The organism is Serratia sp. J2 (assembly GCF_046269175.1).
GTDB lineage: Bacteria > Pseudomonadota > Gammaproteobacteria > Enterobacterales > Enterobacteriaceae > Chania > Chania fonticola_C.
Map to the genome: position 1 here is coordinate 57672 of NZ_JBKABN010000014.1, position 55999 is coordinate 113670.

At 48.0% G+C, this 55999-nt stretch carries 60 protein-coding genes and 1 pseudogene (2 of these 61 only partly in view); 32 read left to right on the forward strand and 29 right to left on the reverse strand.

Translation table 11 applies throughout. From position 1 onward, the window contains the following. Window positions 1-587, forward strand: the 3' portion of a protein-coding gene (gene fucO, locus ACKWMY_RS15530) for a lactaldehyde reductase (protein WP_409486573.1). 562 nt of this gene lie to the left of the window's left edge; 587 of the gene's 1149 nt are visible here — the last part of the coding sequence; the start codon falls outside the window, past its left edge; its stop codon occupies window positions 585-587. Between the two features lie 16 nt (window positions 588-603). Beyond that, on the forward strand, window positions 604-918 hold the full coding sequence (gene rhaM / locus ACKWMY_RS15535; protein ID WP_024527890.1) for an L-rhamnose mutarotase: 315 nt from the start codon (window positions 604-606) through the stop codon (window positions 916-918). 46 nt (window positions 919-964) lie between these two features. Here the strand turns inward: rhaM and ACKWMY_RS15540 are convergent, their stop codons facing one another. The 7 genes from ACKWMY_RS15540 to ACKWMY_RS15570 form a co-directional block, all read right to left on the reverse strand. Beyond that, window positions 965-1420, reverse strand: coding sequence for a GNAT family N-acetyltransferase (locus tag ACKWMY_RS15540; RefSeq protein WP_024527889.1), 456 nt, complete (start codon window positions 1418-1420; stop codon window positions 965-967). A gap of 99 nt (window positions 1421-1519) precedes the next feature. After that, window positions 1520-3025: a PLP-dependent aminotransferase family protein gene (locus ACKWMY_RS15545; protein ID WP_409486574.1), complete on the reverse strand. Its 1506-nt coding sequence runs from the start codon at window positions 3023-3025 to the stop codon at window positions 1520-1522. A gap of 113 nt (window positions 3026-3138) precedes the next feature. Beyond that, a complete protein-coding gene (gene cysE / locus ACKWMY_RS15550) occupies window positions 3139-3960 on the reverse strand; it encodes a serine O-acetyltransferase (protein ID WP_021181867.1) in 822 nt (273 codons plus the stop codon). A 98-nt stretch (window positions 3961-4058) separates the two neighbouring features. After that, the gene (gpsA, locus tag ACKWMY_RS15555; protein ID WP_024482901.1) at window positions 4059-5078 is read right to left on the reverse strand and encodes an NAD(P)H-dependent glycerol-3-phosphate dehydrogenase; all 1020 of its coding nucleotides are present in this window, start codon (window positions 5076-5078) and stop codon (window positions 4059-4061) included. Next, complete coding sequence (gene secB, locus ACKWMY_RS15560; RefSeq protein ID WP_021181865.1) at window positions 5078-5548, reverse strand: protein-export chaperone SecB; 471 nt, start codon at window positions 5546-5548, stop codon at window positions 5078-5080. Before secB ends, gpsA begins: the two co-directional genes overlap by 1 nt. Before the next feature lie 83 nt (window positions 5549-5631). After that, the gene (grxC, locus tag ACKWMY_RS15565) at window positions 5632-5880 is read right to left on the reverse strand and encodes a glutaredoxin 3 (RefSeq protein WP_024482902.1); all 249 of its coding nucleotides are present in this window, start codon (window positions 5878-5880) and stop codon (window positions 5632-5634) included. Window positions 5881-5906: 26 nt separating this feature from the next. After that, the gene (locus ACKWMY_RS15570) at window positions 5907-6341 is read right to left on the reverse strand and encodes a rhodanese-like domain-containing protein (protein ID WP_021807259.1); all 435 of its coding nucleotides are present in this window, start codon (window positions 6339-6341) and stop codon (window positions 5907-5909) included. Window positions 6342-6644: 303 nt separating this feature from the next. Between ACKWMY_RS15570 and gpmM the strand changes: the two genes are divergently transcribed. From gpmM to ACKWMY_RS15585, 3 genes are read left to right on the forward strand one after another with little or no spacing between them, the layout of a single operon-like run. Continuing rightward, on the forward strand, window positions 6645-8189 hold the full coding sequence (gene gpmM, locus ACKWMY_RS15575) for a 2,3-bisphosphoglycerate-independent phosphoglycerate mutase (protein WP_074029864.1): 1545 nt from the start codon (window positions 6645-6647) through the stop codon (window positions 8187-8189). Between the two features lie 9 nt (window positions 8190-8198). Next, window positions 8199-9533 (forward strand): murein hydrolase activator EnvC, encoded by a 1335-nt coding sequence (envC, locus tag ACKWMY_RS15580; protein WP_024527886.1) that lies wholly within the window; start codon window positions 8199-8201, stop codon window positions 9531-9533. 2 nt (window positions 9534-9535) lie between these two features. After that, window positions 9536-10486: a divergent polysaccharide deacetylase family protein gene (locus ACKWMY_RS15585; protein ID WP_409486575.1), complete on the forward strand. Its 951-nt coding sequence runs from the start codon at window positions 9536-9538 to the stop codon at window positions 10484-10486. 189 nt (window positions 10487-10675) lie between these two features. On the opposite strand, the gene tdh is transcribed toward ACKWMY_RS15585, so the two are convergent. Beyond that, window positions 10676-11701 carry an L-threonine 3-dehydrogenase gene (gene tdh / locus ACKWMY_RS15590; protein ID WP_021181859.1) on the reverse strand — a complete coding sequence of 342 codons (1026 nt, stop codon included), beginning with the start codon at window positions 11699-11701 and terminating at the stop codon, window positions 10676-10678. A gap of 9 nt (window positions 11702-11710) precedes the next feature. After that, entirely contained in the window at window positions 11711-12907 is a 1197-nt protein-coding gene (gene kbl, locus ACKWMY_RS15595) for a glycine C-acetyltransferase (RefSeq protein WP_024527884.1), read from the reverse strand. Between the two features lie 240 nt (window positions 12908-13147). Here kbl and rfaD point away from each other — a divergent pair, with 240 nt between their 5' ends. The 6 genes from rfaD to ACKWMY_RS15625 are packed head-to-tail and all read left to right on the forward strand — an operon-like array spanning window position 13148 to window position 19526. Next, the gene (gene rfaD, locus ACKWMY_RS15600; RefSeq protein WP_021807264.1) at window positions 13148-14080 is read left to right on the forward strand and encodes an ADP-glyceromanno-heptose 6-epimerase; all 933 of its coding nucleotides are present in this window, start codon (window positions 13148-13150) and stop codon (window positions 14078-14080) included. A gap of 24 nt (window positions 14081-14104) precedes the next feature. After that, window positions 14105-15151, forward strand: coding sequence for an ADP-heptose--LPS heptosyltransferase RfaF (gene rfaF / locus ACKWMY_RS15605; RefSeq protein ID WP_409486576.1), 1047 nt, complete (start codon window positions 14105-14107; stop codon window positions 15149-15151). A gap of 2 nt (window positions 15152-15153) precedes the next feature. Further along, window positions 15154-16119, forward strand: a complete 966-nt coding sequence (gene rfaC / locus ACKWMY_RS15610; RefSeq protein WP_409486577.1) for a lipopolysaccharide heptosyltransferase RfaC — start codon at window positions 15154-15156, stop codon at window positions 16117-16119. Next, entirely contained in the window at window positions 16116-17279 is a 1164-nt protein-coding gene (locus ACKWMY_RS15615; protein WP_074029853.1) for a glycosyltransferase, read from the forward strand. The genes rfaC and ACKWMY_RS15615 overlap by 4 nt, the downstream gene beginning before the upstream one ends. 28 nt (window positions 17280-17307) lie before the next feature. After that, window positions 17308-18540, forward strand: coding sequence for an O-antigen ligase family protein (locus tag ACKWMY_RS15620; RefSeq protein ID WP_409486578.1), 1233 nt, complete (start codon window positions 17308-17310; stop codon window positions 18538-18540). Then, window positions 18537-19526, forward strand: a complete 990-nt coding sequence (locus ACKWMY_RS15625; RefSeq protein ID WP_098929422.1) for a glycosyltransferase — start codon at window positions 18537-18539, stop codon at window positions 19524-19526. Before ACKWMY_RS15620 ends, ACKWMY_RS15625 begins: the two co-directional genes overlap by 4 nt. 16 nt (window positions 19527-19542) lie before the next feature. Here ACKWMY_RS15625 and ACKWMY_RS15630 read toward each other — a convergent pair whose 3' ends face one another. Together ACKWMY_RS15630 and ACKWMY_RS15635 are read right to left on the reverse strand one after the other, a co-directional pair. Beyond that, the gene (locus tag ACKWMY_RS15630; protein WP_253083054.1) at window positions 19543-20637 is read right to left on the reverse strand and encodes a glycosyltransferase family 9 protein; all 1095 of its coding nucleotides are present in this window, start codon (window positions 20635-20637) and stop codon (window positions 19543-19545) included. Between the two features lies 1 nt (window position 20638). Further along, complete coding sequence (locus ACKWMY_RS15635) at window positions 20639-21595, reverse strand: polysaccharide deacetylase family protein (RefSeq protein WP_065683743.1); 957 nt, start codon at window positions 21593-21595, stop codon at window positions 20639-20641. A gap of 215 nt (window positions 21596-21810) precedes the next feature. On the opposite strand from ACKWMY_RS15635, the gene rfaQ reads away from it, so the two are divergent. From rfaQ to ACKWMY_RS15650, 3 genes are read left to right on the forward strand one after another with little or no spacing between them, the layout of a single operon-like run. Beyond that, a complete protein-coding gene (rfaQ, locus tag ACKWMY_RS15640; protein WP_409486579.1) occupies window positions 21811-22890 on the forward strand; it encodes a putative lipopolysaccharide heptosyltransferase III in 1080 nt (359 codons plus the stop codon). Then, window positions 22887-24014, forward strand: coding sequence for a glycosyltransferase family 4 protein (locus ACKWMY_RS15645; RefSeq protein ID WP_409486580.1), 1128 nt, complete (start codon window positions 22887-22889; stop codon window positions 24012-24014). The genes rfaQ and ACKWMY_RS15645 overlap by 4 nt, the downstream gene beginning before the upstream one ends. Window positions 24015-24017: 3 nt before the next feature. Further along, on the forward strand, window positions 24018-25115 hold the full coding sequence (locus ACKWMY_RS15650) for a glycosyltransferase (protein ID WP_186529171.1): 1098 nt from the start codon (window positions 24018-24020) through the stop codon (window positions 25113-25115). 32 nt (window positions 25116-25147) lie between these two features. Here ACKWMY_RS15650 and ACKWMY_RS15655 read toward each other — a convergent pair whose 3' ends face one another. Next, window positions 25148-26161: a glycosyltransferase family 9 protein gene (locus tag ACKWMY_RS15655; RefSeq protein WP_173408503.1), complete on the reverse strand. Its 1014-nt coding sequence runs from the start codon at window positions 26159-26161 to the stop codon at window positions 25148-25150. Window positions 26162-26284: 123 nt separating this feature from the next. Between ACKWMY_RS15655 and waaA the strand changes: the two genes are divergently transcribed. From waaA to coaD, 3 genes are read left to right on the forward strand one after another with little or no spacing between them, the layout of a single operon-like run. After that, the gene (gene waaA, locus ACKWMY_RS15660) at window positions 26285-27562 is read left to right on the forward strand and encodes a lipid IV(A) 3-deoxy-D-manno-octulosonic acid transferase (protein WP_253083052.1); all 1278 of its coding nucleotides are present in this window, start codon (window positions 26285-26287) and stop codon (window positions 27560-27562) included. Next, the gene (locus tag ACKWMY_RS15665) at window positions 27563-28336 is read left to right on the forward strand and encodes a glycosyltransferase family 2 protein (RefSeq protein ID WP_409486581.1); all 774 of its coding nucleotides are present in this window, start codon (window positions 27563-27565) and stop codon (window positions 28334-28336) included. It abuts the gene before it with no gap. Between the two features lie 3 nt (window positions 28337-28339). Beyond that, the gene (gene coaD / locus ACKWMY_RS15670; RefSeq protein ID WP_098929413.1) at window positions 28340-28825 is read left to right on the forward strand and encodes a pantetheine-phosphate adenylyltransferase; all 486 of its coding nucleotides are present in this window, start codon (window positions 28340-28342) and stop codon (window positions 28823-28825) included. On the opposite strand, the gene mutM is transcribed toward coaD, so the two are convergent. The 4 genes from mutM to radC all read right to left on the reverse strand — a co-directional run bounded on the left by mutM (window position 28826) and on the right by radC (window position 31079). Then, window positions 28826-29635: a bifunctional DNA-formamidopyrimidine glycosylase/DNA-(apurinic or apyrimidinic site) lyase gene (gene mutM / locus ACKWMY_RS15675; protein WP_074029828.1), complete on the reverse strand. Its 810-nt coding sequence runs from the start codon at window positions 29633-29635 to the stop codon at window positions 28826-28828. 79 nt (window positions 29636-29714) lie between these two features. Then, entirely contained in the window at window positions 29715-29882 is a 168-nt protein-coding gene (gene rpmG / locus ACKWMY_RS15680) for a 50S ribosomal protein L33 (RefSeq protein ID WP_004392084.1), read from the reverse strand. A gap of 11 nt (window positions 29883-29893) precedes the next feature. Next, window positions 29894-30130: a 50S ribosomal protein L28 gene (gene rpmB, locus ACKWMY_RS15685; RefSeq protein WP_004931195.1), complete on the reverse strand. Its 237-nt coding sequence runs from the start codon at window positions 30128-30130 to the stop codon at window positions 29894-29896. 265 nt (window positions 30131-30395) lie between these two features. Beyond that, window positions 30396-31079 carry a RadC family protein gene (gene radC / locus ACKWMY_RS15690; protein WP_024527869.1) on the reverse strand — a complete coding sequence of 228 codons (684 nt, stop codon included), beginning with the start codon at window positions 31077-31079 and terminating at the stop codon, window positions 30396-30398. A gap of 183 nt (window positions 31080-31262) precedes the next feature. Between radC and coaBC the strand changes: the two genes are divergently transcribed. The 3 genes from coaBC (at window position 31263) to slmA (ending at window position 33769) form a co-directional block, all read left to right on the forward strand. After that, window positions 31263-32480 carry a bifunctional phosphopantothenoylcysteine decarboxylase/phosphopantothenate--cysteine ligase CoaBC gene (gene coaBC, locus ACKWMY_RS15695; protein WP_409486582.1) on the forward strand — a complete coding sequence of 406 codons (1218 nt, stop codon included), beginning with the start codon at window positions 31263-31265 and terminating at the stop codon, window positions 32478-32480. Further along, the gene (gene dut / locus ACKWMY_RS15700) at window positions 32458-32916 is read left to right on the forward strand and encodes a dUTP diphosphatase (protein ID WP_039996197.1); all 459 of its coding nucleotides are present in this window, start codon (window positions 32458-32460) and stop codon (window positions 32914-32916) included. Before coaBC ends, dut begins: the two co-directional genes overlap by 23 nt. 256 nt (window positions 32917-33172) lie before the next feature. Beyond that, entirely contained in the window at window positions 33173-33769 is a 597-nt protein-coding gene (gene slmA, locus ACKWMY_RS15705) for a nucleoid occlusion factor SlmA (RefSeq protein ID WP_021181838.1), read from the forward strand. A 48-nt stretch (window positions 33770-33817) separates the two neighbouring features. Here the strand turns inward: slmA and pyrE are convergent, their stop codons facing one another. Together pyrE and rph are read right to left on the reverse strand one after the other, a co-directional pair. Continuing rightward, entirely contained in the window at window positions 33818-34459 is a 642-nt protein-coding gene (gene pyrE, locus ACKWMY_RS15710; protein WP_024482926.1) for an orotate phosphoribosyltransferase, read from the reverse strand. A 92-nt stretch (window positions 34460-34551) separates the two neighbouring features. Further along, window positions 34552-35268, reverse strand: coding sequence for a ribonuclease PH (rph, locus tag ACKWMY_RS15715; RefSeq protein WP_024482927.1), 717 nt, complete (start codon window positions 35266-35268; stop codon window positions 34552-34554). A gap of 126 nt (window positions 35269-35394) precedes the next feature. Between rph and ACKWMY_RS15720 the strand changes: the two genes are divergently transcribed. From ACKWMY_RS15720 to ACKWMY_RS15740, 5 genes are all read left to right on the forward strand, one after another. After that, a complete protein-coding gene (locus tag ACKWMY_RS15720; protein WP_021181835.1) occupies window positions 35395-36258 on the forward strand; it encodes a YicC/YloC family endoribonuclease in 864 nt (287 codons plus the stop codon). A 202-nt stretch (window positions 36259-36460) separates the two neighbouring features. Next, complete coding sequence (locus tag ACKWMY_RS15725) at window positions 36461-37672, forward strand: tyrosine-type recombinase/integrase (protein ID WP_409486583.1); 1212 nt, start codon at window positions 36461-36463, stop codon at window positions 37670-37672. A 354-nt stretch (window positions 37673-38026) separates the two neighbouring features. After that, entirely contained in the window at window positions 38027-39136 is a 1110-nt protein-coding gene (locus ACKWMY_RS15730) for a hypothetical protein (RefSeq protein ID WP_409486584.1), read from the forward strand. Window positions 39137-39140: 4 nt separating this feature from the next. Further along, window positions 39141-40727, forward strand: a complete 1587-nt coding sequence (locus tag ACKWMY_RS15735; protein WP_409486585.1) for a hypothetical protein — start codon at window positions 39141-39143, stop codon at window positions 40725-40727. 118 nt (window positions 40728-40845) lie between these two features. Beyond that, the gene (locus ACKWMY_RS15740; RefSeq protein ID WP_050870697.1) at window positions 40846-41265 is read left to right on the forward strand and encodes a hypothetical protein; all 420 of its coding nucleotides are present in this window, start codon (window positions 40846-40848) and stop codon (window positions 41263-41265) included. Here the strand turns inward: ACKWMY_RS15740 and ACKWMY_RS15745 are convergent, their stop codons facing one another. Next, the gene (locus ACKWMY_RS15745) at window positions 41266-41517 is read right to left on the reverse strand and encodes a hypothetical protein (protein WP_050870699.1); all 252 of its coding nucleotides are present in this window, start codon (window positions 41515-41517) and stop codon (window positions 41266-41268) included. 356 nt (window positions 41518-41873) lie between these two features. Between ACKWMY_RS15745 and ACKWMY_RS15750 the strand changes: the two genes are divergently transcribed. The 5 genes from ACKWMY_RS15750 (at window position 41874) to ACKWMY_RS15770 (ending at window position 45339) form a co-directional block, all read left to right on the forward strand. Next, entirely contained in the window at window positions 41874-42230 is a 357-nt protein-coding gene (locus ACKWMY_RS15750; protein WP_050870701.1) for a hypothetical protein, read from the forward strand. A gap of 163 nt (window positions 42231-42393) precedes the next feature. Next, window positions 42394-42816, forward strand: coding sequence for a hypothetical protein (locus ACKWMY_RS15755; protein ID WP_050870704.1), 423 nt, complete (start codon window positions 42394-42396; stop codon window positions 42814-42816). Then, a complete protein-coding gene (locus ACKWMY_RS15760) occupies window positions 42794-44062 on the forward strand; it encodes a relaxase/mobilization nuclease domain-containing protein (RefSeq protein ID WP_409486586.1) in 1269 nt (422 codons plus the stop codon). The genes ACKWMY_RS15755 and ACKWMY_RS15760 overlap by 23 nt, the downstream gene beginning before the upstream one ends. Window positions 44063-44294: 232 nt before the next feature. Next, window positions 44295-44921, forward strand: a complete 627-nt coding sequence (locus tag ACKWMY_RS15765) for a DUF4755 domain-containing protein (protein ID WP_409486587.1) — start codon at window positions 44295-44297, stop codon at window positions 44919-44921. Between the two features lie 28 nt (window positions 44922-44949). Continuing rightward, window positions 44950-45339, forward strand: a complete 390-nt coding sequence (locus ACKWMY_RS15770; protein WP_050870708.1) for a hypothetical protein — start codon at window positions 44950-44952, stop codon at window positions 45337-45339. A gap of 48 nt (window positions 45340-45387) precedes the next feature. Here ACKWMY_RS15770 and ACKWMY_RS15775 read toward each other — a convergent pair whose 3' ends face one another. From ACKWMY_RS15775 to ACKWMY_RS15800, 6 genes and pseudogenes are all read right to left on the reverse strand, one after another. Continuing rightward, a complete protein-coding gene (locus ACKWMY_RS15775; RefSeq protein ID WP_072095944.1) occupies window positions 45388-45810 on the reverse strand; it encodes a hypothetical protein in 423 nt (140 codons plus the stop codon). Between the two features lie 93 nt (window positions 45811-45903). Next, window positions 45904-46305 carry a hypothetical protein gene (locus tag ACKWMY_RS15780; protein WP_050870710.1) on the reverse strand — a complete coding sequence of 134 codons (402 nt, stop codon included), beginning with the start codon at window positions 46303-46305 and terminating at the stop codon, window positions 45904-45906. Next, window positions 46306-47946 (reverse strand): DNA-binding protein, encoded by a 1641-nt coding sequence (locus ACKWMY_RS15785; protein WP_050870713.1) that lies wholly within the window; start codon window positions 47944-47946, stop codon window positions 46306-46308. Beyond that, entirely contained in the window at window positions 47943-49256 is a 1314-nt protein-coding gene (locus ACKWMY_RS15790) for a tyrosine-type recombinase/integrase (protein ID WP_409486588.1), read from the reverse strand. The genes ACKWMY_RS15785 and ACKWMY_RS15790 overlap by 4 nt, the downstream gene beginning before the upstream one ends. Further along, window positions 49246-50463 (reverse strand): site-specific integrase, encoded by a 1218-nt coding sequence (locus ACKWMY_RS15795; protein ID WP_409486589.1) that lies wholly within the window; start codon window positions 50461-50463, stop codon window positions 49246-49248. Before ACKWMY_RS15795 ends, ACKWMY_RS15790 begins: the two co-directional genes overlap by 11 nt. Before the next feature lie 324 nt (window positions 50464-50787). Continuing rightward, a pseudogene (locus ACKWMY_RS15800) lies at window positions 50788-50862 on the reverse strand (hypothetical protein); the annotation flags it as partial. A gap of 368 nt (window positions 50863-51230) precedes the next feature. Here ACKWMY_RS15800 and ACKWMY_RS15805 point away from each other — a divergent pair. Continuing rightward, window positions 51231-51494 carry a hypothetical protein gene (locus ACKWMY_RS15805; RefSeq protein ID WP_050870719.1) on the forward strand — a complete coding sequence of 88 codons (264 nt, stop codon included), beginning with the start codon at window positions 51231-51233 and terminating at the stop codon, window positions 51492-51494. Window positions 51495-51527: 33 nt separating this feature from the next. On the opposite strand, the gene ACKWMY_RS15810 is transcribed toward ACKWMY_RS15805, so the two are convergent. Next, window positions 51528-52376 (reverse strand): DUF6387 family protein, encoded by an 849-nt coding sequence (locus ACKWMY_RS15810; protein WP_050870721.1) that lies wholly within the window; start codon window positions 52374-52376, stop codon window positions 51528-51530. Window positions 52377-52685: 309 nt separating this feature from the next. Here ACKWMY_RS15810 and ACKWMY_RS15815 point away from each other — a divergent pair, with 309 nt between their 5' ends. After that, a complete protein-coding gene (locus ACKWMY_RS15815; RefSeq protein WP_072095945.1) occupies window positions 52686-53738 on the forward strand; it encodes a hypothetical protein in 1053 nt (350 codons plus the stop codon). Between the two features lie 82 nt (window positions 53739-53820). Here ACKWMY_RS15815 and ACKWMY_RS15820 read toward each other — a convergent pair whose 3' ends face one another. The 3 genes from ACKWMY_RS15820 to ACKWMY_RS15830 all read right to left on the reverse strand — a co-directional run. After that, window positions 53821-54276, reverse strand: coding sequence for a hypothetical protein (locus ACKWMY_RS15820; protein ID WP_409486590.1), 456 nt, complete (start codon window positions 54274-54276; stop codon window positions 53821-53823). 13 nt (window positions 54277-54289) lie between these two features. Beyond that, window positions 54290-55402, reverse strand: coding sequence for a hypothetical protein (locus ACKWMY_RS15825; RefSeq protein WP_409486591.1), 1113 nt, complete (start codon window positions 55400-55402; stop codon window positions 54290-54292). A gap of 475 nt (window positions 55403-55877) precedes the next feature. After that, window positions 55878-55999, reverse strand: partial view of an energy-coupling factor ABC transporter ATP-binding protein gene (locus tag ACKWMY_RS15830; RefSeq protein WP_409486592.1) — the end only. 556 nt of this gene lie beyond the right edge of the window; 122 of the gene's 678 nt are visible here — the last part of the coding sequence; its start codon lies beyond the right edge, outside the window; its stop codon occupies window positions 55878-55880.

The window sequence follows — 55999 nt, forward strand, 5'->3', positions numbered from 1 at the left end:
CCGCCACCGGTATGGACGCGCTGACCCACGCGGTGGAAGCCTATGTTTCCGTGGGCGCTCATCCTCTGACCGATCACTCAGCGCTGGAAGCCATCCGCCTGATTAGCACCTGGCTACCTGCCGCGGTAGATGACGGCAAAAACCTGCAAGCGCGGGAAATGATGGCCTATGGGCAATACCTGGCGGGGATGGCGTTCAACAGCGCCGGGCTTGGCCTGGTGCACGCATTGGCTCACCAGCCAGGCGCGACCCACAATCTGCCACACGGCGTTTGCAATGCCATCCTGCTGCCGGTAATCGAAGAGTTTAACCGCCCGAATGCCGTGGCTCGCTTTGCCCGTATTGCGCAGGCAATGGGGGCAGACACGCAAGGCATGAACGAAGAACAGGCCAGCCATCAGGCGATAGCCGCCATTCACGCGATTTCGCTGCGCGTGGGTATCCCGGCAGGTTTCTCGGCCCTGGGTATCAAGGAAGCGGATATCGAAGGCTGGTTGGATAAAGCGCTGGCTGACCCATGCGCCCCTTGCAACCCACGCACGGCAGATCGCGAACAGGTTCGTGCGCTGTATTTAGCCGCGCTGTGATCTTTAAGGAAAACCTATGATCCGTAAAGCTTTTGTGATGCAGGTAAACCCAGATGCACACGCCGAATACCAGCGCCGCCACAGCCCGATCTGGCCAGAGCTGGAACAGGTGCTGAAGGAGCACGGTGCACACCACTATTCCATCTTCCTGGACGAAGCACGCCACCTGCTGTTTGGCTATGTGGAGATTGAGTCAGAAGAACGTTGGGATGCAGTGGCCAACACCGCCGTCTGCCAGCGCTGGTGGCAGCATATGGGCGACGTGATGCCGAGCAATCCTGATCATAGCCCGGTCAGCTCACCGCTGCGTGAAGTGTTTTATCTAGAATAATCAACAGGCGACGGTTAAACCCCGTCGCCTTATTATTAACGCCGTACTATTTTTTACTATAAATAATAAACGAGGTTCTTTGGCCGATTTTATCGTACAGCGAACGGGCAGAGGAGTTGAACTCCTGGGTCATCCAGTAAACGCGGCTTGACTCTCTCACTTCCGCCTGTTGATAAGCTTCAGTAAATAAGCTCTCTGCCACGTTTTGTCCCCGCGCGCTTTTATCAACGAACAGATCCTCAATATAACAATAGTTTTTATCGCTCCACGTCGAGGCATGATATACCAAATGCATAAAGCCGAGGATCTGCCCCTGATCGTTAACGGCAACCAGCCCGACCAAATCCTGTTTTTGGCACAGGCGGATAAAGGTTTTTTCGGTGATTTCGGCGCTGACATCGGCACGATAAAAGTGCAGATATTGCTGCCACAGATGCTCCCAACCCGCTCTATCTGAAGCGATTATGTCCCTAATGGTAACGCCATTTTTAGTCATCAACATAGTCCTACCCCTGCATGTTCAAAGTGGCGCAAGTATAGGCGATGCCATAGGGTGGGGTTAATGGACCAATCCGCTATAGACACCGGACCATTTCAGCGGCTAAGTATCCATCTCGTTTAAACAGCGCGTTAGCAACTGGGAAAACTGCTCGACGTTATAGGCTATCTCAATAGGATCCAGAGCCGCGAAGCCCAGCAGCCAGCCAGATAAGGGAATATCTTCCGTACAAAACTCGGAAAGGCTTTTCAGGGTTAACTTATTCTGAGCAGCGCGATGGGCAACCTCTTGCTCAAGCTGTTTACTTTCCACCAGGCAGAGTATTTGCAAGCCGCAGTTAGGTACAATAACCTTCACCTTTAAGCCGCAGTGCTTGTTGATCTCGTTAATAAACAACGCCGCACGCGATGAATAGATTTTCTTCATCGTCAGGACATGTTCTCGGTAATGTCCCTGCATAATAAATTTTGCCAACGTGCGCTGAGCGATCCCCGAAACCTGGCTGTCCATATTCGCCCGCGCGGTGGTCATGGGTTTTACCAGCGCTTCTGGCAGTACCATATAAGCCACATGCAGATCCGGAAACAGGGTTTTACTGAACGTGCCCATATAAATGGTGCGCTGATGGGGGTCTAACCCCTGCAAACAGGCCGTCGCAATGCCTTGGTAATGAAACTCGCTGTCGTAGTCATCTTCAATGATCCACATATCCCGAACTTTTGCCGCCTCAATCAATGCCAACCGCCTGGCCAGCGAAAGTGCTCGACCGGTCGGATATTGGTTGGAAGGGGTGACATAGACAAATCTGGCATTAGCCTGCGAGTGAATGATTTCATCGGTGCAAATCCCCTGTTCATCCACGGTAATCGGGATCGGCTTGAGCTGTGCCGCCTGGAAGGCTTTAATCGCACCGGTATACCCCGGATTTTCGATAAAGACGCTATCGTCAGCGTCTGCCAGGACCTGCGCACATAAAGACAGCGACTGTTGCGTACTGCTCACAATCAGAATTCGATCGGCCTGTGCCTTCACGCCCCGCTCGGCCAGCAGGAAGTCACAAATGGCTTCCCGCAGGTGAATATTGCCCTGCAAGTTGCTGCCTGCCGAGATAGACAACCCCTCTTCTTTGACGGTTTGCTGATATAACCTGAGCCAGGTATGGATCGGAAAATTGCGGGTTTCAGGCATGCCGGGGCCAAATGCCCGCTGCTGGGGCAGGTTGCCTGATTCAGGCCTGGTATGCTGTGACGATCTCCGGCTCAATGTGACCTGGCTGCCGGAAGGTGCAGCTGAGTGCTCACTAGTCAGACCCAGCAAAGGTTGCTGCCTTTGCGCAACAAAGCTTCCCCGACCCACCTCTCTGCAGACGTATCCCTCGGTTTCCAGCGCCGTATAACAGTTCTCAATGGTCCCTCGGGATAACTGCAGTGAGGCTGCCAACGCACGGCTGGCCGGTAAACGTTGCCCCGTGATGAACTCCCCCTGCTGGATCATCGTTTTGAAAGCAGCGGCCAGCGCCGTAGTTAATGAAACTTCAGGGACTGTTTGCTTGGCGAGGTTTTTTTGCAGCAAGAGAGTCTGGAGCTGCTTTTCGGTCAGGCGGTTCAAGGCGCAGCTCCACTGAGAGAAAAACATAAGGTGTAAGCGACAAACCGCCGTGTGATATTGCCATCACACGGCGTTTTACATGGGATTTGGGGATATTACCACTGAGGGGTTACTCAGATACCGTCGCCATACTCAAACCCGTGATTGGCACCGTTGAAGTACTGGTCCATATCCATCGATGGCGTATCGCTTTCCGGGCGGCCAACAATACGTGCGGGCACGCCTGCGGCGGTGGTATGTGGTGGCACGGGCTGTAGCACCACGGAACCGGCACCAATCTTGGCCCCTTTCCCCACTTCGATATTACCGAGGATTTTAGCCCCCGCGCCAATCATCACACCTTCGCGGATTTTAGGGTGGCGATCGCCGCTGGTTTTGCCCGTCCCGCCCAGGGTTACCGACTGCAGGATAGAGACGTTATTCTCCACCACGGCGGTTTCACCGATCACAATGCCGGTGGCGTGGTCGAGCATGATGCCGCAGCCGATGGTGGCCGCCGGGTGGATATCCACCCCAAAGGCGACCGAGATTTGATTTTGCAGGTAGATCGCCAATGCCTGGCGGCCCTGCATCCACAACCAATGGCCGATGCGGTACGCCTGCAAGGCATGGAAACCTTTCAGGTATAGCAACGGCGTTGAATATTTATCTACTGCGGGGTCACGCAACCGCACCGCCAGAATATCGCGGGCCGCTGAGACGATCATTTGTGCGTCGGAACGATAGGCATCTTCCACCACCTCACGCACGGCAATCGCCGGCATGATCGGATTGGCCAGTTTGTTCGCCAGAATGTAGCTGAGCGCGCTGCCCAGATTTTCATGCTTGAGCAAGGTCGCGTGGAAAAAGCTAGCCAGCATCGGTTCACAATCTGCCAGTGCTCTCGCCTCTGATTTAATGCTGCTCCAGACCTGTTCTAACTCTTCTGACGACATCGCTTCCTCTCTGCCAAAACAGACTACCCCGCCTGATCCCGGCAGGGTAACCTAATCAAATTGTCGCGGCGCGATACATTGCTGTACCGCTGCCAAGGTCAAGCACTGTGCTTTTCGTCTTTCTTGGTGCGCCCAAGCAGAGTCAACGCTGCCTCACGGGCATTTTTATCACAGTACAGCACCTGATAGATCTGTTCGGTGATCGGCATTTCTACGCCAAAGCGCTGCGCCAGTGCCAATACCTCTTTGGTATTGCGATAGCCTTCAACCACCTGGCCGATGCTATCCTGCGCTTCCTGCACGCCCTTGCCTTGCCCCAGCATAATACCGAAACGACGGTTGCGCGATTGATTATCCGTGCAGGTCAACACCAGATCGCCCAACCCAGCCATGCCCATAAAGGTGGAAGGATCGGCTCCCAATGCCGAGCCGAGACGGCTCATTTCCGCCAGGCCACGAGTGATCAATGCGGTACGCGCGTTGGCACCAAAACCGATACCGTCAGACATACCGGCACCGATGGCAATCACGTTTTTCACCGCGCCGCCCAGCTGTACCCCAATGAAATCCGGGTTGCTGTAGACGCGGAAGCTTTTGCCACAGTGCAGCAGCTGCTGTAAATCTTCGGCAAACTGCTCGTCGGTGGCTGCCAGAGCGATCGCCGTTGGCAATCCGGCCGCCAGCTCTTTGGCAAACGTTGGCCCAGAAACGACCGCCAGTGGGATGGTATCCCCCAGCGCTTCGCGAGCCACGTCTTGCAATAGCCGCCCCGTTTCCGCTTCCAGACCTTTGGTCGCCCATACGATGCGGGCATCTGGGCGCAGATGGGGTTTCAACTGACGCAATACGTCACCAAACACGTGGCTAGGCACCACCACCAGCACATCGCGGCTGGCCGCTAATGCACGAGCAAGATCGGTTTCAAGCAACAGGGTATCGGGGAAAGGGACGCCGGGAAGGAACGCCTGATTGCAACGATCGCGCTGCATAATCTGGATCTGCTCGGGGTTATGCCCCCATAGCACTACCGGGTGGCCGTTACGCGCCAGCGTAATGGCTAAAGCGGTGCCGTACGAGCCGGCACCGATTACAGTCATTGAAGCATTGACGGTATTCATCAGGCATCCTGATGAGGTTCAGCGCTTTCGCCTTCCGCCTGCTGCTGCAAATAGCTCATGAACAGCGCGTCAAAGTTTACCGGTGCCAGGTTCAACTGCGGGAAGGTACCGCGAGAAACCAGGCTGGTGATGCACTCACGCGCGTACGGGAACAGGATGTTCGGGCAGTATGCACCCAGGCAATGTGCCAGTTGCGTGCCTTCGATACCGGAGATGGAGAAGATACCTGCCTGCTGAACTTCACACAGGAATGCGGTTTCTTCACCCAGAGAGGCGGTAACGGTAACGCGCAGTACCACTTCGTAGACGTCGTCTGCCAGGTGGCTGGAAGCCGTATCCAGATCGAGCTTAACTTCTGGCTGCCATTCTTGCTGGAATACCTGCGGAGCGTTTGGCGCTTCGAATGAGATATCCTTGGTGTAAATGCGTTGGATCTGGAAAGCCATCTCTGTGCTGTTTTGTTCTGACATGTGTGTAATACCCTTGGTTAACTATCCTTAGAGACACTCAGTGGTTGCAATACCCACATCTTGGCAGTGGGACCGCCGCTGGTTTACAGCAGCGGATCCAGCCCACCGCGAGCATCAAGTGCATGTAAATCATCACAGCCGCCAATATGTTGGCCATCGATGAAAATCTGAGGCACGGTGGTTCGCCCACTGCGCGCAATCATTGCTTCACGCTTGACGTTATCACCATCGATGGCAATCTCGCTAAACGCAGCTCCCTTGCTGTTCAGCAGCGCCTTGGCGCGATGACAGAACGGGCAGGTTGCCTTGGTGTAGATCTCAATGTTAGCCATGGAAACCCCTTCAATCACACTATAATTTATTTGCCACGCGCCAACGGCAGGTTTTCCCCACTCCAGCCGGCAATGCCGTCTTTCAGGGTATAGACCTGTTCAAACCCGGCTTTGCTCAGGTTTTCTGCGGGTTCGCGTGAGGTGGTACCATTGGCACAGACCACGATGACCGGCTGGGCCTTGTGTTTATCCAGTTCGCCGAAGCTGCCGGTTTTGATCTCGCTCGCCGTCAGGTTGATCGCGTTGGCGATATGGCCTCTGCGGAAATCATCACGGGTACGGGTATCTACTACTACCGCATCTTCTTTGTTGATCAAGCGAGTAGCTTCACCGCGGGCGATCTCTTTAACCTTGGAAAAACGGCTCTTGAAGGTCATGACGATCACGGCAGCCAGCAGACCGACCCAGGCCAGACTAAGTATGGGGTGCCGGCTAACAAATTGCATAATTTCTTGCAGCATGGGGTGTAACAACTCCCGTCAGTTAAGGGAAAAATAAGTCAAGGTTTCAGAGTATACCTGCCGAATGCGTCAAATACAGCCAATAAGCAAACGGGAATGCAGAAACTGCGGAGTACACTGGAAAATTACCGTCATGACGTTGAGAAAGTCGAGGCTGTTCACCGCATCTTTGATCTCTTTGGGCTCTTTTTAGTCGGCCACATTGTAGTATCATCAGGTTCCAGAGGGTGAATAGCCATCATTCCAGTGCCAATGGGCTGATGGCTATTCACAACTTAAAACGATCATAAAGAGGTTACTGCAATGTCGAGCAAGAAAAAGCCCATGGTACTGGTGATCCTGGACGGCTACGGCCATCGGGAAGAGCAACAGGACAACGCGATCCTGAACGCCAAAACGCCGGTCATGGACCGTCTGTGGCAACAACAGCCACATACCCTGATTGCCGCTTCCGGTCTGGATGTCGGCCTGCCTGATGGCCAAATGGGTAACTCGGAAGTCGGTCACGTGAACCTCGGCGCAGGCCGCATCGTGTATCAGGACCTGACCCGCCTGGATAAAGAGATCAAAGACGGTGACTTCTTCACCAACGCAACGCTGACCAGCGCCGTCGACAAGGCCGTGAAGGCAGGCAAAGCGGTACATATCATGGGCCTGATGTCTCCTGGTGGCGTCCACAGCCATGAAGAACATATCCTGGCGATGATCAAACTGGCCGCACAGCGTGGTGCCAAAGCCGTTTACCTGCATGCCTTCCTGGATGGACGCGACACTCCACCGCGCAGTGCTGAAAATTCACTGAAACGTTTCAGTGACGAATTTGCCACGCTGGGTGCCGGACGTATCGCCACAGTGATCGGCCGTTACTATGCGATGGATCGTGATAATCGTTGGGACCGCGTACAGCTGGCCTACGATCTGATGACCCAGGCCAAAGGCGAATTCACCGCCGACAACGCCGTGGCCGCGCTACAGGCTGCCTATGCCCGTGGCGAAAACGACGAGTTCGTTAAACCGACCGTGATCCAGGCAGCGGGCGAAGCCAGCGCCGAGATGAACGACGGCGACGCGTTAATCTTCATGAACTTCCGTGCCGACCGTGCGCGCCAGATCACCCGCGCCTTCGTCAATGCCGATTTCGACGGCTTCCCACGTAGCAAAGTGGTCAAGTTTGGTGATTTCGTCATGCTGACTGAATACGCTGCCGACATCAAAACCGCCTGTGCCTATCCACCAGCCTCACTGGCCAACACCTTCGGTGAATGGCTGATGAAGCACGACAAAACCCAGTTGCGCATCTCGGAAACCGAAAAATACGCTCACGTCACCTTCTTCTATAACGGCGGCGTCGAAGAACCGTTCAAAGGTGAAGACCGTATTCTGATCAACTCGCCAAAAGTGGCCACCTACGATTTACAGCCAGAGATGAGCTCCGCCGAGTTGACCGAAAAGCTGCTGGCAGCCATCCACAGCGGTAAATATGACGCCATCATCTGTAACTACCCGAATGGCGACATGGTTGGCCACACCGGTGTCTATGATGCAGCCGTCAAAGCGGTAGAAACTCTGGATAACTGTATTGAGCAGGTAGTAGAAGCGGTGAAAGCCGTTGACGGCCAACTGCTGGTCACCGCCGATCACGGTAACGCCGAGCAAATGCGCGATCCGGCTACCGGCCAGGCGCACACCGCCCATACCAGCTTGCCAGTGCCGTTGATCTACATCGGTAAACCCGCCAAAGCGGTAGAAGGTGGCAAACTGTCCGACATCGCTCCAACCATGCTGTCACTGATGGGAATGGAAATCCCGCAAGAGATGACTGGTAAGCCGCTGTTCATCGTGGAATAATCCTTTCCCATGAGGGAGAAGGCGAATTTTGCACTATCAAGGGTAACCCGAAGCGCAAACTCAGGCAGCCAACCGTTGCCTGAACGCTCCGCGCCACGGAAGTTAACCACTATCTGCGCCAGCGTGTTTTTCGCTGGCGCATTGCTGTTGCCATTCACCGGCAACGCCGCGGAAGATAACAAATCCCAGCTCAAAGACATTCAGCAGAGCATCGCTGAAAAAGAAAAAGCGGTTAAACAACAGCAACAACAGCGCAGTTCGCTGCAAAATCAGCTCAAACTCCAGGAAAAGACCATCGCGCAAGCCAGCCGTTCGCTGCGTGATACCCAAGGTACGCTCGACATACTGAGCAAAGACATTTCCGGGCTCAACACCTCCATCGCCAAGCTTCAAAAACAGCAGTCCACCCAGCAGGAAATCCTCGCCAAACAGCTCGATGCCGCCTTCCGTCAGGGGCAACACAGCGCCTTGCAGCTGGTGCTCAGCGGTGAAGAAACCCAGCGCAGTGAACGCATGCTGGCCTATTTTGGCTATCTGAACGAAGCGCGCCAGCAGTCCATTGAACAGCTCAAGCAGACCCGCAAGCAATTGGCAGAGCAAAAGAGCTCGCTGGTGGCCAAACAGGGTCAGCAGAAATCCTTGCTTGGCGAGCAACAAACCCAGCAGCAAAAACTGGAACAGGCGCGCATCGCCCGTAAAAAAACCCTGACCGCGTTAGAAGCCTCGTTGGAAAAAGATCAGCAGCGGCTGGTGGAACTGCGCCAGAACGAAACCCGCCTGCGCGATCAGATCGCCCGTGCCGAACGTGAAGCCCGCGCCCGAGCCGAACGCGAAGCGCGTGAAGCAGCCAAGGTGCGTGAGCAGGTCAAAGTCAAAGAACAGCAGGCGAAGAAAACCGGCACCAGCTATAAACCAAGCGAAGGTGAGCGTTCTCTGATGGCGCGAACCGGCGGTTTAGGCCAGCCTGCGGGCCAAGCCGTATGGCCGGTGCGTGGCCGCATAGAGCATCGCTTTGGCGAACAGTTGCAAGGTGAGTTACGCTGGAAAGGCATGGTGATCTCCGCGGCCGAAGGCAGCGAAGTGAAAGCCATTGCCGATGGCCGCGTGCTGCTGGCCGACTGGCTGCAAGGCTATGGTCTGGTGGTGGTGGTCGAACACGGTAAGGGCGACATGAGTCTGTATGGCTACAACCAGAGTGCTTTGGTTAGCGTCGGGGCGCAGGTGCGTGCCGGTCAGCCTATCGCCCTGGTCGGTACCAGCGGTGGTCAGGGAACGCCATCGCTCTATTTCGAAATCCGTCGCCAGGGTCAGGCCGTTAACCCACAGCCGTGGTTGGGAAGATAGATTTGTACTATAGCAAAACGCGTACTGCCCTGTTGTTGAGTGCGCTGCTGTTCGTTAGCGCAGCACAGGCAGGCAAGCTCTCTATCGTGATTGATGACGTGGGTTATCGCCCACATGAAGAAAATGCCGTACTGCAAATGCCGACGGCGATCTCCGTTGCCGTGCTGCCCAATGCGCCTCACGCCCATCTGATGGCCACCAAAGCCCATAGCCAGGGGCGCGAAGTGCTGATCCACATGCCCATGGCTCCGCTCAGCAAACAGCCGCTGGAGCGCGATACCTTACAACCCTCCATGAGCAGTGAAGAGGTGCAGCGTATCATCCGTAATGCGGTGAATAACGTGCCTTTTGCGGTGGGTATGAATAACCATATGGGCAGCGCCATGACCTCCAGCCTACCGGGCATGCAAAAGGTCATGCAGGCGCTGGAAAGCTACCATCTCTATTTTCTCGACAGCATGACCATCGGCAACAGCCAGGCCACGCATGCGGCAGCGGGCACCGGCGTGAAGGTGATCAAACGCAAGGTGTTCCTCGACGATACGGCCAACCCGGACGATATCCGCCGCCAGTTTAATCGTGCCGTCGAATTGGCGCGCCGCAACGGATCGGCCATCGCCATAGGCCATCCGCGCCCGGCAACGGTAAAAGTGCTGCAACAGATGCTGGCTACGCTGCCCTCCGACATCGTACTGGTGAAACCCAGCTCGCTGCTCAATGAACCGCAGCAGAGCGGAAGCGGCTATGTGCCGCCATCCAAGCCACACAAACCGCAGCCGAAAAATCCGTTCACCGGTGGCATCAAGCAGTGCAAAGTTAAATTGCCGAAGGAAGGCATGAATGCCAGCCATGCGCTGGGCATCGTTGCAGAAAGCGTGGCACAGTCACCGGTCGTGGTGGTGATCAAACGCCATTGGCAGCACTGGATGGGCTCAACACCTACCAAGCCATAACTCATTTTCCCCTCACCCCGCCCCTCTCCCACAGGGAGAGGGAGCTGTTAGCCCCAGCTCTTTTGGAAGTAAAGAGTTCATCTCAGCAAACTCGATCGCCTCCACATCCAAGACAGAACTCAACACTTTCAAATACACTCGTTCGATCCCCTCTCCCTGTGGGAGAGGGTTAGGGTGAGGGGCGTTACATCAATCCCAGCTCAGCACCACTTTCCCCGACTGCCCGGAACGCATGGCGTCAAAGCCCTGCTGGAACTCGTCAATTGAGAAACGGTGGGTGATGATCGGCGTCAGATCCAGACCAGATTGGATCAGTGCCGCCATCTTGTACCAGGTTTCGAACATTTCGCGGCCGTAGATCCCTTTGATAAACAGCCCCTTGAAGATCACCTGGGTCCAGTCAATTGACATATCCGAAGGTGGGATCCCCAGCATCGCAATACGGCCGCCGTGGTTCATGGCATTGAGCAACGAACGGAACGCCGGTGGCGCGCCGGACATCTCCAGGCCCACGTCAAACCCTTCGGTCATGCCCAACTCGGCCATTACATCCGTCAGGTTTTCTTTGCTGACGTTTACCGCACGGGTCACACCCATCTTGCGCGCCAGCTCCAGGCGATATTCGTTCACGTCGGTGATCACCACGTGGCGTGCCCCAACGTGTTTACATACCGCAGCGGCCATAATGCCGATCGGGCCGGCACCAGACACCAGCACGTCTTCCCCAACCAGATCGAAGGAAAGCGCGGTATGCACGGCGTTGCCAAACGGGTCAAAGATCGAGGCCAGCTCGTCCGAGATATTGTCCGGGATTTTAAAGGCGTTAAACGCCGGGATCACCAGATATTCGGCAAATGATCCTGGGCGGTTTACGCCCACGCCGGTGGTGTTGCGGCACAGATGCGTACGGCCACCGCGGCAGTTACGGCAGTGGCCACAGGTGATGTGCCCTTCGCCAGAAACGCGATCGCCGATGCTGAAACCTTTGACTTCCTGGCCGATGGCGACCACTTCGCCCACATATTCGTGGCCAACGACCATCGGTACCGGAATGGTTTTCTGCGACCATTCGTCCCAGTTATAGATATGCACATCAGTACCGCAGATAGCGGTTTTGCGGATCTTAATCATGACATCGTTGTGGCCCAGCTCAGGCTGAGGCACATCGGTCATCCAAATACCTTCTTCCGCTTTCAGTTTTGCTAATGCTTTCATCAAATTACCTTATGCAATAACGCCAAGCGTCTTACCGATGCGGATAAACGCCTCAACGGCACGTTCAATCTGCTCCGGTGAGTGATCGGCTGACATCTGGGTGCGGATACGTGCCTGACCTTTTGGCACCACCGGGTAGAAGAAACCAGTAACGTAGATGCCTTCCTTAAGCAGTGCGTTGGCGAAATCCTGCGCCAGTTTTGCTTCACCCAACATCACCGGGATGATGGCGTGATCGGCCCCGGCAAGCGTAAAGCCCGCTGCGGTCATTTTTTCGCGGAACAGGCTGGCATTGGCCCACAGGCGATCGCGCAGAGCGTCCCCGTCTTCGAGCAGTTCCAACACTTTGATCGAGGCTGCCACGATGGCCGGAGCCAGCGAGTTGGAGAACAGATAAGGGCGTGAACGCTGACGCAACCACTCCACCACCTCTTTTTTGCCAGCGGTATAGCCGCCGGAAGCGCCGCCCAACGCCTTACCCAAAGTGCCGGTGATGATATCGACGCGGTCCATCACTTCGCAGTATTCGTGCGTCCCGCGCCCATTGGCGCCAACAAACCCCACCGCGTGGGAATCATCGACCATCACCAGCGCATCATATTGGTCCGCCAGATCGCACACGCCCTTCAGGTTGGCGATCACGCCGTCCATGGAGAACACCCCGTCGGTAGCGATCATGATGTGGCGAGCACCGTCTGCCTTGGCCTGCTGCAGTTGCTCAGCCAGTTGGCCCATATCGTTGTTGGCATAGCGGTAGCGCTTGGCCTTGCACAGGCGCACACCGTCGATGATTGAGGCATGGTTCAGCGCGTCGGAAATAATGGCGTCTTCCGGGCCCAACAGGGTTTCAAACAGGCCACCGTTGGCGTCAAAACAAGAGGAGTAGAGGATCGCATCTTCCATTCCCAGGAAATCGGCCAACTTTTGTTCCAGCTGCTTATGGTTATCCTGTGTACCACAGATAAAACGCACCGACGCCATGCCGAAGCCATGGCTGTCCATCCCGGCCTTTGCCGCCGCGATCAGCTCCGGGTGGTTAGCCAGCCCGAGATAGTTATTGGCGCAGAAGTTGATCACCTGGCGACCATCGGCCACCGAGATATCGGCCTGCTGGGCAGAAGTGATAATGCGCTCTTGTTTAAACAGCCCTTCGGCGCGAGTGGTAGCAAGCTGCTGTTCCAGCTGCTGGTAAAAAGACGCAGACATTCGGTCATCTCCAGGATAGGGGCATTTTCGGCATATTTTACTGCTTTGCCAGCAAACTGACGACATACCGCCGCAGAGAATCTGAAAATTGCAGCAGATATCACGGCAAACCGGCGCATCGTGTAACGGCACGGGATATTAAGAGCCGTACCGATGTTCCCAATGGCATGAAATGCTATTATAGGCAGCATATAGGGTGGGGCATTGTGCGCCACCGGGAAGAATACAGGGGTAAACCCAATGATTATCGTCACTGGCGGCGCTGGCATGATTGGCAGCAACATCATCAAGGCACTAAATGAAAACGGATATCGCGATATCCTGGTGGTGGATAACCTGAAAGATGGCACCAAATTCGTTAACCTTGTCGACCTTGATATCGCTGACTATGTCGATAAAGAAGACTTTATCGCCAGCATCATGGCCGGTGACGATCTGGGTGACATCGACGCCATTTTCCACGAGGGTGCCTGCTCCTCCACCACCGAGTGGGATGGCAAATACATGATGGATAACAACTATCAGTATTCCAAAGACATCCTGCATTACTGCCTGGATCGTCAGATCCCGTTCCTGTATGCCTCTTCTGCCGCCACCTACGGCGGCCGCACCGATAACTTTATCGAAGAGCGTCAGTTTGAGCAGCCGCTGAACGTTTACGGTTACTCCAAATTCCTGTTCGACCAATACGTGCGCGAGATCCTGCCAGAAGCGGATTCGCAGGTGTGTGGCTTCCGTTACTTCAACGTTTACGGCCCGCGTGAAGGCCATAAAGGCAGCATGGCCAGCGTAGCATTCCACCTGAACAACCAGATCAACCGTGGCGAAAATCCAAAACTGTTCGCCGGCAGCGAAAACTTCAAGCGCGATTTCATCTACGTCGGCGACGTGGCGGCGGTCAACCTGTGGTTCTGGAAGAACGGCGTATCCGGCATCTTCAACTGCGGTACCGGCCGTGCGGAAACCTTCCAAGCCGTGGCCGATGCGGTAGTGGAATACCATCAGTCCGGTGCCGTGGAATACATTGAGTTCCCGGAAAAGCTGAAAGGCCGCTACCAGGCTTACACCCAGGCCGATCAAACCAAGCTGCGCGCTGCCGGTTATGACGCACCGTTCAAAACCGTAGCCGAAGGCGTGAAAGAATACATGGCCTGGTTGAATCGTCCCGCTTAAGCGCTGAAGGAAGTTACTCACGGTATGAAAATACTGGTCATTGGCCCTTCGTGGGTTGGCGATATGATGATGTCGCAAAGTCTCTACCGCACCCTGAAGGCCGAGTACCCGTCGGCAGAAATCGATGTGATGGCACCTGCCTGGTGCCGTCCTCTGCTGACGCGGATGCCCGAAGTCAACCAAGCGTTGGCAATGCCGCTGGGCCATGGTGCCTTGGCATTGGGCGAACGCCGCCGTCTTGGCCATGCGCTACGCGCCAATGGCTATGACCGTGCCTATGTGCTGCCCAACTCATTCAAGTCTGCCCTGGTGCCCTTCTTTGCCAACGTGCCACAGCGTACCGGCTGGCGCGGCGAGATGCGCTACGGCCTGCTCAACGATCTCCGCGTACTGGATAAAGCGGCATTCCCGTTGATGGTGCAGCGCTACGTCGCGCTGGCCTACGACAAGCAGCGGATACAGCGCGCTGAAGATCTGCCGCAGCCGATACTCTGGCCGCAGTTGCAGGTCAGTGACGAAGAGATTGCCGAAGCCACTTCGGCGTTTAATCTCACCGACCACCGGCCCATTATCGGTTTTTGCCCAGGTGCCGAATTCGGCCCGGCCAAACGCTGGCCGCATTACCATTACGCCACGCTGGCACAGATGCTGATCGATGCAGGCTATCAAATCGCCCTGTTTGGTTCGGCCAAAGACCACGAAGCCGGTGAGCAGATCCGTGCCGCCTTGGCGGAAAAGTCTCGCGATTTCTGCTTCAACCTGGCCGGAGAAACTCAGCTCGAACAGGCAGTGATCCTGTTGGCCTCTTGCCGGGCCGTAGTCAGTAACGATTCCGGCTTGATGCACGTTGCAGCGGCGTTGAACAAACCGCTGATAGCCTTGTACGGCCCGAGCAGCCCGGACTTCACCCCACCGCTGTCTCATCAGGCCAAGGTGATCCGTCTGATCAGTGGCTATCACAAGGTACGCAAAGGCGATGCCGACCAGGGTTATCACCAGAGCCTGATCGACATCCAGCCACAGCAGGTGTTAGACGCGCTGACGCCGTTACTAGCCGCCAGCGAGGAATAATCATGCAGGTGCTGATCGTAAAGACCTCTTCGATGGGGGATGTACTCCATACGCTGCCGGCCTTGACCGACGCGATGCAGGCCATCCCCGGTATCCGCTTCGATTGGGTGGTGGAAGAGGGGTTCAGCCAGATCCCTACCTGGCATCCGGCGGTGGATCGCGTGATCCCGGTAGCCATTCGCCGCTGGCGTAAAAACTGGTTCGGCAGTGAAGCGCGCCAGCAGCGCTGCGATTTCAAGCGCCAGGTACAGGAGCGCAACTATGACATCGTGATCGATGCACAGGGCCTGATCAAGAGCGCGGCGTTGGTGACGCGCATCGCGCACGGCAGCAAACACGGTCTGGACTGCAAAAGCGTCCGTGAGCCTTTTGCCAGTTGGTTCTATAATCATCGCCATGAGGTCGACAAGCAGCAACATGCGGTGGAACGCATTCGCGAGCTGTTCGCCAAGAGCCTGGGGTATGCAAAGCCGCAGAGCACGGGTGATTACGCCATTGCCGCTCGGTTTCTCAGCTCCCCTCCTACCGATGCCGGGCAATATCTGGTGTTCCTGCACGCCACTACGCGGGATGAAAAACACTGGCCGGAGGCAAACTGGCGCGAACTGATCGCACTGATCGCTCCGAGCGGAATAAACATCAAGCTACCTTGGGGGGCTGAGCACGAACGCCAACGCGCTTTACGGCTGGCAGAAGGGTTTGAACACGTTGAAGTGTTGCCCAAGCTCAGTCTGCAACAGGTTGCCGAAGTGCTGGCTGGGGCCAAAGCCGTGGTGTCGGTAGATACCGGGCTCAGCCACCTGACCGCCGCGCTGGATCGCCCGAATATCACCCTGTTCGGCCCGACCGATCCGGGGCTGATTGGCGGTTACGGGCAGAATCAGCACTCACTGATTTCGCCGGAAAAAAGCATGGCCACCCTCACCGCCGACGCCGTTTGGGCAGAACTGCAAAAGGTTATTGAATGAAAAAGCTGCATATTATCAATTTAGGCAAGATGGGCGGGGTTGAGCGCCTGTTCCTGCAGTATATCAATGATACCCACGACGGCAGTAACCAGGTGATTTGCGTCAGCGGTGAAGTTGGCGAAGAGATCCGCCAACAGATGCCGAACCAGCAGGTCACCTTCGCCAATCGGCTGTTCAATTCATTCCCTTTGCGTTGCCCACAGTTTCTGCGCAAATACCTGCTGCAAAGAAAAATCGAGCGGGCAAACGCCGACGTAATTATCGTGTGGGATCTGATCCCAGGACTGGCAGCCAAGCCCAAGCGTGGCAAACTGGTTTATTACGATCATGGCTGCTCTTGGCGCTACGCCAAAAACCACAAGACGTTGCGCTTCTTCGCCATGCTGGACGGCGTGATTTCCGCCTCCCATGCCTCAAAACGGGTGATGGAGCTACGTTTTCATCTGCCTTGCCCGAACCCGGTGGTGATCAACCGTATCAAAACGCCTACCGGGATCAGTGAGACGCCAAAATCATTGGCACAGCCGATCAGGATTGGGACCGCCTCGCGCCTGGTGAGCCTGAAAGGCATCAGCGTTTCTTTGCTGATGATGCAGGAGCTGCTGCGCCGTGGGCACGACGTTTATCTGGAAATTGCGGGCAAAGGCCCGGATCGGGCAGCGTTTGAAGCCCTGGCAGCCAAACTGCAGCTCGGTGATCGAGTCGTCTTCAGCGGCTTTCAGGATAACGTGGCAGATTTCTTCAACCGTACACAAATCTATATCAGCACGCCGATCACCGAACCCTTCGGCTTATCCTGCATGGAGTCGCTCTATTTTGGCGTACCGGTGATCTTCCCCATGGTAGACGGCCAGCCGGAAGCGGTGAAAGATGGCTACTGCGGCATTGGCTTGACGCCGACGGTGTCCATTGAAGAGCACCAGCGGTTAACCGGCATCAAGGTCGATTTCCCGCATGAGGTTTACGATCCCCTCTCCGACAGCCTGGTCACACCGAAGCTGTTGTCGCATATCGATTGCGCGGATGCGGTAGAGAAACTGCTGGTGGCGGAAACCTATAACCAGATGAGCCAGAATGCCCGGCACTACCCCGCTCAACATTTCAGCTATGCTCTGTTCAAAACAGAATTCGACGACACGCTGCAATCCTTTATTGCCTAACCGTAATGTGAGCCGGAAACCTTACTCCATGTTTAAAGAAACAGCCCCACACGCCATTTTCAGTTACCTGATCTATCTGGGATGCGCTATTGCCTTTTGTACCATTCCTTTCGGCTTCGACACGGGGCGTAACCTGTTTTATGTCTCCAGCTATATCTCCTTTATTGCCGTTTGCCTGCACTTAAGGTATTTCCTGAAAAACAAAAGAAACCTGATCCTGCCGCTGCTGTTTTTCTGCGTGGGCATGGGGACGATTTTCTGGATGAACCATTTCAAACAGCCCGGCGAATACATCAATATTTATCGCTCGTATATGTCGACCGGCAAACTGCAGATTGCTACAGCGTTTATTTTGCTGATCGCGCTGAATGAGCGCCTTTGCATGCAGCGCGCCTTTATTGTCGTGGCGCTGGCTTGCGGCTTGGCCGTCAATGGCTATGCGCTTTATCAGGGCCTGCGCTTAGATATCTCGCGCGTGGAGCTTAACTTCGACCGGGCCACCGTTGTTGCCTACCTGATGACCGCCATCAGCCTGGTCATGATGAAGGCAATACTGATGCTGCGGACCAAGTATCGCATCCCGCTGTACGTGGTTGGCTTCTTGCTCACCTTCTCCACCCTGATCCTCACCGGAACGCGGGCGGCCATACTGGTGTACCCCGTTGCCATCTGCCTGTCGCTGTTGGCAACCAAAGATCTGGTGACCCGCAAGCATAAGATCCAGCTAGTCGCCTCGGTACCTGTATTGCTATTAGTCTGCGGCTTCGCCTTTAAGTCACAGATCGAACAGCGCGTTGCCGATTTCAAAACCAATCTGCAAATGATCGACCAGCCCGAAGTGGATAACTCGATTATTTCTCGCCTGACGATGCAGGTCATCGCCATACGCACTGGCTCGCTTGCACCATTGGGGCAATCTGCCGAACAGCGTGGGGAAGAGATCCGCGCCATCGTTGCGCAGGAGCCACGGCTGTACGGGGTAACGCCTTACATCAACGTGCATCTGCATAACGAACTGCTGGAAACCTATTCGCTCAAAGGCCTCTGGGGAAGCTTGTTTTTACTGGCGCTCTACATCGGCCTATTCATCTCCTCATTTAAGCCATATCGCAATGCGCTGTTGTTGGGGGTGACCTTCAGCCTGTTTGTCTACGGGCTTAGCGACGTGATTTTCTTCAGTACCGAAGGCACGGCAGTCTTCTGCCTGGCCATCATCGCCAGCGTGCTGTCGGTGAAAAAGCGTCAGGAACCGTCAGTATGAGTTCGTCACCGCTGCTGCTCAGCTTTATTGTGCCGATTTACAACAATGAAGACTTTGTCATCGCCAGCCTGAGCTCGTTATACGATCAGATCGACGATGATATTGAAGTGGTGATTATCGATGACGGCTCAAGCGATGCGTCTGCGGCCCTGGTGAGCCAGTTCCTGGCTGCCAGACAACATCCGCATAGCAAATTCATTACTCAGGCAAACGGCGGCGTTGCCCACGCCCGTAACGTCGGTTTGCAACACGTCAGCGGACGCTATGTCGCGTTCCTGGACGGCGATGACCTGCTGAGCAGCGACTATCTGGCGCTCCTGCGCCCACTGTTACTCACGGGCAGAGATGACCTGATTGATTTCAACTATCAGAAATTCTCTGGCAGCCCGCCAGCAGTGCCCGCCAATAGCGAGGTACGCTACCGCATCTACGATTTCGAACAGCTCGGCTTAGCCAGTCTGAAGCCGCTGTTTGCCCACTCAATGTGGCACGTCTGGAGCCGGATTTACCGGCGTACGCTGCTGGCTGGAGAAACGTTCGAAAACGGCCGCCGTTATGAAGACGTTATCTTCACACCGTTCCAATATTTCAAAACTCGCCAAATCGCTCATCTCGACCACCCGCTCTACTTATATCGGGATAATGACCGGGGGATCACCCGCAATATTCGGGCGAAAGATAGTGAAGATATGCTGTTTGCCATGCAGAAAATGCTGCGCTTCGTGGACGCTCATCGCGGTGATGAACCACTGCGGCAGTTAGCCGCCCTGATGCTCGCCAACGCTTTCTCAGAGTTAAAGGCCATGTCGAAGGCGGTTTACGGCTATTATCGCTACCCGCCGGAAACCCTGGCGATCCTGCGCCAAACGGCGGCCCTGTGTAGCAACAGCGACGTTCCGCACAAGAAAGTCCGCCAGATGCGTTTCGCGCGCGTGGATAGCTGCCTGTCTAAAATCCGTCGATGGCTGAAGAAACGCACCGGGTGACCGATGCGTTTTTTTCTCAAGGGTTCAGCGGCACGTGGGCCACGATTTCATCAAAAACTCGCTGCGGTTGTATAACACCCACCGGGCCTTCCGCTTCCAATGGCATGGTGTAGCCCGTGCGTGACTGATGAATGATACGGTGCAACTGCTGATCCTGGATAGGCCCGGTTGAGCGCGGATCGGCGGTGACAAACAGGCTGATGGTTTTGGTTTTCAAGGCCACTGCCAGATGGAGCGGCCCGGTATCGCCGGTCACCAGCACATCGAGGCTGCTAATCAGCGTCAGCGCCCCTTGCAGCCCGGTTTTGCCGATCTGGTTATCAACGCAGGCCTGGGTATTGGCATTGATCAGCCGCTGGAACTGTTGGGCTTTTCCTTCCTCCATCGGCGCGCCGATCAGCACGAAGCGCATGTTGTCATAGCGAGCAACCAGCATATCCGCCAGCTTTGCAAAGTGCCCCACCGGCCAGCAACGTGATTCTGTTGATGCACCTAGCTGGAAACCAATGGTACAGAAATCAGGGTTTTTAATGCCTGGCGTATAAGGGGCCGGTATTTCCATGGTCGGATCGTCGCTGCGGCAGCCCAGAATAGAAACCAACTCCAGCTTACGGCGGATAAAGTGGCCGTAATAATGGAATACGTAGTTGGTCAGCCAAGGCTCCAGCCCGCAGATCCCCGAACTGTAGTTATCCCGGATGACATATTTAGCCCCAGCCATAATGGCGCTGATAATGTCATAGGGCAGATGTGAATGCATGATCAGCGCCAAATCAGGCTGATGCTCACGCAACGATTTCAACAGCGGCCCCAGGGTCTTTATTTTGCTATTCCAGTAAACTACGCGATCGTAATAGCGGCCGTTTTCTACCAGTTCCCTATTCTTTTCATGTACCACCAGCGTGATATGCGCCGCCGGGTAGCGTTCGCGCATCGCTCTTAACACCGGGGTATTGAACATGAAATCCCCCAGCGCCGTCGTAGAATAAATCACGATATTCTCGAACTGGAGACGGCTGTCGAAAGTCGCTGGCGGCTGGAAACGGCCGTGCTTTGCCGTATAGCGCCGCAAGAACCAGTCAGCGGCCTTGATTTTCCATTTTTTTGACATGTTAATTCACTTTCAGTTGATAGTATTCAGCCAAGGTCATGCCAACCGTGCGCTGTTGCAACCAGGCAAACAGCTGCTCCAAATCGCGATATAACGCGTCAATATCCTGCTCGGTCTTGAACGTTGGGCTACCTCCCGGCATAAACTCGGAGGAGTGCAGCATAAATTCGACGTAATCGTGCCCCTGCGCCAGAGAGCGTTCGACCACCAGCTTCATCTTGTCCAGATTGTTACCGGAAGGCCGTAGCCAATGCACCGACGGCGAACGCTTTTTACCCCGCAGGCGGTCATAGCCCTGCTTCACCGCATTCATCAACGCCGAATGTTTATACTGAATGCTCATTGGCACTTCCAACAGCGTGGAATTACCGGGTTTGGCGATATTGGCCGGATCGATAAAATAGGCCTGCGAGGGGAAATGACGATAGTCGGTCCCGCCGTTGCCCTGCGGATTGCCAGGCGAATACTGCCAGTTCACTCGCGGGGTGACGGAACAATCGACCTGATAGCCATATTCCAGCAGCAATGAGGCATAAAACTCATTAAACGCCCAGCGCCCGGCACGGTGGCTGAGCATCTTGGTCTGGAAGGTATCTTCCAGCAGCTTGGTCATATGATCGACCTTGGCGCGAATTTGGTCGGCCGGGTATTCGATCAGATAGGGTTTATGCCGCCAGTCATCATCGGTGAGCGGCGTCAGCGGTGGGCTGTTCCAGGCGTGCAGGTGCATGCCCACTTCGCCGGTGCCGCGTGCTATCACGTCGCGGGCAAATTCAACGTACTGTGTATCCACCGCCATTTCATAGTTGGTCAGATAAACCGGCTTGCAGGCATATTTTTCACACAGCGCCTGAAAGCGCGGCAAAAAACGCGTGTTCTCGGTCGAAATGCGGTCGTGGTTTTGCCACAGATTATCGCCTTCGGTATCAATCGTGATAAGAAACGCCGGTTTAGTCATACATTGGGAACCTGATAGTCACAGATTGACATTATGTTACGCAGCCCGATCCCTCAGGGCAAACGACTTTATTGCCTCGTTTGGACAACATTGAGCCGTAATTGTCACCCTACGCCACTATTTTTTTCTGCGCAGGCAAGAAAACCGAGCAACAGTAGCCACATGCAATCGGGTCATTTAGAATCAAAGATTGGTTTCCCTGAAAGCGACTGACTATGAACGACGCGCCAGCCCCTGTTTCTGCCACGCCCATACAGCGTATTCTGATCGTCAAGCTGCGCCATCATGGCGATATGCTGCTGACCACTCCGGTCATCAATACGCTGCGGCAGAACTATCCCGATGCTCAGATCGACATCCTGCTGTACAAAGAAACGCAGGAGATGTTGGCGAGCAACCCGGCGCTGTCGCAAATCTTTGTCATCGATCGCCAGTGGAAAAAACAGGGCAGCAAGGCACACTTGGGCCACGAACTGCATCTGATCCGTCAGTTGCAGGCACAACGCTACGATCTGGTGGTCAACCTGGCCGATCAGTGGCGCAGCGCGTTGATTACTCGCCTCACCGGTGCGCGCATTCGTCTGGGGTTCGATTTCCCCAAGCGCCGTGGTTTTCTGTGGCGCTATTGCCACACTCAGTTGGTGCCGGTAGCCGGGCACGAGCATCTGCACACCGTTGAACAAAACCTCTCTCTGCTGCAACCTCTGGGTTTACCTGAGCAAAATCAGCAGGTCACCATGAGCTACAGCCCACAAGATTGGCAGGCCAGCCACCAGCTTTTGCAACAAAATGGCGTCACCGGAAGCTATATCGTGGTACAACCCACTTCGCGCTGGTTCTTTAAATGCTGGAGCGAAGAAAAAATGGCGGCCACCATCAGCGCATTGCAGGCCGAAGGGCACCAGTTGGTGATCACCTCGGGGCCAGATGCCAAAGAGCAGGACATGGTGGCGCAAATACTGAAACAGTGCCCACAGCAAGGGGTGGTTTCTCTGGCCGGGCAGTTGACCCTGCGTCAGCTGGCGGCGTTGATCGACCATGCCAAACTGTTTATCGGGGTGGACTCTGTCCCCATGCATATGGCGGCGGCATTACAGACGCCCTGCGTAGCGCTGTTCGGGCCATCCAAGCTGGTATTCTGGCGCCCCTGGCAAGTTATCGGTCAGGTCATTTGGGCCGGGGACTACGGCAGCCTGCCGGACCCGGATGCCATCAATACCGGCACCGATGAGCGCTACCTGGACCTTATTCCTACAGACGTGGTGATTGCAGCCGCGCGGAGCACGCTTGCATGAAAGCATTTCGCCTGGCGATTGTCCGCCAAAAATACCGCCCGGACGGCGGGGCAGAACGTTTCGTTTCCCGTGCCCTGGAGGCGCTGGAACAACAAGATCTGGATCTGAACGTCATCACCCGCGAGTGGCAGGGGGACGTCAATCCGAACTGGCACATCCACCTGTGCAACCCGATGAAGTTCGGGCGCATCAGCCGCGAACGCGGCTTTGCCGAAGCAGCTCGGGCCCTGTGGCAGAAAGAGAGCTTCGATCTGGTGCAAAGCCATGAACGCATCCCTGGCTGTGATATCTATCGCGCCGGTGATGGCGTCCATCGCCGCTGGCTGCTGCAACGGGCACGCCTGTTGCCGGAGTGGCGGCGCAAATGGCTGTTCTCCAACCGCTATCACCGCTATGTGATGTGTGCCGAACGCGCCATGTATGCCGCGCCAGAGCTGAAAGCGGTGATTTGCAATGCCGAGATGATCAAACGGGAAATCATCGCCGATTTCGGCGTGCCTGCCGATAAAATCACGGTGATCTACAATGCCATCGACAATCAGAAGTTTTTACCGGCGAATGAGCAACAGCGGCAGCAGTTGCGGGCGCAATATCAGCTGCCACAGCAGGCACACTGCCTGATCTTTGTCGGTTCAGGCTTTGAACGTAAAGGATTGGCAGCCGCAATTCGCGCCTTAGCCGCCACCGACAGCTACCTACTGGTGGTGGGCAAGGATAAAGCTGAAAAGCGTTACCGTTCACTGGCACAAAAGCTGGGTTGTGATGACCGGGTGCGCTTCATGGGCGTGCAGAAACAGACGTTGCCGTTCTATCAGGCCGCCGACGCTCTGTTGTTGCCAACGTTGTACGACCCGTTCCCTAACGTGATATTGGAAGCCATGTCATGCGGGCTTCCGGTGATCACCAGCACCACCTGCGGTGGCGCTGAGTTCATCACTCCTGGGCAAAACGGCTTCGTCTGCGATGCATTGGACGTCAGCGCCCTCACCGAGGCTATCGTTGCACTGCCACGGCAAGCCTTGGGTTCGAGCATGGGAGAGGCGGCGCGGCTGCGTATCATGTCTGCCACGCCCGCACACCTCTCAGAACAGCTCATCTCGTTGTATAACCGACTGCTGGACTAACTTATGCGTATTCTGATGATTATCGACGGCCTGCCGGGCGGCGGAGCAGAAAAGGTGGTACTGACCCTGTGCCAGGGCATGCAGCAGTTGGGGCATGATGTCAGCCTGATCTCATTACGGGACGTCTGCAACTACCCGATCCCCACCGGCATTGATTATCAGGTGCTCAGCGACAACTGTCGATCGCCTTGGCGTAAGCTGACCGAGCTGGCACGCCGCGCCGCGATGTTGGATCGCGCGGTTATCGCCAACGAGCAGCAGCACGGCCGTTACGACCTGGTGTTCTCCAACCTGCATAAGACCGATCGTATCGTCAGCCATAGCAAAGTGCTGGACAGCACTCGGCTGTGGTTCTGCATTCACGGCATTCTGTCCACCTCCTACCTCGGCCACCGTACCGGCCTCGATCGCTGGCTGAAACGCCGCAAGGTCGCGGGCGTCTACCAGCGGCAGAATATCGTTGCCGTCTCGCAGGCGGTGGGCAACGATCTCCAGCAAAATCTGGGGATTACTCCTAACCAGCTGGCGGTGATCAACAACCCGTTCGATATCGCCGCCATCGAACAGCAGGCGGCAGAGCCTTGTGAACTGGCAGGCAAAGACTATCTGGTGCACGTGGGCCGTTTTCATCCACATAAACGCCACGACCGCTTGTTGAAAGCCTACGCACTGTCTGGTATCCAGGCACCTTTGGCACTGGTGGGTGCTGGCAATGAAGCGCAAATCAACGAGACCAAACGCCTTGCCACAGAGTTAAACATTAGCGATCGCGTGCTGTTCCTCGGTTTTCAGGCCAATCCCTATCCCCTGATCAAACACGCCGCGATGCTGGTGCTCAGTTCAGACAGTGAAGGGTTCGGTAACGTGCTGGTTGAAGCCTTGCTGTGCGACACGCCGGTCGTCAGCACCCGCTGCCCTGGCGGGCCTGAGGAAATTCTGGAAAAGGCGGGGTTGACCCGTGCTCTGGCGGAATTAAATGAAGCCTCACTGGCGGAGAAAATGGCAGAGATTTATGCTCAGCCGCCGGTCATTAATCACCAGCAACTGCTGAGTTATGGCCTGGAGCCTATTTGCCAACAGTATCTGGCGTTAAAGAAATAAGTCCAGGCAGGTTTACCCTGCCTGGTTGTTAATTAATTCAAGGCCTGTATTTCTTGCCACACCTCATCGACGGTAACATCGACGCAATCACCCGATTCGGTTTGCAGGATCCGATATTGCCCGCTCCACGGATGCCAAGACTCTTTATCCGTATCGCCAAAGAAGACCACCATGCTTTTATTCAATGCAGCGGCCAGATGCATCTGGCCACCGTCGCTGCACAGCACCCTGTCGCATAACTCGAAACCGGCCAACAGTTCGCGTACCGAGGCCGTTGGGTAAAGTGCTACCCTTTCATTCTGGCAACCAGCCAACAGTTGTTCCGCCCGCTTTTGATCGCCGATATCATCAGGCGTCAGCGTCCCCTGCGGGGACCAGAAGATCAGCACGCCAGTGGTAGGATCGGCAACCAGGCGGTTGATGATTTCTGCATAGCGCTCAATGGGCCACCGCCGTTTCGGGCTGCGGCTGCTGATGTGCACGGCAAACACCCGCTCAACCGGGGGCAGCAGGCTGTGTAAACGTTGCTGCGCTTGCTGCTGTTCTTCCGCAGTGAGGAAGACCTTCACCGGAGGAATGGTAATGGAGCGATCGGTGATGGCAGACAGGTAGCTGAACGTGTGTTCCACCTGATGCTTGCCGTGAAAATCCGCCGCGCGGAAAGGGTGATGAATTTCACTGGTACCAAGATCTGCGCCGATAATATTTTTGACCCCGGCCATTTTTGCCAGACGCAGACTATATTTGCACGGCACCGGATTAGCCAGAATAGCTGCATCAAACTTAATTTTTCTCAGCTGTAAAAATATCATCAGCCGTTCAAAATATACCCCAAGAGTGGTCTCATTCTTGGCCTTGTGTTTGGCCTTCTTATAAACAAACACCTTGGTGAGATGCGGGTTATTTTTCACCACATCCTGGCTGACTTTATTGATAAGCAGATAGAGGTTGGCGTCAGGGTAAGCGGTTTTCACCCCTTCAATCAGCGGGGTAGTGCACACGAGATCGCCAATATTGTCGCGGCGGATAATTAAAATATTCTTCATTACAAACCTATCGGCGACATCTCTCGCCTGTTGTCCCAACCTGACACCGAGCCACCAAGTTAGCGCCTTTCCCTTCCGGTTATGGTACTATTCTGGATAACCCATATAAATGAAATTGATAGAATGCTGCTCCGTTTATATCAGGTACTACTCTACCTTATCCAACCCCTGATCTGGCTCCGCTTACTGCTGCGCAGCCGCAAAGCACCAGCCTACCGTAAACGCTGGGCGGAACGCTATGGTTTCTGCGCCGGGAAAGTAGTATCGGGCGGCATTATGCTGCATTCCGTTTCTGTTGGCGAAACCCTGGCGGCGATCCCTCTGGTTCGCGCCCTGCGCCATCGTTACCCTTACTTGCCGATTACTGTGACCACAATGACGCCAACGGGTTCCGAACGGGTGCAGTCCGCTTTCGGTAAAGATGTGCATCATGTCTACCTGCCTTACGATCTGCCAGGTTCGATGCGCCGTTTCCTCGACCAGGTGGATCCCAAGTTGGTGATCATCATGGAAACCGAGCTGTGGCCCAACCTGATTAACGCTCTGCATCAGCGCCAAATTCCGCTGGTGATTGCCAACGCGCGTCTTTCCGCCCGCTCAGCGGCTGGCTACAAGAAAATCGGCGGTTTTATCCGTGATATCCTGCGCCGCATTACCCTGATCGCTGCGCAAAATCAGGAAGACGGCGAGCGCTTTATCGAACTGGGCCTGAAGCGTTCTCAGCTGACCGTCACCGGCAGCCTGAAGTTCGATATCTCCGTAACGCCAGAGCTGGCGGCCAGAGCCGTTACGCTACGCCGCCAATGGGCACCACGCCGCCCGGTATGGATCGCCACCAGCACTCACGAAGGTGAAGAAACCATTCTGCTGGAAGCCCACCGCCGGTTGCTGGAAAAACACCCCGACCTATTACTTATCCTGGTACCGCGCCACCCAGAACGCTTCCCAACCGCCAAAGAACTGACGCAAAAAGCGGGTTTCAGCTACATCACTCGCAGCAGCGGCGAAATCCCTTCCAGCAGCACGCAGGTCGTGATTGGCGATACCATGGGTGAACTGATGCTGCTGTACGGCATTGCCGATCTGGCCTTCGTCGGTGGCAGCCTGGTTGAGCGCGGGGGGCATAACCCCCTGGAAGCAGCCGCCCATGCCATTCCGGTGCTGATGGGCCCACATACGTTCAACTTCAAAGATATCTGCGCCAAACTCTCCGAAGCGGGCGGGATGATCACCATCAGCGATGTCGATTCCTTGGTGAAAGAGATAGAAACGCTGCTGACCGATGAAGATTATCGCCGCTATTACGGCCGCCACGCGGTTGAAGTGTTGTATCAGAACCAGGGTGCGTTGCAACGCCTGCTGCAGCTGTTGGAGCCACACCTGCCGCCACGGAGCCACTGAATGAGCCACCGTAACAGCCTGTCGGTAGTGATGATCGCCAAAAACGAAGCCGAGTTGCTGAGCGAATGCCTGCAATCGGTCGCCTGGGCTGATGAAATCATCGTGCTCGACTCCGGCAGTAGCGACGGCTCTGTCGCTTTGGCGGAAAGTCTGGGTGCCAAGGTGTTTACCCATACCGACTGGCAAGGCTTCGGCAAGCAGCGGCAGAAGGCACAAAGCTACGCCACTCAGGATTACGTGCTGATGATCGACGCCGACGAGCGCGTCACGCCAGAATTGCGCCACTCCATCGAGCAGGTTTTAGCCAACGCCGACGATAACGTCGTCTACAGCCTGGGGCGCCGTAACCTGTTTCTTGGCCGCTTTATGCGCCACAGCGGCTGGTATCCCGATCGGGTCAACCGGCTGTATGCCAATCAGCGCTATCGCTATAACGACGATCTGGTCCATGAATCCCTCAACACCGGCGGCGCAAAAGTCGTACCGCTGCAAGGCGATCTGCTACACCTGACCTGCCGTGACTTTTTTGCTTTCCAGCGCAAACAGCTGCACTACGCCGAGCAGTGGGCAATCCAACGCCACCAGGCCGGTAAACGCTGCGGTTATCTGTCGATCCTCACCCACACGCTAGGGGCGTTCTGCAAAACCTGGCTGCTGCGGGCCGGTTTCCTCGACGGCAAACAGGGCTTGCTGTTAGCCGTGGTCAACACGCAATATACCTTCAATAAATATGCCGCACTGTGGGCATTGGGCCGCAACTATTCAGAGAAGTGAACCATGAGCAGCAAAGCCATCTACCCAGGTACCTTCGATCCACTGACCAACGGCCATCTGGATCTGGTCACCCGAGCCTCACTGATGTTTGATCACGTGATCCTGGCCATTGCCGCCAGCTCAAGCAAAAAACCGCTGTTTTCGCTGGAAGAACGCGTTGCCCTGGCCACGCAGGTGACCTCTCATCTGGATAACGTCGAGGTGTTGGGGTTCAGCGAGTTGATGGCGCACTTCGCCGCCCATCAGAACGCCAATATTCTGATACGCGGCCTGCGGGCGGTGTCCGACTTTGAATATGAATTGCAGCTGGCGAACATGAACCGCCATCTGATGCCAACGTTGGAAAGCGTGTTTCTGATGCCTTCCGAGCAGTGGTCATTTATCTCTTCTTCCTTGGTGAAGGAAGTGGCACGTCATGGCGGCGACATCGCACCGTTCTTGCCGGATGTCGTCACCAAAGCGTTGATGGAAAAGCTCGCCGCGCAGTAATCAGTGCTGGCAGCGGCGGCAGAAGAAGGTGCTGCGCTGCCCGTGTTTGGCGCTCTCGATCGGTGTGCCACAGGCGCGGCAGGGTTCACCTGCCCGGCCATAGACCTGCAGTTCCTGCGCAAAATACCCCGGCTTACCATCCGACTGCAGGAAGTCACGCAGCGTTGTTCCCCCTTGTTCAATTGAACGCAGCAGCACCGCCTTGATGGTTTCGGCCAGCAGATCCGCCTGAGCCTCGGTCAAGGATCCAGCCTGACGATCCGGCAGGATCCCGGCGGTAAACAGCGATTCGCTGGCATAGATATTCCCCACGCCAACCACCAGCTTGTTATCCATCAACCAAGGCTTGATCAGCGTGCGCTTGTTACGGGATTTTTCGTACAGGTAGGTACCATTGAACTCTTCACCCAGCGGTTCCGGGCCAAGATGAGCCAATACGTTGCTGGCGGCCAGATCGTCACACCACAGCCAGGCACCAAAGCGGCGCGGGTCGGTGTAGCGCAGGATAAAACCGTTGCTCATCACTAGATCGACGTGGTCATGCTTACCTGGCTCGGTTTCCTCTGCCAGCATACGTAAGCTGCCAGACATCCCCAGATGTACGATAATCCAGCCATGGTCCAACTCGATCAGCAAATATTTGGCACGGCGCTGTACGCTGCGTACCGGCCGATCGCTCAGCGCCAGGATCTGCTCGGAGACCGGCCAACGCAGGCGAGCGTTACGCACCACCGCGTACTGGATGTTGTGGCCAACAAGATAAGGCTCAATACCGCGGCGGCTGGTTTCGACTTCTGGTAATTCAGGCATGACTGGCTCCCTCTCCGTTTGCTACCCCTATAAAATGAAAAAACCCGGCCTAGGCCGGGTTTTCATTAATCCACTAAAATTATTTAATTTTAGCTTCTTTGTAGATCACGTGTTGACGGACAACTGGATCGAATTTCTTCAGTTCCAATTTTTCCGGCTTAGTACGCTTGTTCTTCGTGGTGGTATAGAAGTGACCAGTACCAGCAGAAGAAACCAGCTTGATCTTCTCGCGAACACCTTTAGCCATGATGCAGTTCCTTAATACTTCTCACCACGGGCACGCAGATCGGCCAAGACCGTCTCAATACCCTTCTTATCGATAACACGCATACCTTTAGCAGATACACGCAGAGTTACAAAGCGCTTCTCAGCCTCAACCCAAAAACGGTGTGAGTGCAGGTTAGGCAGAAAACGGCGTTTGGTCGCGTTCATTGCGTGGGAACGGTTGTTACCGCTCACCGGGCGCTTGCCAGTAACTTGGCAGACTCGTGACATGTCTTATTCTCCAAAAATCAAATCAGCTCGAGCTTCGTATAGGGTATGGCCGCCTCGTCAGGCTTTTAGAGCCCATCTCAGCAAACTTCATACTGAGGAGACTCTCGTCATCAGGTCAGAAACCTCACATCAGGTTGGAAACCTGCTGAGATAGGCTCTTAACGCCAAACCCAAGATTCTCAAAGGTGGCGTAGTATACGCTCTGAAGCGTAAGTGCTCAAGTCCCGAACAGCTAAAGATCCCTCAAGGATCGCGAAAAAGTTGCTTATAGCCATCCGCGCTCGGCAAAAGAGACGCATTCACCCCGGCCTATCACCAAATGATCGAGCACTCGGATCTCCAATAATCGGCAAGCATTAACCACTTGCTCGGTTATCAAACGGTCGGCGTGACTGGGTTCAGCCTTACCCGAAGGGTGATTATGCGCCAGAATGAGGGCTGCTGCATTAGCCTTCAACGCCGCACGCACAATTTCTCTTGGGTGGACAACGACGCTGTTGATGGTACCAGCAAACATCTCCTGATGGCGAATAACCCGGTGCTGATTGTCTAAAAACAACACTAAAAACACCTCTCGCTCATGGTGAGCCAGCAAACTGTGCAGGTAATGCTGGGTAATTTTCGGGTTCAGCAGCGCGTTTTCCAACAAATGGGGGCCGGAAAACAGCCGGAAGGCTAATTCGGAAATTGCCTGCAGCTGCGCATAGGTGGCAATCCCCAACCCTTTCTGACTATGAAATTGTTCGTAGTCCGCCGAAACCAGGTGATACAGCGAACCAAAGTGCGTCAGCAACTGTTCGGCCCGCTGTGAGACGTGAACCCCAGGTAGCCCAGTTCGCAAGAAAATTGCCAACAGCTCCCTATCGGAGAGCGCCGCTGCGCCATCACGCATCAATTTTTCCCTGGGTGCCAAAGCCCCAGGCCATAACGACATATCCTGATTGCTCATTGCCACCTCCCTGCCTGCTACAGCAGCATGTCACGGGGAATTTCATCGTGCGACAGGTGATTGATAATATTGCGAAGTGTTACGAAAACCCGCATGTAACTGGCTGCATACACAGCAGAATCGCTCCACCTGGCGGCGGTTATGCTAAAATGTTCGCCTCTTTCGGATTTCAATCGGACAATCATGATGACGGGACTTTCCGGCAAACATATTGTGCTTGGCATCAGTGGCGGTATTGCCGCTTACAAATGCCCTGAGCTGGTGCGCCGCCTGCGCGACAGAGGCGCCGAGGTAAGAGTGGTGATGACCAGCGCTGCCAAAGCCTTCATTACCCCACTGACGCTGCAGGCCGTTTCCGGCTATCCGGTTTTCGACGATCTGCTGGATCCCGCAGCAGAAGCCGCCATGGGCCATATAGAATTGGGCAAATGGGCCGATCTGGTGATCCTGGCCCCGGCCACCGCCGATCTGCTGGCCCGCGTTGCCGCCGGCATGGCCAACGATTTGCTGACCACGGTCTGCCTGGCTACCGATGCCCCGATCGCGGCAGCACCGGCCATGAACCAACAGATGTACCGCGCTGCCGCTACTCAGGCCAATCTACAGACCCTACAAGGGCGTGGTGTGCTGCTGTGGGGGCCAGACAGCGGGAGCCAGGCCTGTGGTGATATCGGGCCTGGCCGCATGCTGGATCCGTTGGCGATAGTGGAACTGGCTAACGCTCATTTCTCTGCGCCGCAGGATCTGCAACATTTAAAGATTATGATCACCGCGGGCCCCACCCGTGAGGCACTGGATCCGGTGCGTTTCGTCAGCAACCACAGCTCCGGCAAGATGGGTTTTGCTATCGCCAAGGCCGCCGCCGCTCGCGGTGCGCAAGTCACGTTGGTCGCCGGGCCGGTCAGCCTGCCTACACCGTCTTGGGTAACCCGTGTGGATGTCGTCAGCGCGCTGGAAATGGAGCAAGCGGTACAACAGTACGCCGCGCAGCAGAACATCTTTATCTCCTGCGCCGCCGTGGCAGATTACCGGGCAGAACAGATTGCCGATGAGAAAATCAAAAAGCAGGGTGATGAAATCATCCTCAAGATGATCAAGAATCCGGATATTGTCGCGGGCGTTGCCGCAATGAGCAAAAATCGTCCCTTTGTCGTCGGGTTTGCGGCTGAAACCCAGAATGTGGAAGAATATGCGCGACAAAAACTACTGCGTAAAAAACTGGATTTAATCTGCGCTAACGATGTATCGCTTGCAGAGCACGGTTTTAACAGTGATACCAATGCCCTGCATCTTTTTTGGCAGGATGGAGACAAGCGCCTGCCGCATAGCGACAAGGCACTCCTTGGCCAACGTTTACTAGACGAGATAGTCAGCCGTTATGATGAAAAAAATCGACGTTAAGATCCTTGACCCACGTATCGGTCAAGATTTCCCATTGCCAACCTATGCCACCCCAGGCTCTGCCGGGCTTGATCTGCGCGCCTGTCTGGACAGCGCGGTTGAGTTGGCACCAGGCGAAACCACCCTGCTGCCTACCGGCCTGGCTATCCACATCGCCGATACCGGTCTTGCTGCAGTGATCCTGCCGCGCTCCGGTCTAGGCCATAAACACGGCGTAGTGCTGGGTAACCTGGTTGGCCTGATCGATTCCGATTATCAGGGCCAGCTGATGGTGTCCGTATGGAACCGTGGCCAGAAATCCTTCACTATCGAGCCGGGTGAACGCATCGCGCAGATGGTATTTGTGCCGGTAGTGCAAGCCGAGTTTAATCTGGTGGAAGAGTTCGATAGCAGCGAACGGGGTACCGGTGGTTTTGGCCACTCTGGCCGCCAATAGATCGCACCCATAACAAGATGATCTACAGGGATGGCGCCTGTAACCGCGCCGCATGCAATGCGGCACGGTTGGTTTGGCAATTGAGAGTAACGCACGGAGAATAAGGGTCTGCAAGACCGTTAACCATTACACCGTACAACAGCGATCTTATAAGCCGCACAGAGTTTACTCTGCAACGGCCGGTGCGCGGGTTTTCGCAAATCTATACCCGAAGAGATTGAGGGGATAAGCCGTTTTAGCAAGGGTCTAATCAAACATGGCAGAAAAAGAAAATACCAAAAGGAATCGGCGTGAGGAGATATTGCAGGCGTTAGCCCAGATGCTGGAATCCAGCGACGGCAGCCAGCGCATTACCACAGCCAAGCTTGCCGCAAACGTTGGTGTCTCTGAGGCTGCCCTTTATCGGCATTTCCCCAGCAAGACGCGGATGTTTGATAGCCTGATCGAGTTTATTGAAGATAGCCTGATAACGCGCATCAACCTGATCTTGCAGGATGAAAAAGAGACGTTCAACCGCCTACGCCTGATTGTGCTGTTGGTTCTGGGGTTTGCAGAACGCAATCCAGGCCTGACCAGGATCATGACCGGCCACGCGCTGATGTTTGAGCAAGATCGCCTTCAGGGCAGGATCAACCAGTTGTTCGAGCGTATTGAAGCGCAACTGCGTCAGGTATTGAAGGAACGTAAACTCCGGGAAGGGAAGGGCTTTATCGTCGATGAAACCTTGCTGGCGAGCCAGATACTGGCCTTCTGTGAGGGGATGTTGTCGCGCTATATTCGCTCTGAATTCCGCTACCGCCCAACGCAGGATTTCGATGCACGCTGGCCGCTGCTAGCAGCGCAACTGCAGTAACAAATATCGCCGGGTTCAACCCGGCGCTATTATTTTAAACTCCGTATTTTAAACTCCGTACTGCTCGCGATAGGCCCGCACTGCCACCAGGCTTTCGGCCATTTCCGGCTGCTCTTCCAGATAAGCAATCAGCTCCTTGAGCGTAATAATCGAGATCACTTTGCAGTGATAATCACGCTCCACTTCCTGGATCGCAGAAATGTCGGCACGGCCACGCTCCTGACGATCGAGAGAAATCAGCACACCAGCCAGGCTGGCGTTATGGGCACTGATAATTTCCATCGATTCGCGGATGGCCGTCCCGGCGGTGATCACGTCATCCACCAGCATCACGCGGCCCTGCAACGGGCTGCCTACCAGCGTGCCGCCTTCGCCATGTTCCTTGGCTTCCTTACGGTTGAAGCAATAAGGCACATCGAGATTGTGATGTTCTGCCAATGCCACTGCGGTGGTGGTCGCGATCGGAATACCTTTGTAGGCTGGGCCAAACAGCAGATCGAATTCGATGCCGGAATCCACCAGCGCTTCGGCATAAAAACGCCCTAACAGCGCCAGATCACGCCCGGTATTAAACAGGCCGGCATTGAAGAAATAGGGGCTGGTACGGCCGGATTTCAGGGTGAACTCGCCGAATTTCAATACCTGCTTGCGGAGCGCAAACTCGATAAACTGGCGCTGGTAGGCTTTCATTACTGCTTCTCCTAATTTGGTCGGTAACTTTAGTTCTATTGCAGCCCGATTTCCGGGCATAAAAAAGGCGACTGCTTGGTCGCCTTTAAAAATCAGTCTGCCAGCGCCGCTTTCTGCGCCTGGAAGATGGTTTCGATGCCCCCTCGGGCCAGCGCCAGTAGCGCCAATAGCTCATCGTGGCTGAACGGCTCACCCTCGGCGGTGCCTTGCACCTCGATCATGCGGCCATCCTCCATCATCACCACGTTCATATCGGTTTCTGCGGCGGAATCTTCCACATACTCCAGATCGCACAGCGCTTCGCCGCCAACGATACCGACAGAAACTGCGGCCACCATCCCTTTCATCGGGTTGGCTTTCAGTTTACCGGCCGCAACCAGCGCATTCAGCGCATCGGCCAGTGCCACACAGGCTCCGGAGATAGAAGCGGTACGGGTACCGCCATCGGCTTGCAGCACATCGCAGTCCAGAGTGATGGTGAACTCACCGAGCTTTTTCAGATCCACCGCGGCACGCAGTGAACGAGCGATCAGACGCTGGATCTCCAACGTACGGCCACCCTGCTTGCCTTTGGCCGCTTCTCGGGCATTACGGCTGTGGGTCGAACGCGGCAACATGCCGTATTCTGCGGTGATCCACCCTTGCCCTTGGCCTTTCAAAAAGCGCGGAACGCCCTCTTCTACCGTGGCGGTGCACAAAACTTTGGTATCGCCAAACTCAACCAGCACTGAACCTTCAGCGTGTTTCGTGTAGTGACGGGTCAGTGTCAGGGGGCGAACTTGTTGTGGTGCTCTGCCTGCAGGACGCATGGGCTCTCTCCGGCTTCTTATTAACGTTTGGCTGCGCATTATACGGGCTTCGTGACGTTATGCCTATCCTGCCCGCAGGTGCAACGCTATAATCGTTCCATCTTTTCCTATTTACGGGTACGCACAATGATCCGCAGCATGACCGCCTACGCCCGGCGTGAAATCAAGGGTGAATGGGGCAGCGCAGCTTGGGAGCTGCGTTCCGTTAACCAACGCTATTTAGAAACCTACATCCGCTTGCCTGAGCAGTTCCGCAGCCTTGAGCCAGTGATCCGCGAGCGTATCCGTGGCCGCCTGACGCGTGGCAAAGTGGAGTGCAACCTGCGCTTTGAGCTCGACCCAAGCGCACAAAGCTCGATGATCCTGAACGAAAAACTGGCCAAGCAGCTGGTTGAAGCCGCCAACTGGGTCAAAATGCAGAGCGACGAAGGGGAAATCGATCCAATCGACGTCCTGCGCTGGCCGGGCGTGATGTCCGCTCAGGAACAGGATCTGGACCTCATCAGCAACGAACTGATGCAGGCGCTGGAAGGCGCACTGGATGATTTCATCGTGGCACGCGAAAGCGAAGGCACCGCGCTGAAAGCTCTGATCGAGCAACGCCTCGACGGCGTGAGCGCCGAAGTGATCAAAGTACGCGCCCAGATGCCTAATATCCTGCAATGGCAGCGCGAACGTTTGGTCAGCAAGCTGGAAGAAGCCCAGGTGCAGTTGGAAAACACTCGCCTGGAGCAGGAGCTGGTGCTGATGGCACAGCGTATCGACGTCGCCGAAGAGCTGGACCGCCTGGAAGCGCACGTCAAAGAGACGCACAACATCCTGAAGAAGAAAGAAGCCGTTGGCCGTCGCCTCGACTTTATGATGCAGGAATTCAACCGCGAATCGAATACGCTGGCGTCCAAGTCGATCAATGCCGAAGTGACTACCTCAGCGATTGAGCTGAAGGTGTTGATTGAGCAGATGCGCGAGCAGATTCAGAATATCGAGTAAATTCCTTCAAAGTCTACTGAGATATATAAGCCCATGTTACATGGGCTTTTTTATTAAAATCAAAGTCTACTCAAGACCACTGAGATCAATCAAAAACCACTAATAAGTGGGGAGTAAAAGGGAGAGCATTTTTTCTTTACTAGTCTGATCTGGCAGATTATAACCATATACCCCCCACAACGATTTTTCATCAGGATAGGTTATGGCCTCACTCACTGTCAGGACAGTTCAGTCTCTCATCAAAGCAGGAGCACCGGGGAAGTTTGGAGATGGGCGTGGCTTGTATCTGAAAATCCCACCAAAAGGTGAGCCGTATTGGATGCTTCGATACACAATCGGCTCTAAGAGACGAGAAATCACTTTAAGTAAGGTATCGCATCTATCCCTGTCCGAGGCACGTAGTCTCGCTGAAGATGCCCGAAGAAAAGTTGCCACCGGTGATGACCCTATTGCTGAACGGAAACTTAACCGACCTAAGCAACTCACCACAGTAGATGGATTATTTGAAGACTGGCACAAAGATCTCGTTAAGCGGTTGAAGCATCCACAAATCCCGGAAAGAGTTTACAGAAAAGATATTGCTCCAACGATTGGTCAACTTTCTTTGGCGAAGATAACTCCCATTGATGTCCGGTTCATTCTGCAAAAAATTACAGATAGTGGAAGACCAACCATTTCAAATGATGCTCTGCTCTACATGAAGCAACTCTTCGACCATGCAATCAAGCTAGGATTATTGTTAAACAATCCAGCTTCTGCGTTTAAGGTCAATGATGCAGGTGGAATCGAAAAAAGCAGAGAAAGAGCATTGAGCTTAGAAGAGATTGCTCAGGTGTTTAAAGTTTTCAGAGAACACTCTGATAGCTTCTCTCGTGATAACTACCTTGCCGGTGCCCTACTACTGCTCCTTGCTGTTCGCAAAAGTGAGCTAACAGAAGCTCCGTGGACAGAATTCGATTTGGAAAATCAAACATGGTATTTACCAAAAGAGAGAAGTAAATCAGGTGTAGGTATCGTGATTCCGCTGCCACCACTTGCGATTGAGATGTTGAAAGAGCTTAAGGTTAGAGCTTTTAGTTCTGATTATGTCTTTCCGAATCGCAGATCCAGTAAGAATCTACATATGGGAAAAGACACCCTCAATAGGGCAATAGCTAAACTTTTTGGGGTTGAGCCAGGCAAGAAGAAACAACCACCTAACGTAATGGGGAATCTCGAGTATTTTACTGTCCATGACTTGCGAAGAACAAGCCGGAGCTTGCTTGCATCACTGTCAGTTCCTCCACATGTAGCCGAACGGTGTTTGAACCATAAGCTGAAAGGTGTAGAAGGGATCTATGACAGGTATGATTACTTTGAGGAAAGAAAAGTAGCTCTCGAAAGAATTGCAGGAAAAATCATGCATCTTGTCTAAATAAGCATCATTAATAGATTTTGAAAATCGAGATGAGTTGAGCATCCACATGATTATAAGCACTCATAAAATAAAGATATATATTTCAGTTGATTATGTGTGATTCGAACTCAGGCATACAGGTCTGATAAAAAGAAGTGTAAGTTATTAGTTTTTCTAATGCTGACTCAAAGCTAAAAATGAAAATTATATCAAACCAAAAAAATACATAAATTTCATATAGATATAATCACTAAAAAACACCTTTAAGAAAAAATACAGTTACCACTACAAATACTTGTAAAAAATTAATGAATTAATCATTATGTCATTTTCATACCATTCTTGACCACCACAGCTCATCAGGTATACTGTATGCATATACAGCAATACAGATGGGGTTTAGAAGGAACGATGATGACTGCTCCAATTGTGCTGAACCACTGTCTTTACAAAATTAGTATCGAAGATTCAAAAATTGAATTAATTCAACCTAAGGATGATAGAGATTTCAAAGAGTTTAGTAGGATTATTCTCGATGAATTAATACAAAATGCTCGGAGCAAACAATATTATTTTACAGATAATAATGAACGGGTAGTTTCACACATTCGTTCTATTGCAAGGAATGAGTTTCTTGAGGGCATTAATGATCAGAAAGAAAACTGGATCATTAGAACAGAGAGCATAGCCAAAAAGCTGTTAGATGAGGAAACCCTTGCACAACAAAAAATATCTGCAATGAATAAAAAAATCCAAAAAGGATCTCTGTTGATTCTACACCTTGAGCACGAAGGCTCAATAAAATTTGTTTTGCTAAAAATTGAGATAGATTCTTTTTTTGATGAGGTTGATGCACGAATTCATAACGGACTTCCACTAAATAAAAAAAGATTACAAAAATCATGTTTGATAACCCTCAATCAAGATTTAGATGTCTCTGGATTACTTCTTTCTGATAGCAATCAAAGTATAAGGGAATATTGGTGGAGCGGATTCCTTAATTCTAAAGAAGTAATCAATGCAACTGTAAATACAAGAATAGCTTATGGTGCTATCGATACTCTTTTGAAGCAAACAGTCAAAAATGAATCGAAAGCAGATTATCTCTTCATGCGAAATGATGTTAACTCATACTTTAGGAACAATGATAGTTTTGTTCATGATGAGTTAGTTGAGAAATTACAAAGACATAAAGTTGAGAACGCAGAATTAAATAAAAAACTCCCTGAAATTATTGAAAAGTTGAAAGCCTTACCTACTGTTGAAAAAGCTTCTTTCGATACTCAATTTGATTTAGACCCAGAGGTTATCAAAACAAAAATAAAAAGCACAATCATTCTTGATGAAAACCTTGAATTAAGAATTAAAGGTGAAGTAGTTAATATAGAAGAAATCATAAAAGCTGATAGCGATGCTCATGGTAAATATATAAAGATTTATTCAGATGCAGGATATGAGGCATTTTCAAAGAAAGGTAATTAACTGAATGCTAATAATAGAAGATATTGCGAATGCGTTTTTCGTCTCGAGTTTGACGAGCATAAGCGACGATTTTTATCGTTGCGAAGCTACCTATTCCTCAACAGTTAGAGAAGTTCTAATTGACAACTCTCAACTGGAGAATATCAATTCTATTATCCGATCAGAAGATTTATCTTATGATGTATCCATAAAATATAAAAACGAAACCATAATTAGATGGGCACAAGAAAGTATAACAAGCGATGTTTGCCGCGAAATAGAAGAACAGCTTCAGTTCCTCGAAGACAATCCATCGCTTGAAACTTGCATAAAGATACATAAAACAAAGGCTGTTGAAAAAAACAACAAGACTCATATATTTGTTTTAAAAAGCTTCATTGAAGGTCCCCTTTCCGAACCAGATTTAGAGTTCATAAAATTCCTTCAGTTTTTTGATTTATCTAAAGTAATAATTTTTAAAATTTGGGATGAAAACATTGAATTTGGCACGGAAAATATCCGTTTCGAGCATATTTCTTCCACCTCAAATCATGTTATAAATAGTTCTTTAAGAGAGTCTACTATAACAAAAAGAAATAAAAGCTGCCATTTCACCAATGATTCACAATATAAATTTTTGCCTGAAGATTTTAAGCTCATAAGGCCAGCACCCGATCCTATTATTTCCAATAAATTTAATAGGCTTATGTTAGCCTTTATTTTAATCTACCTCTGCGATTACTCTGAGATAGTAGATAAAGATGAACCATATCTTGATTATAAGATGAAAGGTTATCGTCTCATAAGCAATAGAATAGAAATAGATTCTTTGGATTCTTCGTGTGCCGATGAACTATATGGTATATATGAGTGGGTTTATAACCAAGGGAATTTTGTTGATAAAGTTGGCTTAGCTAAAAACATAATCTCGATTCATATGGCTGGGGATGATTTTAATACATTAAGTAACGGTGCCTTGAGATCCATTGAATCTGGCTATGATATCTATCTTAAAGAAAATGTAAAACAGTACATTGAAATTAAGAATAAAATATCTGAGATGCTTATTTCTCAAGCCGATAAAGCTTCAGAAATTACTAAAAACATGCTTGCTACACTGAAAACCAGTTTTTGGAGTTTAGTTTCTTTCTTTATAACTGTTATTTTGGTCAAAGTAGTTTCTGCCAAAAGTGACGATGGAATTATATCCGGAGAAATAGTTATAATGATGATTATTTTTTTGGTTTTTTCTTTTATCTATCACTGGCTATCAGAATGCGAAGTAGATGAAGAAAAAAACCGTCTTTTTGAAAGATATACTACAATTAAAGATCGATATAGAGATTTATTGAATGAGGACGACTTAAATAAAATAATAGATACTGAAGCCCTCAAATCAAAAGACGATTGTTATATTCAAAGGAGACGTAAAATTTACCGTAGGGTTTGGCTATCTTTTAATATAATAATGTTATTGGTTGTTTTAGGAATGTATTTCTACAAAACACCTTCAATTTTTGAATCAGCAACTGCAACGGTTAAAAAACACATTCCAGAGCTATCTAAGTCTGAAAAAAACTTAATTAATAAAGACTCCAAAAAACAAAATTAGTGGCTACCTAATTTATAGTTTCATAATTTTTAACATCAGGAATCAATATTGATTTTTATTGATTTTTTCAAAGCATTCATATAACGTTATGTAACTTTATGATTAGCAGAGGGAATGTATGAGTGACTTAATAATAATCGCCATGTTTGGATTGAAAAGCATCTATGGTAAGGAGCCTATCTTTTTAGTTTATAACAAAGGTAACTCGTCTGCTCTTGCAAGTTTCGATTCCGAATTTTCCGCTCAAAAGTTCTGCATTTCTTTGAATGATCTCTTTATTAGAAAAAATTATTTTATATTAAAGCACAATGCCTACCCTATTAATTTTAAAAATATTAAACCTTATATGATGGGATTCAGAAAAGCGGTGTTCATTCATAATGTTAGTAGTAATCAAATCTCGTTAGAGAAAATAAATTCAAAAGAAACTAATAGCCAAACTATTGAACAATATATGCAATCTAAAATCGAAAAAGATCAAATATTGGAAAGTTTAAATAAAAAAGCACACAATATAAAAAACGAATTCAAGAGGTAACTAAAAAACAGCTTTTTTTTTGGTTATTTCTTTTATCAGGCTAATGCCTGATTTTTTTAAATCAAACCTAAAGGAAATCTGGTCCCCCACCATTAGATCATCATAAACTTCTTTAGTGATAATATCGCATTCAAATATTATTATTTTACAATCGGGCATTTTTGCATTCAAAAATAACTTTCCACCATTTTTAATAATTTCATTTACCTCGCCTATTGCAAACCAATAACTGTCTTGTACAATCTTTCTCATAACCCCTCCTTAATTATAATTTAACTTAATTTATAATCCGACTTTGTCAAGCCATAATAAAATTTATATCAGCAAGGGCTAACTCTCCGAAGCTCCGCTTCTCTGAGTTGCCTTGCTTTTCTCCTTTCAGTTGAAAAGAATACGACACGAGCTTCCATTTTTTAACTGTAATACAATCTTCTTATGTGAATTCAAGGTTTAGAGCTATTAACGCATGAGTTTTTTGCTATTGCTGAAATGGGTTCACATATAGTTAACTCAAATAATTAAAATTGTTAATCAGACTCCCATTTAATGTATAATCGGACTACTTAATTTTATAGCAAATGACCATTCTAAATAAAAAGGTTTAATCTATGAGTAATAATCCAGTTAGCGCATCTTCTGCAACATTACGAAAAGCGGTTAATGGCATATCGGAAGCGACAGGAAAAAAACCTGTTCATACTCGTTATCCAAGTCTCGATTTTGATACTGCGTTAGCAGACATACCAGATGCTATGAAACAAAAGGCTATTGAATGGTATATCCGTGGAATTAAGCGTGGGATGGCTAAGGCGACTGACCTAATGCTAGAAGGTAGCATTTATAAAGAAGCAGAAATCATACACGCACCACCTGTAATAAAATTAAATGTCAGGGTTAAATTCAAAGGGGACGAGTGGAAATCAATTCCATTAAAAATAAAATCTAAAGAAATTGGATTTGACTAATTTCTATTTAACATTTCAGAGTGGTGAGTTCAGTAAAAAATTATTTCTCATCACTCTGTTTTAAAACCAATAAATCTAACACGCTTATCTTTTTGGAGTGTTACTATTGACAATATTCAGGTTTCCTATACAAGTAAATAATCATACATGAAAAGGATTTCATATGGAAAAAAAATTAAAAACCGAACAACTTGATTCAACTATTTCGCACGCAGATCCTTATATTAACACCCCCCTCTATATAACTCTCAGAACTCACTGTGTTAGTGTTCGGCTTAATAGTGAAGAATTGAATATTCTAAATGCCAGACGAGGGGAAAAAAGCAAAGGCGAGTGGCTGCGAACATCATCATTGAAAAAACCTCCTCCAGTAATACCTTCTATAAATATTGAAACCTGGAAAACGCTGAGTGAGATTAATCAGAAGCTGAACCGTATTGCTCTGCATATCGACAATAAGAGCAAAGACAGCAAGCTTACGAATACAGAGTTGTTTGCAGTCAGAAGACAAATCATAGAGCTTCGCCAGAATCTGCTAAGTGCTGACATATGGAGCAAATCCGATGAAGGGTATGCAGAAGATTAGGCGTGGTAAAAATTTCGCGGGTGTAGTCCTATATGCATTAAAAGCTGGAACTCATCATAGAAGCGATCCAACCGTCATTGGAGGGAACCTGTTGAGCGACTCTGCCATAGGACTAATCGCTGAATTCGATACAAGCAAACAGCTTCGCCCAGACGTTACCAAACCAGTTTGGCATAACTCGCTTCGCCTACCCTGCGGTGAAACGCTGTCAAATGAACAATGGGTAATGTTCGCAGATGACTACATGAAGAGGATGGGGTTCAATGATACTCACCTCCGTTGCTATGTGCTCCATGACGATCTGACAGGTCAGCACATACACATTATCGCCAGTCGCATCGACCTCAACGGTGGCAAGCTTTACTTAGGTAGGAACGAAAATCTCATCAGCACTCGTATCATTAGTGAACTTGAAATCGTTCATGGCCTTACTATTACCAAAGCAGCATCTTCAACCAAACCGGCACAACCGAAGCGGAAAAGAATCTCTCGCAACGAACAGATGCAGGAAGCACGCACGTCTTCCTCCTGCCCTAAAAAATCGCTGCAATGCATACTTGATAAAAGTTTAATCGGAAAGCCTGATTTGAATACTTTTATCAAGCGGCTCGAAGATAGCAAAGTTACCTGCAAAGCTAATGTAGGTTTATCGGGCAAAATGAGCGGTTTTTCATTTGAATATGACGGTATAGCTTTTAAAGCTTCGCAAATCGGAAAAAAGTATTCCTGGTCAAACTTGCAGAAGCTCCTCAACTACGAGCCTGAACACGCAGAAGCTTTGCGAACTGGCATATCTCCAATTCCACGACCGTTACAACAGTCGGTTGTTCAAGAGCTTCCAGTAAGTTCTATGAATGTTTTACCAATGGAATGGAAAGGGGAATCGCTTACCATCTCTGAAAAAATAGCGTCCCTCACTCCTGCTATTGCTGTAAATCCTGTCACAACGGCTTCTACAACTCTCCCTTTTGCTCATATACCAAATTTAACATTGAAGACGATAGTTAAAGACAATAAGCGGCAGCAGATACTCAATGCAGTTTTCGATTTGCAAAATACCCAGAAAATTAAAAAAGTAAGACCTCGTCACTTCATGTTATGGATTCCTTTCGTTAATCTATTGAAATTATTTAATTTTTGTTTGTTGTATGCATTCAAAAAATTCAGAAGAATTATAAAAATCCGTTCCTTAACTCTTCCTTTATCAACAAAATCATCTGTAAGCGTTAAGCAATCCAGGCAATAAACGGTTGGCTGAACATGGGGATAGGCACATCAATTACATGGGTTAATCATTTGATTTTAAGAGGGAAAATTGATCGGTTTTGCAGATCGATATCTACTTGTTGATAGGTAACGCCTATTACAGGTCTGACATCGATCGGTACAAACGTTTTTACTTCAGTTGAATAAACATCGAAGATTCATCGAGATATCTCCATGTGGCATAAAAAATACTCAACTGAATGGATACTCAAATGACAACACAACTCGCGTTTAAAGAACCCCAAAAGCCAACAGTCTTTGTAATGAAGCGTGTGTGGGTAGCATTAGCTATCCCAGTAGTAATATTGTTCACATCAGGGCTGGAAGCTGTCACACAGTCATTTGTTGCATGGCTTCTTGCTGGTGCTTTTATCATTTTTACAGCAATACCCAAGTATCTCGATAAACGCAAGAACCACTCTACTATCGATTATTTCAATGAAAAAAATGACGGTTATTACTACCATGAGTTTGATAAAACATCATTGCTCATAGATTTAAATAAAAGAATTATAAAACTGAAAGAGAAAAACAAAGAGCAAACATACCCATTAAATGACATTAAAACGTGGCGTTATGATTTAAAGAACTCTGGGAAAATGATTGGTATTGGAATTACCAATGGGATCGTAGCTAAATCTCAAAATGATTCCAACAGATTAAAAGACGCAAAAAATTCAGGTTTTTTTATTTCCGTAAAAGATATTCAGTCACCAGAATGGCAGGTGAGATTTTTTCCGAAGAAAGGACGTTTCAGTGATGATGTCGGTTTTAGAGACACAGAGCTTCAAATGAAGCGTTGGATGCAAGTGTTTGAGCAAATTTTGAATAAAAATTAATCGCATTAAATATAACAAGGACAGTATCATGAATAAATTTATTAGAGTTTTATTAACTATTTCTATTTTATCAATATCAGCCTGTTCATCATCAGGGAACCAATCTTTGAAGAGTGAAACTCAGGCTACATTACAAACGAAATTAATTAAAAATAAAACCTCCAAAAGTGATGTTGTGAGAGCATTTGGTTCACCTACGTCTGTAACTTCAAAAAATGACGGTGGCGATATTTATCTATATGAAATGAACAATGGGAAAATAAACCCGTTGACTTATGTTCCTGTCGTTGGATTCTTCGCTGGTAATACAACAACAGAATCAAGAACACTATCCATAACATTCAATAAGAATGATACTGTCAATACATGGAGCTTTTCGTCAGAAGACAGAAAATCTGAAAACGGGATTGCCAACTAATATACCCTACAAGAGATTGTGATAGCCTCATAGTTCAGGGCTAGGTTATTACAACCTCTTTCTTTTAATAGGCTTATAAGCTGTTGTCACGCGACTGTTAATCTCTTTCATTTCATACTGAGCTTTTAACTCAACGTAGACTTGCTCTAATCTCACCTGATTCCCTTCAATGTAATCTACCAATGTATTTAACTGAAAGAAAAGCACCTCTTTATGTGGTAGTTCTTTTATAAGGTTGCCTTTTAGACATTTAAATACGCCACAGAACATCTGCATAATATTATCAATGTTTTTAGTTGAACAGCAATACTGAGAGTTAGGGTAGAAATACTTAAGATGATACCCGACAAAAATCAAATACAACTTATATGTGAATATTTCATCTTTTTCGTTATACGTTTCGGTAATATATTTATCAATGAGTGTTATCAACTTCTCTTCTTTCGATAGAGATTTATTTTTATTATCCATAAATTGCATCCTTGCAATAGGTTTGTCTTCCTGACTTAATTAAATAAATATCAGATATTTTGAGGTTGTCAATAGGTAAAACCTATCAAATGGTTATTTAAAGTATTTTGGTGGTAGAGGGTTATTGAGCTCTTCTTTCGATATTTGTTTGATATGTGCATTGTAAAGCCATACTTTCATTTGTTCTAAATATTTATCATTCAATGCTTTCAGAGTTTCATTTTCTGCCTCAAGCCTTCTTATTCTCTGAGAAGCAATTTTTAAATTAGCAGGCTTAACAATGCTCACATCACCTAACTTAATCTTTCCCTTTTTATTATTAAAAAACTCTGTAATTATTTTATGACTGCTTAAAGATTGTCTTGTGGGTCTTTTCCCGATGATATCAACTAACTTGTCACATAAATTATCCCACGTCAGTTTTTTACCTTCAGGCCATCTGTTGATTAAATCTAAGATGCTCTTTTCGTGATAACCAGTTATATGCTTAGCCATTTACTCTCCTTTTATTAAATCACTTTGAAACTCATACCATTTTTCAGCATTGAAGTTTCCGTCATTTTTATCATTTAGTGTTTTTTCCAAAATCTTATCGTGAATAGTAGATATAATCTTTTGATCGAAGCCAGTGTCTTCAAGAGGGTAATGTCTACATGGCTCAAATGCATATGAATGCTTACAGTATCCATGCTTCGTGACAAGAATGGCCCCACTACTCAGTGCATCAAACTCATCTACATTGACTACTGGGATATTTTTATTTGGAATTTCATTCGTTAATTCTAATAAATTATTCTCTCTGATCATATTAGCCATTTGATCATGTGACCGATGATCATAAAAACTATTTTGCGAAACACATTTTCTTCCAGACCAACGAGCAATACTGAAATCATCCATCCCGTTAATTTGAGCAAAGGTATTTAGTAAGTGTCTTAGTTGATGAGTTCTTAATAAATAAGGACTGCCATTACTATTCAAATAATTATGCCTTTTGAATATATTAAAATTACCTTTGATAAAATTAGAATCTACAATATCTGCGATAAAAAACTGAACAGTAGGTTTATATAACATCTTCACATTTACTTTTCTACTCTTACACAATTGATTTTTGTTAAGTAGGCACAACGCATTCGAGTACTTGATATTCTTTTCCTCATCATACCAAGGAAAGGTTTTTGGTTTGTTTTCATTAATTGATTTTTCCATTAAATTTGAGTCTTGTAAATTATTCCCTTCAATTACCCTTGCCAACTCTCTTGCATTTTTAGAGAGACACCTTAGCCTTTCGATGGCTTTCTTTGCTACCGGAATCATTGTGGTAGGAACCCATTTTATATTTCCCTCGTATCCCTTAGCTGAAAAGAATCTCAAACCGTATCGTTGAACTCCCATACTATCCTCTTCTAAAATTTCACAGTCTTCTGGTAAACTTAAAATTTCAGAAATTCTACTTGGCGCACACATCAGTAGAGCAAAAATAGCAGTTGTAAATATATCTCTTGTTGATAAATCGTTGTCACTCTTAGAGAATATTTCGGCAATTGCCGTAATTGAATTAACATTAGGTAATTTTGGATGTCCTTCCAGCGAAACATCGTAACCACTCCAAGTCTGCTCAACTTTACACCTTAATGGATTCACCCAGTTGAAATAATATGAGTAAGTCATTCTATTTTCATTTAAAAACACACTTAATTTCTCCAACTCTTTCCCCATGCAAAATGCAGCCATTTTTGAATATTTTTCAGAGGCCAACCTCGCACACTCATCAAAAACTAAGTTATCGCATTTAGTTACATTAGCTTCTTTGTAAATCTTCAATAAAACAAACTCTATCAATTTTAAAATAGAAAGAGTGTTAAAGCTTAATTTTGATTTATTGAATGAATGCACATGAAACATATAAGCTTTAGCAAAATCTATAAAATCATCATCTAAGGTTTCTTTGTTGTAGTAATTATTCTTAACATCAAATTTATTAAATCGATAATACTTAGGCCAAACTGATGACTCCCAGGAACTTGTTAAGTTAGGGTTGAAAAGACTATTTTTGCAAAATGATATGAATTTGTTAATGTTAATATTAGGATCAAGGGTTTCAATGGGTCTAAATATTAAGACATTGTTCATTCTATTCTCCACGGTTTTAAATTTTTGCAGGTAAGACACTTGATTTCTTTTTCACTATTATCATTTAGAGCATAAGATTGTAAAATATGTTCTTTGAATTTATCCTTATTGATTTGACTTTCTATTCCAAGAAAAACATTTGCTAATGGCTGAAGGAAATCCCCTATCTTACTATCGATATCTCGAACATTGTCAGGGACGTTTTTAATATATATTCCGGATGAACTTATAGATTTATGATCTAATGCTTTTGCAATAACCGAGATAGTGGCACCTTCACTCGCCAATCGAGTCGCAAGCGTGTATCTAAATCTTCTTGCGTTGATGTTAATAGTATTTTTTGTTCTCCCTGATTTTAAATCTTTTCCCATAGATAAAGATTTCAACATCCTAAATAACTTTTGATTTCTCATGTGAAAATAATCAGAATTTAATTTATTTTTTATATCACTTAACTTGATACATTTTTTCACTTTTTTGATATCTAAAAACACTGGAATATCCCCTCTTAGCCCACATGTTTCCTCATGAAAATTTAACTCAAAATATTTTTCATTTTCTTCAATTAAAAAATGTAAAGCTTTAAATAAATTTCCATCAATCTCTTTCATTTCCATCTCTGCTCTAAATGGTAATTTTTGTTTTACTCTTGGAATGTTCAAATAGTATCTATCCATTTTCTTTATTAGATCTTTCCCCTTAAGTGAAGTTAACTGTAATGGTCTTCTTCCTGTAGTCGCCAAGAGAAGAATAAAGCAGTAAATGGTGCTTTCAATTTTATTCTCACTATATAGTTCTGCTAGAGTCGTAAGAATCATATTAAATTCCACTTCAGTAAATGGACCTTTATTGGGGTCTCGTCTTTTAACAGCTTCACCAGTCTGATTCGACACGATATTTATTTTCTCTAACATCCTTATTGCTGTTTTGTCTACCCCGTGATAGTTAAATGCTCTCCACTTTGTAATAAATTTCTTTATAGCTTTAAGCTTGTAGTTTTTTACTGGCCCTAAGTAAATATTTAGTTCTTGGATAGCCTTGTCGTCTATGACATTCAAACTCATCAAGTTAACCCATTTTAGAAAAATAAAATTTATAGCTTTAACATATCCGGAACTAAACTCTGAGGCATAATAAGCCAATGTTTGAAGATATCCCTCCTTCATGGGCTCTGGCATTTTTCTTGTAACTTTATAAGGGTATATACATACATCTTTATCTAACTCCCATTTCTCATCTGTGATATGGAAGCAATAACCAGACATTCTTGAATTATAGATAATATCTTCTTCGATTTTTTTAGTTTGCATGTTTAGACTCGCTCATTAATTTTCTTGCTGAATTGAAAACTTTTATAACTGTTTCTCTTTCTTGTTGTGCTATATATTTATTATTATAGACATCTGACATTGTTGAATTTTTAGACCAACCCATGATGTAGTTTCTCAATGCATCTCTATGGCTATTTTCTAACTTTGAATTACCAATTTCTTTCGAATATAGGTAATTCCACGAATGTCTTAATCTATGACCTGATAGCTTGGATAACTTTGGATTTGTTCTCTTTAATGTTGAAATGATCTTTTCATAAGCTGATATACTCAATGGTTCTCCTGCTGTTTTTCCCGAATTGTGAGTCACTAACAAGAATTTGTGCTTTTTTCTCATGGCGAATTTCTCCCTACACTCACTAATATAATTATAAATTTCAGCAACTAATTGGTCAGATAGTGGTATAACTCTTTCTCCCGTTTTAACTAATGGCTGATAAGTTCTTCCATCTTCTTTTGAGTCATGCCTTCTGATTACACTTAATGTGTTATCCATAAGATCTAAATCATCTACTCTTAGATTAAGTAACTCTCCGGCTCTTAAACCCAACTGAAATAGTAGTGAAAAAATGAGCCTATTTCTTATTCGGACATCCTCCCTGAATGGGTTAAAATCACTACCAACGCTTAATGTTATGAAAAGCTCTTTAATTTCTTCCTCATTCAATGAGCGATCTTCTCTATCACTCAAATTCAAAGAACTGTTTCTTGGCAGATGTGCTCTGATACTGTTTATAAAAACATCGACTTCATATTTAGCATGAATACCTTTTGAGGAATGAATGATTCCGCACAACCACATGAAATAGCTTGAAATCACATGTATTCTGTAACCGAATGTCCTCTTCGCAATAAATTTTTCTTTCATTGCTTTAATATCCGTTATCTTCTGCTTATCAAATCTTTGCTTTGCATATCTGATCAGGTCTTCGGTTTCAGCAATATTCAGGAATTTTTTCAATACTATCCTTTCTTCGATATTAATGTTTCTATCTCGTAAGAAATTGCTGACCATCAACAAATTTGTTGCAACAATTTCCATAGTCGAAGCAGTTGCACTTCTATTTCTTACCATGGTAGTAAGATAAAGGTTTTGATAATGAACTGGCAAACCACTTTCCTTATCAAGAATGAGGCATCCTCGTTCTCCAGTGCTCATGATAAACTTTTTTATTTTATAGCTCATATTCACCTCAAATTTTACATTTTGATATCGTTCCGACTTATCTAATACAATCCAATTTTAAATTTATCAAATATTTTTCGTTTTAATTTTTATAATATGCTCAGCTATTAATAGCTTACGGGGTTTTATTTGACGTTAAATAAACAGGTACGGCTAGTTGGCAGTATCCATACCCGATATTTAGAAAACCATATCTAAGCCTTATAGCAAAAGCAGTGCTGAAAATTTCGTAAAGAATTTCGTCAAATATAGGCTTATATTTAAATGCAAACTTTACAAATTAATTGGATTATCTAATTCAACCCTAATAATTCCGTGCTTCAATTATTTTTCTAAAACCCACTGGTCAATTTTATCTTCTACAAACGTAACAGCTCGTGGCTCCACTCCAATAGGTTTCGGGAATTAAATTTTACATATTAATAGGTAAAACCATGAATTCTTAAATCCGGTTTTAGATAGCACTTCGGGCATTCTGATCAAACGTATGTTTGAGTTCTTCATGTTACTTCCTCACTGTTTCTCTGATGAACCAACAGTAAGGGAAGCTGAGTAAAGAAAGGACAGAGCTTCGTGACCTTGTTAACTAGCACTATTACCGCTTTCCCAGTTTCTTTTGTAACAGACAAGGCAGACTTCACGAACTTCATCTGTGCTGAAAGTCTTATCTTTTTTGTGAGGAGTTTGGCTGTATTTTTCAGTTAGTCATGAGAATTTAAAGATGCACTACGTATATACACATTTTTATAATATCTCGGGAGATCGGTATGACTTTACAAAAGAGTGATTGGCCCCATGCGGATAACAAACACTATAAGGGGCATTTAGATAGGATCTATGTGTCTGAACAAGAAGAATGGGAAATTGGATATTTCGTAGACAAATATCTGGAAGATCATAATTCTCCGCGAAATGAGAAAAACAGGACAGCAATCATGTCTCATATTGCAGATTATCCTGGTAAAGCCCCTATCAAAAGAGTAGACCTGAAAAAGTATCTTGATGACAATGTTACATTCAGCAAGTCATGAACCATCATAGGCACCGTTTATAGGTGCCTTCCTTCAGTCATTGATTTTCATAACTTCTGAAACTTTCATGTCTTTCAGATGAGGGTTTTTGTTAAGGAAAAAATTGAACTGCCTGATAAAGCTGATAGTAGCTGCCTTGTTAGCTAATGGTCGGTCTGAATCACGGATATGGTGATTGAGGCGGGTTTCATCCTCTTCATCCTCGTCGGTATAGAGAAGACGAGATAACCTGTCATCCGAGATCCTCACCTTGTGAATCTTTGCCCACATTAAAATGTCGAGCATAGCCATGACCCGATAGGTTATGAGTTTTTTGATTGTGCCATACCCGAACCTTACAGCACCCGACAAATCCGGCTCGATTGCCTTTATCTTCCTCCATTGTGGTAAAGCTGTCTTGACCGATTCAGCTATCTCTTCATCTGTTCCACTTCCCAAGTCAATTTCAAGCAGGACAGTCTTCTCGCACAAAGGTGACATTATCTCTGATACAAAGTCTTCATGATGTGCCGCATTCAATCGATACTCATCACTACCGTTCTCCCAGAAGAATAAACCCGCCCTCAAAGCATTCACACTCAATTGGGCAAGTCTGTCTATTGCTGTTATGTGGACATGCGGGGGGCTGTATAGGCAATCATCCCTGGTTATGTAGTTCAGTTGCTCAGGTTTGAACAGAAAAGGATTACCACTGAAGATTTTCTTACCGTATTGAATGAGATCGCGGATTTCTTCCTCTGTCGGCCATTCTTTGAACCAAAGTGCTCTCGCCCACAGCTCGTGGTATAAGGCATTCAAGGAAATGTCATCAAACTTTCGGTAGGTATCGATGTTAAGCCATTCTTTGATTTCTTTCGTATGCTCTACGGACCAGTTTTTCATAAACGACCTAAGATTATCAGTTCCAGAGTATGCAAAGGATAGTTTATTCATGTCTAGTAAGTTCTAACACTCTATTTATTTTTAAAAAGATATATTTATCAAGAAGATGGGAGATTTTTTTATTGATGGATGATGGGGGATGAGAAAAAGCCAGGGAGAGATTATGAAAGTCCAAAAAGCGAAACCCCGTGAGGGGCCGCCTGGCCTGTCACGGGGTTCTATACTCTTGTTGGGGACGCATAATACCTTTATACTCAAGCTATTAGAGGCACCACACCAACTTCTCTACAAAAGGAATTCTACACCAGAATGGCTGAAAGTCAAGCACCCTACCCATATCAAAATGAAGGTGACCAAATAGAGCTATGCCTATCCTCACCTCGCTTCAGGCCTTATCTTATACATGCTGGATTTAACCGTCAGTATGCTTTTAATCTATATTTATATAATGCAAGGTTGTCTAAATCTTTTTTATACCCATTACATATTCTTGAAATAAGTTTGAGAAATCGGATGAATGCCGTATTTACTAATCAGTTCGGTAAAGATTGGCCTATAGATGCCTCTTTCACAAGCAATCTTACTCCAGAAAGCTTAACATCTTTAACAACAGCCATAGGAAGAGCGAAAACTCAAACAACAGATAGCATAGTTTCTACATTAAACTTTGATTTCTGGTCTAATTTGTTGAGAGATGAGTATCATAACTGTTTTTGGCAGTCCAACTTAGCGATATTGACACCTTCATGGAATATAAAGATAACGACTTTAAGAAAACGTTCAAGAGATTTAAACTTTTTCAGAAATCGCATAGCTCATCATGAACCCATTTATCAATCAGATTTAATAAAAACCCACAAAGACCTTTTAGAAATGATTGGTTGGCTTTGTAAAGATACAAGTGATTGGGTTAATCATTATTCCACTGTGAATGAAGTTATGAGGACTTCACCTGATCCTCTGAACGAATTAAAGCCCCATTATATTGAAAGAGCTGATAAAAATTTCATTGAAGTTCAGGACAATATGAAATTAGACTTATCAAAAATATTTAATTTCATTATATGTTTAGATTCAGAGACAAAAGATGTCATATCAATTATTGATAAGAGAAATATAGCAGATTTCTTACTCAACTTAGTAGATTCTTCCGGTTGTATCATGGAAGATTTAAATGGACATACCTATAAAGAAATAATAGAAAAACAAAAAATCAGAAATAATTTTAATCTTGTAGGTTCTAATGAAAGTTTCCACAAAGCTTACAATCTATTCAAAGGTTTTAAAGTTGCTCATTTATTAGTGCTTAATAGTGATGGTGTAAAATGTGGTGTGATAAGTAAATCTCATAGAAGATATTAACTTTTTATAATGGCGCAGACCATTTTTTAATAGATAGCCTGCGCTATAGTTTGCAATTGAATTACATTCAATAAGCAGCCTGCTATTTAATATAAGTACTACAATATGATTCTTTACCAACCTTTAGAGCAAAGAAAAATACTATAGCAACAAATTGGCCAATCGCACCTGCGATTAATTTATCAAAGTTAAACTTATCACAAAGAAACAACGAAATTGTCGTAATAACGTACAGTGTGGAAATCTTCTCGACTCGATTTATTCTTTCCCATAACTCACTATATTTTTCATCATCAGTACATAACAACAAGTTTAACTCATTCCTAACCTTGAGCCATATAGCTTTTGGCAGTCTTCTGTTTGTTCCATTATCTTCTTTATTAGATGCGAACAGTAAATTATTCCCACCTTCATATAGATAAGATGCCATGTCGTCTGGATTTTTTATGTTATCAAGAACTTCATATGATGCGATTACACTTGATATTTTTCTCAACTCACTAATGTCTATAGAATTAATTAAATCTTTCTTGTTCATATTCAATCCATTATTAATTTTTATAAAATTCTAGAATTTTTTTCTCAAATTCGTTCCAGTAATTTTGATCAAATTTGATAGCCAAAAATTTGTGGTGGCAAGTAAATCTGATTGATTTTTCTGCGGCCGAGGCACTATTCGCATACTTATGAATATAAGCCATGCTACCTTTATCAGAACCTTTAACTCTAACATTAATACACATGAAAGACGATGCTAAGTCATTGTCTTGTATAAGTTTATCCTCGTTCTTTCTGGTAGATATTTTACCAGTTAAGTCATAACTATCATCCTCTGTTATTTTTGTGGCAAGAACTTCGTTATCTATACTATGTATAAATTCAAAGTTAATTTTCCTGATATACATTACATCATCATCAGTTAATTGTTTTATAAGTGTTCCTGAACCATCTATTTTTATCGTTCCTTTTTTTGTAATTGATGCATCAAGATATAGATAAGTTATGTTATTAATTCTTCGAAATTTACCGTCATAAAAACACACAACATCATAACCGCCACCGAAACGATCTTTTAGAGTATTGGAGTCTTTTTTATAAATTAACTCGTGATTCATTAAATGACTGAACATAAAAAGACAACTACAAACCGAATCAACAACTAAATCTTCGACATCATCTACAGGAGGCTTATTCTCAAAAATACCTATAGCTTCCTCGATGGCTTCACTACCACTCCCTGAATAAATTAATTTATCAAATGGTTTTATGCTTTTTTCTTTAACCTTAATGTTGTAAGAGTTTAATATTGGCAATTCGTCTCTTATTAAGCACCAAATAAAAGAAACGTTCTTGCTGAAACCTATCTCTTGCAAAATATCTGCATCAGAAGGATCTGATTTTTCAAATTTATTCTTAAGGCTTTTTATAATAGTTATTGCCTCAAATACATCACCTGCCCATGAAATTACAAATTTTTCATTTATAATTTCAATTTTCTTCGTCATTCCATAGATAGAAAAGTTAGAGTCCACAGTGTGTGGATCACTTTCTGACAGGGTAGGTATAACACCACTGACTTCTGGATCATAATTACCACTAGTTATTAATAGATCACTTATAATTACAGGGTAGTCATTAAAACTCATGCCTGCGATAATGGTCATAGCATTACTCTCAAATTTTAAACATTAACATGCGAATGATAAGATTAAATTATGTATAAAGATTAAGCTAGCATGTTAAAGTCTCGAGGCCATTTTTTTATATATGTCAACATCATTTATCTTAAATGAAGTGTTTTTTGACTTATTAATGCCAAATGTGCGTAAGCCTGCTCTATATCGAAATGGTGGGTGGATTGGGGAGTATCTAATGAAAAAATTTATATTTCTTACTTAAAAAATTGATAATAATGAAAATATATTTTTATTCAATATTCAAATTCAGAATATCGAGTAAGTTTTAAGCGTCATCATTGAACAGAGAGCCCGCATAACCGCGGGCTTTTTAATATCACCAATCGAGGTGTTCCTATGTCCAAATATGCGCAGGCAGCCGTTGATACGGTAAGAAAAAACCAGGGAAAATCATCACTCGATATGCGTCAAGAATGGGATAAAACGATGATGGAGTTGAAGGCTAGCCCAATACCCGCGCCGCATCACCATCCTCCGCAATAACCCCATCGGCCAAACGGATCACGCGCGGAAAGTACGTTTTAACAAAAGCATAATCATGGCTGATGGCCAGCACGGTGGTGC

What these genes read in the sequence shown, in the direction of transcription:
- ACKWMY_RS15655 (WP_173408503.1), bottom strand. Translation starts at nt 26,161, where the DNA reads ATGAAGAATATTTTAATTATCCGCCGCGACAATATTGGCGATCTCGTG.
- ACKWMY_RS15765 (WP_409486587.1), top strand. Translation starts at nt 44,295, where the DNA reads ATGACAACACAACTCGCGTTTAAAGAACCCCAAAAGCCAACAGTCTTT.
- dut (WP_039996197.1), top strand. Translation starts at nt 32,458, where the DNA reads ATGATGAAAAAAATCGACGTTAAGATCCTTGACCCACGTATCGGTCAA.
- ACKWMY_RS15770 (WP_050870708.1), top strand. Translation starts at nt 44,950, where the DNA reads ATGAATAAATTTATTAGAGTTTTATTAACTATTTCTATTTTATCAATA.
- rpmG (WP_004392084.1), bottom strand. Translation starts at nt 29,882, where the DNA reads ATGGCTAAAGGTGTTCGCGAGAAGATCAAGCTGGTTTCTTCTGCTGGT.
- rph (WP_024482927.1), bottom strand. Translation starts at nt 35,268, where the DNA reads ATGCGTCCTGCAGGCAGAGCACCACAACAAGTTCGCCCCCTGACACTG.
- rfaC (WP_409486577.1), top strand. Translation starts at nt 15,154, where the DNA reads ATGCAGGTGCTGATCGTAAAGACCTCTTCGATGGGGGATGTACTCCAT.
- ACKWMY_RS15570 (WP_021807259.1), bottom strand. Translation starts at nt 6,341, where the DNA reads ATGCTGCAAGAAATTATGCAATTTGTTAGCCGGCACCCCATACTTAGT.
- ACKWMY_RS15730 (WP_409486584.1), top strand. Translation starts at nt 38,027, where the DNA reads ATGCATATACAGCAATACAGATGGGGTTTAGAAGGAACGATGATGACT.
- envC (WP_024527886.1), top strand. Translation starts at nt 8,199, where the DNA reads ATGAGGGAGAAGGCGAATTTTGCACTATCAAGGGTAACCCGAAGCGCA.
- coaBC (WP_409486582.1), top strand. Translation starts at nt 31,263, where the DNA reads ATGATGACGGGACTTTCCGGCAAACATATTGTGCTTGGCATCAGTGGC.
- ACKWMY_RS15725 (WP_409486583.1), top strand. Translation starts at nt 36,461, where the DNA reads ATGGCCTCACTCACTGTCAGGACAGTTCAGTCTCTCATCAAAGCAGGA.
- ACKWMY_RS15645 (WP_409486580.1), top strand. Translation starts at nt 22,887, where the DNA reads ATGAAAGCATTTCGCCTGGCGATTGTCCGCCAAAAATACCGCCCGGAC.
- ACKWMY_RS15810 (WP_050870721.1), bottom strand. Translation starts at nt 52,376, where the DNA reads ATGAAAAACTGGTCCGTAGAGCATACGAAAGAAATCAAAGAATGGCTT.
- ACKWMY_RS15820 (WP_409486590.1), bottom strand. Translation starts at nt 54,276, where the DNA reads ATGAACAAGAAAGATTTAATTAATTCTATAGACATTAGTGAGTTGAGA.
- rhaM (WP_024527890.1), top strand. Translation starts at nt 604, where the DNA reads ATGATCCGTAAAGCTTTTGTGATGCAGGTAAACCCAGATGCACACGCC.
- ACKWMY_RS15825 (WP_409486591.1), bottom strand. Translation starts at nt 55,402, where the DNA reads ATGACCATTATCGCAGGCATGAGTTTTAATGACTACCCTGTAATTATA.
- ACKWMY_RS15630 (WP_253083054.1), bottom strand. Translation starts at nt 20,637, where the DNA reads ATGTCAAAAAAATGGAAAATCAAGGCCGCTGACTGGTTCTTGCGGCGC.
- ACKWMY_RS15805 (WP_050870719.1), top strand. Translation starts at nt 51,231, where the DNA reads ATGACTTTACAAAAGAGTGATTGGCCCCATGCGGATAACAAACACTAT.
- mutM (WP_074029828.1), bottom strand. Translation starts at nt 29,635, where the DNA reads ATGCCTGAATTACCAGAAGTCGAAACCAGCCGCCGCGGTATTGAGCCT.
- kbl (WP_024527884.1), bottom strand. Translation starts at nt 12,907, where the DNA reads ATGTCTGCGTCTTTTTACCAGCAGCTGGAACAGCAGCTTGCTACCACT.
- tdh (WP_021181859.1), bottom strand. Translation starts at nt 11,701, where the DNA reads ATGAAAGCATTAGCAAAACTGAAAGCGGAAGAAGGTATTTGGATGACC.
- coaD (WP_098929413.1), top strand. Translation starts at nt 28,340, where the DNA reads ATGAGCAGCAAAGCCATCTACCCAGGTACCTTCGATCCACTGACCAAC.
- ACKWMY_RS15625 (WP_098929422.1), top strand. Translation starts at nt 18,537, where the DNA reads ATGAGTTCGTCACCGCTGCTGCTCAGCTTTATTGTGCCGATTTACAAC.
- ACKWMY_RS15790 (WP_409486588.1), bottom strand. Translation starts at nt 49,256, where the DNA reads ATGCAAACTAAAAAAATCGAAGAAGATATTATCTATAATTCAAGAATG.
- slmA (WP_021181838.1), top strand. Translation starts at nt 33,173, where the DNA reads ATGGCAGAAAAAGAAAATACCAAAAGGAATCGGCGTGAGGAGATATTG.
- ACKWMY_RS15615 (WP_074029853.1), top strand. Translation starts at nt 16,116, where the DNA reads ATGAAAAAGCTGCATATTATCAATTTAGGCAAGATGGGCGGGGTTGAG.
- rpmB (WP_004931195.1), bottom strand. Translation starts at nt 30,130, where the DNA reads ATGTCACGAGTCTGCCAAGTTACTGGCAAGCGCCCGGTGAGCGGTAAC.
- ACKWMY_RS15735 (WP_409486585.1), top strand. Translation starts at nt 39,141, where the DNA reads ATGCTAATAATAGAAGATATTGCGAATGCGTTTTTCGTCTCGAGTTTG.
- ACKWMY_RS15665 (WP_409486581.1), top strand. Translation starts at nt 27,563, where the DNA reads ATGAGCCACCGTAACAGCCTGTCGGTAGTGATGATCGCCAAAAACGAA.
- ACKWMY_RS15740 (WP_050870697.1), top strand. Translation starts at nt 40,846, where the DNA reads ATGAGTGACTTAATAATAATCGCCATGTTTGGATTGAAAAGCATCTAT.
- gpmM (WP_074029864.1), top strand. Translation starts at nt 6,645, where the DNA reads ATGTCGAGCAAGAAAAAGCCCATGGTACTGGTGATCCTGGACGGCTAC.
- cysE (WP_021181867.1), bottom strand. Translation starts at nt 3,960, where the DNA reads ATGTCGTCAGAAGAGTTAGAACAGGTCTGGAGCAGCATTAAATCAGAG.
- waaA (WP_253083052.1), top strand. Translation starts at nt 26,285, where the DNA reads ATGCTGCTCCGTTTATATCAGGTACTACTCTACCTTATCCAACCCCTG.
- ACKWMY_RS15815 (WP_072095945.1), top strand. Translation starts at nt 52,686, where the DNA reads ATGGCTGAAAGTCAAGCACCCTACCCATATCAAAATGAAGGTGACCAA.
- ACKWMY_RS15780 (WP_050870710.1), bottom strand. Translation starts at nt 46,305, where the DNA reads ATGGCTAAGCATATAACTGGTTATCACGAAAAGAGCATCTTAGATTTA.
- rfaQ (WP_409486579.1), top strand. Translation starts at nt 21,811, where the DNA reads ATGAACGACGCGCCAGCCCCTGTTTCTGCCACGCCCATACAGCGTATT.
- secB (WP_021181865.1), bottom strand. Translation starts at nt 5,548, where the DNA reads ATGTCAGAACAAAACAGCACAGAGATGGCTTTCCAGATCCAACGCATT.
- gpsA (WP_024482901.1), bottom strand. Translation starts at nt 5,078, where the DNA reads ATGAATACCGTCAATGCTTCAATGACTGTAATCGGTGCCGGCTCGTAC.
- pyrE (WP_024482926.1), bottom strand. Translation starts at nt 34,459, where the DNA reads ATGAAAGCCTACCAGCGCCAGTTTATCGAGTTTGCGCTCCGCAAGCAG.
- ACKWMY_RS15775 (WP_072095944.1), bottom strand. Translation starts at nt 45,810, where the DNA reads ATGGATAATAAAAATAAATCTCTATCGAAAGAAGAGAAGTTGATAACA.
- ACKWMY_RS15620 (WP_409486578.1), top strand. Translation starts at nt 17,308, where the DNA reads ATGTTTAAAGAAACAGCCCCACACGCCATTTTCAGTTACCTGATCTAT.
- ACKWMY_RS15540 (WP_024527889.1), bottom strand. Translation starts at nt 1,420, where the DNA reads ATGTTGATGACTAAAAATGGCGTTACCATTAGGGACATAATCGCTTCA.
- ACKWMY_RS15720 (WP_021181835.1), top strand. Translation starts at nt 35,395, where the DNA reads ATGATCCGCAGCATGACCGCCTACGCCCGGCGTGAAATCAAGGGTGAA.
- ACKWMY_RS15650 (WP_186529171.1), top strand. Translation starts at nt 24,018, where the DNA reads ATGCGTATTCTGATGATTATCGACGGCCTGCCGGGCGGCGGAGCAGAA.
- ACKWMY_RS15785 (WP_050870713.1), bottom strand. Translation starts at nt 47,946, where the DNA reads ATGAACAATGTCTTAATATTTAGACCCATTGAAACCCTTGATCCTAAT.
- ACKWMY_RS15755 (WP_050870704.1), top strand. Translation starts at nt 42,394, where the DNA reads ATGGAAAAAAAATTAAAAACCGAACAACTTGATTCAACTATTTCGCAC.
- ACKWMY_RS15745 (WP_050870699.1), bottom strand. Translation starts at nt 41,517, where the DNA reads ATGAGAAAGATTGTACAAGACAGTTATTGGTTTGCAATAGGCGAGGTA.
- rfaF (WP_409486576.1), top strand. Translation starts at nt 14,105, where the DNA reads ATGAAAATACTGGTCATTGGCCCTTCGTGGGTTGGCGATATGATGATG.
- radC (WP_024527869.1), bottom strand. Translation starts at nt 31,079, where the DNA reads ATGAGCAATCAGGATATGTCGTTATGGCCTGGGGCTTTGGCACCCAGG.
- ACKWMY_RS15750 (WP_050870701.1), top strand. Translation starts at nt 41,874, where the DNA reads ATGAGTAATAATCCAGTTAGCGCATCTTCTGCAACATTACGAAAAGCG.
- grxC (WP_024482902.1), bottom strand. Translation starts at nt 5,880, where the DNA reads ATGGCTAACATTGAGATCTACACCAAGGCAACCTGCCCGTTCTGTCAT.
- ACKWMY_RS15795 (WP_409486589.1), bottom strand. Translation starts at nt 50,463, where the DNA reads ATGAGCTATAAAATAAAAAAGTTTATCATGAGCACTGGAGAACGAGGA.
- rfaD (WP_021807264.1), top strand. Translation starts at nt 13,148, where the DNA reads ATGATTATCGTCACTGGCGGCGCTGGCATGATTGGCAGCAACATCATC.
- ACKWMY_RS15760 (WP_409486586.1), top strand. Translation starts at nt 42,794, where the DNA reads ATGAAGGGTATGCAGAAGATTAGGCGTGGTAAAAATTTCGCGGGTGTA.
- ACKWMY_RS15635 (WP_065683743.1), bottom strand. Translation starts at nt 21,595, where the DNA reads ATGACTAAACCGGCGTTTCTTATCACGATTGATACCGAAGGCGATAAT.